The 57,186-nt window shown below is 35.8% G+C and carries 70 protein-coding genes (1 of these 70 only partly in view); 53 read left to right on the forward strand and 17 right to left on the reverse strand.

Going from position 1 to position 57,186, the window contains the following annotated elements:
* Positions 1-24 precede the first annotated feature (24 nt).
* A complete protein-coding gene (locus ACNDLV_RS00715) occupies positions 25-279 on the forward strand; it encodes an ABC transporter (protein ID WP_234977249.1) in 255 nt (84 codons plus the stop codon).
* 320 nt (positions 280-599) lie between these two features.
* On the opposite strand, the gene ACNDLV_RS00720 is transcribed toward ACNDLV_RS00715, so the two are convergent.
* The 3 genes from ACNDLV_RS00720 to ACNDLV_RS00730 form a co-directional block, all read right to left on the reverse strand.
* Positions 600-1,706 (reverse strand): site-specific integrase, encoded by a 1,107-nt coding sequence (locus ACNDLV_RS00720; protein WP_015995107.1) that lies wholly within the window; start codon positions 1,704-1,706, stop codon positions 600-602.
* Between the two features lie 90 nt (positions 1,707-1,796).
* A complete protein-coding gene (locus ACNDLV_RS00725) occupies positions 1,797-2,288 on the reverse strand; it encodes an SHOCT domain-containing protein (RefSeq protein WP_144772263.1) in 492 nt (163 codons plus the stop codon).
* A 152-nt stretch (positions 2,289-2,440) separates the two neighbouring features.
* Positions 2,441-3,100 (reverse strand): helix-turn-helix domain-containing protein, encoded by a 660-nt coding sequence (locus ACNDLV_RS00730; RefSeq protein WP_015995109.1) that lies wholly within the window; start codon positions 3,098-3,100, stop codon positions 2,441-2,443.
* Positions 3,101-3,267: 167 nt separating this feature from the next.
* Between ACNDLV_RS00730 and ACNDLV_RS00735 the strand changes: the two genes are divergently transcribed.
* Together ACNDLV_RS00735 and ACNDLV_RS00740 are read left to right on the forward strand one after the other, a co-directional pair.
* Positions 3,268-3,498 (forward strand): helix-turn-helix transcriptional regulator, encoded by a 231-nt coding sequence (locus ACNDLV_RS00735; RefSeq protein ID WP_015995110.1) that lies wholly within the window; start codon positions 3,268-3,270, stop codon positions 3,496-3,498.
* Between the two features lie 19 nt (positions 3,499-3,517).
* Positions 3,518-4,366 carry a phage antirepressor gene (locus ACNDLV_RS00740; protein WP_144772265.1) on the forward strand — a complete coding sequence of 283 codons (849 nt, stop codon included), beginning with the start codon at positions 3,518-3,520 and terminating at the stop codon, positions 4,364-4,366.
* On the opposite strand, the gene ACNDLV_RS00745 is transcribed toward ACNDLV_RS00740, so the two are convergent.
* Complete coding sequence (locus tag ACNDLV_RS00745) at positions 4,363-4,869, reverse strand: hypothetical protein (protein WP_144772266.1); 507 nt, start codon at positions 4,867-4,869, stop codon at positions 4,363-4,365. The two genes, ACNDLV_RS00740 and ACNDLV_RS00745, sit on opposite strands and share 4 nt — an antisense overlap.
* Positions 4,870-5,003: 134 nt before the next feature.
* Between ACNDLV_RS00745 and ACNDLV_RS00750 the strand changes: the two genes are divergently transcribed.
* The 48 genes from ACNDLV_RS00750 (at position 5,004) to ACNDLV_RS00985 (ending at position 41,305) form a co-directional block, all read left to right on the forward strand.
* Entirely contained in the window at positions 5,004-5,351 is a 348-nt protein-coding gene (locus tag ACNDLV_RS00750; RefSeq protein ID WP_144772267.1) for a hypothetical protein, read from the forward strand.
* A complete protein-coding gene (locus ACNDLV_RS00755) occupies positions 5,344-5,520 on the forward strand; it encodes a hypothetical protein (RefSeq protein WP_234977417.1) in 177 nt (58 codons plus the stop codon). Before ACNDLV_RS00750 ends, ACNDLV_RS00755 begins: the two co-directional genes overlap by 8 nt.
* Positions 5,513-5,689 carry a hypothetical protein gene (locus tag ACNDLV_RS00760; protein WP_234977416.1) on the forward strand — a complete coding sequence of 59 codons (177 nt, stop codon included), beginning with the start codon at positions 5,513-5,515 and terminating at the stop codon, positions 5,687-5,689. The genes ACNDLV_RS00755 and ACNDLV_RS00760 overlap by 8 nt, the downstream gene beginning before the upstream one ends.
* Positions 5,682-6,206, forward strand: coding sequence for a hypothetical protein (locus ACNDLV_RS00765; protein ID WP_144772268.1), 525 nt, complete (start codon positions 5,682-5,684; stop codon positions 6,204-6,206). Before ACNDLV_RS00760 ends, ACNDLV_RS00765 begins: the two co-directional genes overlap by 8 nt.
* A 2-nt stretch (positions 6,207-6,208) precedes the next feature.
* Positions 6,209-6,541, forward strand: a complete 333-nt coding sequence (locus ACNDLV_RS00770) for a DUF771 domain-containing protein (RefSeq protein WP_234977414.1) — start codon at positions 6,209-6,211, stop codon at positions 6,539-6,541.
* Positions 6,542-6,558: 17 nt separating this feature from the next.
* Positions 6,559-6,768: a hypothetical protein gene (locus tag ACNDLV_RS00775; protein WP_234977413.1), complete on the forward strand. Its 210-nt coding sequence runs from the start codon at positions 6,559-6,561 to the stop codon at positions 6,766-6,768.
* 112 nt (positions 6,769-6,880) lie between these two features.
* Positions 6,881-7,630, forward strand: a complete 750-nt coding sequence (locus ACNDLV_RS00780) for a conserved phage C-terminal domain-containing protein (RefSeq protein WP_015995117.1) — start codon at positions 6,881-6,883, stop codon at positions 7,628-7,630.
* Positions 7,627-8,067 (forward strand): hypothetical protein, encoded by a 441-nt coding sequence (locus tag ACNDLV_RS00785; protein ID WP_144772270.1) that lies wholly within the window; start codon positions 7,627-7,629, stop codon positions 8,065-8,067. Before ACNDLV_RS00780 ends, ACNDLV_RS00785 begins: the two co-directional genes overlap by 4 nt.
* Complete coding sequence (locus ACNDLV_RS00790; RefSeq protein WP_015995119.1) at positions 8,051-8,863, forward strand: ATP-binding protein; 813 nt, start codon at positions 8,051-8,053, stop codon at positions 8,861-8,863. The genes ACNDLV_RS00785 and ACNDLV_RS00790 overlap by 17 nt, the downstream gene beginning before the upstream one ends.
* Positions 8,864-8,877: 14 nt before the next feature.
* A complete protein-coding gene (ssb, locus tag ACNDLV_RS00795) occupies positions 8,878-9,333 on the forward strand; it encodes a single-stranded DNA-binding protein (RefSeq protein ID WP_048597958.1) in 456 nt (151 codons plus the stop codon).
* Between the two features lie 9 nt (positions 9,334-9,342).
* A complete protein-coding gene (locus ACNDLV_RS00800) occupies positions 9,343-9,948 on the forward strand; it encodes a hypothetical protein (RefSeq protein WP_144772271.1) in 606 nt (201 codons plus the stop codon).
* Positions 9,938-10,357, forward strand: coding sequence for a RusA family crossover junction endodeoxyribonuclease (locus ACNDLV_RS00805; protein ID WP_144772272.1), 420 nt, complete (start codon positions 9,938-9,940; stop codon positions 10,355-10,357). The genes ACNDLV_RS00800 and ACNDLV_RS00805 overlap by 11 nt, the downstream gene beginning before the upstream one ends.
* Positions 10,354-10,878 carry a hypothetical protein gene (locus ACNDLV_RS00810; RefSeq protein WP_498882872.1) on the forward strand — a complete coding sequence of 175 codons (525 nt, stop codon included), beginning with the start codon at positions 10,354-10,356 and terminating at the stop codon, positions 10,876-10,878. Before ACNDLV_RS00805 ends, ACNDLV_RS00810 begins: the two co-directional genes overlap by 4 nt.
* Positions 10,879-10,880: 2 nt before the next feature.
* Positions 10,881-11,201, forward strand: coding sequence for a hypothetical protein (locus tag ACNDLV_RS00815; protein ID WP_269257805.1), 321 nt, complete (start codon positions 10,881-10,883; stop codon positions 11,199-11,201).
* Between the two features lie 107 nt (positions 11,202-11,308).
* A complete protein-coding gene (locus tag ACNDLV_RS00820) occupies positions 11,309-11,518 on the forward strand; it encodes a hypothetical protein (protein ID WP_498882874.1) in 210 nt (69 codons plus the stop codon).
* A gap of 3 nt (positions 11,519-11,521) precedes the next feature.
* Positions 11,522-11,995 carry an ArpU family phage packaging/lysis transcriptional regulator gene (locus ACNDLV_RS00825; protein ID WP_498882876.1) on the forward strand — a complete coding sequence of 158 codons (474 nt, stop codon included), beginning with the start codon at positions 11,522-11,524 and terminating at the stop codon, positions 11,993-11,995.
* Positions 11,988-12,305 (forward strand): hypothetical protein, encoded by a 318-nt coding sequence (locus ACNDLV_RS00830; RefSeq protein ID WP_225306399.1) that lies wholly within the window; start codon positions 11,988-11,990, stop codon positions 12,303-12,305. The genes ACNDLV_RS00825 and ACNDLV_RS00830 overlap by 8 nt, the downstream gene beginning before the upstream one ends.
* Before the next feature lie 672 nt (positions 12,306-12,977).
* Positions 12,978-14,105, forward strand: a complete 1,128-nt coding sequence (locus ACNDLV_RS00835; protein WP_151121122.1) for a type I restriction-modification system subunit M/S — start codon at positions 12,978-12,980, stop codon at positions 14,103-14,105.
* 8 nt (positions 14,106-14,113) lie between these two features.
* A complete protein-coding gene (locus ACNDLV_RS00840) occupies positions 14,114-14,578 on the forward strand; it encodes an HNH endonuclease (protein WP_048597960.1) in 465 nt (154 codons plus the stop codon).
* A gap of 139 nt (positions 14,579-14,717) precedes the next feature.
* The gene (locus tag ACNDLV_RS00845; RefSeq protein ID WP_225305997.1) at positions 14,718-15,251 is read left to right on the forward strand and encodes a phage terminase small subunit P27 family; all 534 of its coding nucleotides are present in this window, start codon (positions 14,718-14,720) and stop codon (positions 15,249-15,251) included.
* Positions 15,251-17,155, forward strand: coding sequence for a terminase TerL endonuclease subunit (locus ACNDLV_RS00850; protein ID WP_006584720.1), 1,905 nt, complete (start codon positions 15,251-15,253; stop codon positions 17,153-17,155). Before ACNDLV_RS00845 ends, ACNDLV_RS00850 begins: the two co-directional genes overlap by 1 nt.
* 9 nt (positions 17,156-17,164) lie before the next feature.
* Complete coding sequence (locus tag ACNDLV_RS00855; RefSeq protein ID WP_151143403.1) at positions 17,165-18,334, forward strand: phage portal protein; 1,170 nt, start codon at positions 17,165-17,167, stop codon at positions 18,332-18,334.
* A gap of 96 nt (positions 18,335-18,430) precedes the next feature.
* Entirely contained in the window at positions 18,431-20,278 is a 1,848-nt protein-coding gene (locus ACNDLV_RS00860; protein WP_151143400.1) for a phage major capsid protein, read from the forward strand.
* A 20-nt stretch (positions 20,279-20,298) separates the two neighbouring features.
* Positions 20,299-20,598, forward strand: a complete 300-nt coding sequence (locus ACNDLV_RS00865; RefSeq protein WP_144770897.1) for a head-tail connector protein — start codon at positions 20,299-20,301, stop codon at positions 20,596-20,598.
* Positions 20,582-20,953, forward strand: a complete 372-nt coding sequence (locus ACNDLV_RS00870; RefSeq protein ID WP_144798819.1) for a phage head closure protein — start codon at positions 20,582-20,584, stop codon at positions 20,951-20,953. The genes ACNDLV_RS00865 and ACNDLV_RS00870 overlap by 17 nt, the downstream gene beginning before the upstream one ends.
* Positions 20,946-21,404 (forward strand): HK97-gp10 family putative phage morphogenesis protein, encoded by a 459-nt coding sequence (locus tag ACNDLV_RS00875; RefSeq protein WP_144798821.1) that lies wholly within the window; start codon positions 20,946-20,948, stop codon positions 21,402-21,404. Before ACNDLV_RS00870 ends, ACNDLV_RS00875 begins: the two co-directional genes overlap by 8 nt.
* Positions 21,391-21,780 (forward strand): DUF806 family protein, encoded by a 390-nt coding sequence (locus tag ACNDLV_RS00880; protein ID WP_144798823.1) that lies wholly within the window; start codon positions 21,391-21,393, stop codon positions 21,778-21,780. The genes ACNDLV_RS00875 and ACNDLV_RS00880 overlap by 14 nt, the downstream gene beginning before the upstream one ends.
* Positions 21,780-22,382, forward strand: a complete 603-nt coding sequence (locus ACNDLV_RS00885; protein WP_167802861.1) for a phage tail protein — start codon at positions 21,780-21,782, stop codon at positions 22,380-22,382. The genes ACNDLV_RS00880 and ACNDLV_RS00885 overlap by 1 nt, the downstream gene beginning before the upstream one ends.
* Before the next feature lie 110 nt (positions 22,383-22,492).
* Entirely contained in the window at positions 22,493-23,071 is a 579-nt protein-coding gene (locus tag ACNDLV_RS00890) for a phage tail protein (RefSeq protein WP_225305996.1), read from the forward strand.
* Between the two features lie 173 nt (positions 23,072-23,244).
* Positions 23,245-27,915, forward strand: coding sequence for a tape measure protein (locus tag ACNDLV_RS00895; protein ID WP_498882881.1), 4,671 nt, complete (start codon positions 23,245-23,247; stop codon positions 27,913-27,915).
* Positions 27,902-28,642, forward strand: coding sequence for a tail protein (locus tag ACNDLV_RS00900; RefSeq protein WP_048587921.1), 741 nt, complete (start codon positions 27,902-27,904; stop codon positions 28,640-28,642). Before ACNDLV_RS00895 ends, ACNDLV_RS00900 begins: the two co-directional genes overlap by 14 nt.
* A complete protein-coding gene (locus ACNDLV_RS00905) occupies positions 28,639-31,422 on the forward strand; it encodes a phage tail spike protein (RefSeq protein WP_015995099.1) in 2,784 nt (927 codons plus the stop codon). The genes ACNDLV_RS00900 and ACNDLV_RS00905 overlap by 4 nt, the downstream gene beginning before the upstream one ends.
* A complete protein-coding gene (locus ACNDLV_RS00910; RefSeq protein ID WP_225305995.1) occupies positions 31,422-31,640 on the forward strand; it encodes a hypothetical protein in 219 nt (72 codons plus the stop codon). The genes ACNDLV_RS00905 and ACNDLV_RS00910 overlap by 1 nt, the downstream gene beginning before the upstream one ends.
* Complete coding sequence (locus tag ACNDLV_RS00915; protein ID WP_048598118.1) at positions 31,594-33,507, forward strand: BppU family phage baseplate upper protein; 1,914 nt, start codon at positions 31,594-31,596, stop codon at positions 33,505-33,507. Before ACNDLV_RS00910 ends, ACNDLV_RS00915 begins: the two co-directional genes overlap by 47 nt.
* 23 nt (positions 33,508-33,530) lie before the next feature.
* A complete protein-coding gene (locus ACNDLV_RS00920) occupies positions 33,531-33,995 on the forward strand; it encodes a hypothetical protein (RefSeq protein WP_006588843.1) in 465 nt (154 codons plus the stop codon).
* On the forward strand, positions 33,995-34,180 hold the full coding sequence (locus ACNDLV_RS00925; RefSeq protein WP_006588842.1) for an XkdX family protein: 186 nt from the start codon (positions 33,995-33,997) through the stop codon (positions 34,178-34,180). The genes ACNDLV_RS00920 and ACNDLV_RS00925 overlap by 1 nt, the downstream gene beginning before the upstream one ends.
* Positions 34,146-34,538 carry a hypothetical protein gene (locus ACNDLV_RS00930; RefSeq protein ID WP_006588841.1) on the forward strand — a complete coding sequence of 131 codons (393 nt, stop codon included), beginning with the start codon at positions 34,146-34,148 and terminating at the stop codon, positions 34,536-34,538. Before ACNDLV_RS00925 ends, ACNDLV_RS00930 begins: the two co-directional genes overlap by 35 nt.
* A gap of 18 nt (positions 34,539-34,556) precedes the next feature.
* Positions 34,557-34,790 carry a hypothetical protein gene (locus tag ACNDLV_RS00935; RefSeq protein WP_006588840.1) on the forward strand — a complete coding sequence of 78 codons (234 nt, stop codon included), beginning with the start codon at positions 34,557-34,559 and terminating at the stop codon, positions 34,788-34,790.
* A gap of 4 nt (positions 34,791-34,794) precedes the next feature.
* The gene (locus ACNDLV_RS00940) at positions 34,795-34,980 is read left to right on the forward strand and encodes a CD1375 family protein (RefSeq protein WP_144772285.1); all 186 of its coding nucleotides are present in this window, start codon (positions 34,795-34,797) and stop codon (positions 34,978-34,980) included.
* Positions 34,970-35,362, forward strand: coding sequence for a phage holin, LLH family (locus ACNDLV_RS00945; protein ID WP_015995101.1), 393 nt, complete (start codon positions 34,970-34,972; stop codon positions 35,360-35,362). The genes ACNDLV_RS00940 and ACNDLV_RS00945 overlap by 11 nt, the downstream gene beginning before the upstream one ends.
* Positions 35,363-35,377: 15 nt before the next feature.
* The gene (locus ACNDLV_RS00950; RefSeq protein WP_015995102.1) at positions 35,378-36,499 is read left to right on the forward strand and encodes a GH25 family lysozyme; all 1,122 of its coding nucleotides are present in this window, start codon (positions 35,378-35,380) and stop codon (positions 36,497-36,499) included.
* 189 nt (positions 36,500-36,688) lie between these two features.
* Positions 36,689-36,838: a hypothetical protein gene (locus tag ACNDLV_RS00955; RefSeq protein WP_155772335.1), complete on the forward strand. Its 150-nt coding sequence runs from the start codon at positions 36,689-36,691 to the stop codon at positions 36,836-36,838.
* 152 nt (positions 36,839-36,990) lie between these two features.
* The gene (locus ACNDLV_RS00960; protein WP_015995103.1) at positions 36,991-37,215 is read left to right on the forward strand and encodes a hypothetical protein; all 225 of its coding nucleotides are present in this window, start codon (positions 36,991-36,993) and stop codon (positions 37,213-37,215) included.
* A 245-nt stretch (positions 37,216-37,460) separates the two neighbouring features.
* Positions 37,461-37,892 carry a hypothetical protein gene (locus ACNDLV_RS00965; RefSeq protein WP_015995104.1) on the forward strand — a complete coding sequence of 144 codons (432 nt, stop codon included), beginning with the start codon at positions 37,461-37,463 and terminating at the stop codon, positions 37,890-37,892.
* Positions 37,893-37,903: 11 nt separating this feature from the next.
* Positions 37,904-38,095 carry a hypothetical protein gene (locus ACNDLV_RS00970; protein ID WP_015995105.1) on the forward strand — a complete coding sequence of 64 codons (192 nt, stop codon included), beginning with the start codon at positions 37,904-37,906 and terminating at the stop codon, positions 38,093-38,095.
* Between the two features lie 81 nt (positions 38,096-38,176).
* Positions 38,177-38,641, forward strand: a complete 465-nt coding sequence (locus ACNDLV_RS00975; RefSeq protein ID WP_015995106.1) for a hypothetical protein — start codon at positions 38,177-38,179, stop codon at positions 38,639-38,641.
* A 1,025-nt stretch (positions 38,642-39,666) separates the two neighbouring features.
* Complete coding sequence (gene xerS, locus ACNDLV_RS00980; protein WP_006586717.1) at positions 39,667-40,722, forward strand: tyrosine recombinase XerS; 1,056 nt, start codon at positions 39,667-39,669, stop codon at positions 40,720-40,722.
* Between the two features lie 214 nt (positions 40,723-40,936).
* Positions 40,937-41,305 (forward strand): helix-turn-helix domain-containing protein, encoded by a 369-nt coding sequence (locus ACNDLV_RS00985; protein WP_006586718.1) that lies wholly within the window; start codon positions 40,937-40,939, stop codon positions 41,303-41,305.
* Positions 41,306-41,346: 41 nt separating this feature from the next.
* On the opposite strand, the gene ACNDLV_RS00990 is transcribed toward ACNDLV_RS00985, so the two are convergent.
* The 7 genes from ACNDLV_RS00990 to ACNDLV_RS01020 form a co-directional block, all read right to left on the reverse strand.
* Positions 41,347-42,849, reverse strand: coding sequence for a TcaA 3rd/4th domain-containing protein (locus tag ACNDLV_RS00990; RefSeq protein WP_022091162.1), 1,503 nt, complete (start codon positions 42,847-42,849; stop codon positions 41,347-41,349).
* 153 nt (positions 42,850-43,002) lie between these two features.
* Positions 43,003-43,668, reverse strand: coding sequence for a hypothetical protein (locus ACNDLV_RS00995; protein WP_006586720.1), 666 nt, complete (start codon positions 43,666-43,668; stop codon positions 43,003-43,005).
* 84 nt (positions 43,669-43,752) lie between these two features.
* Positions 43,753-44,733: a hypothetical protein gene (locus ACNDLV_RS01000; protein ID WP_498882889.1), complete on the reverse strand. Its 981-nt coding sequence runs from the start codon at positions 44,731-44,733 to the stop codon at positions 43,753-43,755.
* Between the two features lie 124 nt (positions 44,734-44,857).
* Positions 44,858-45,325 (reverse strand): Dps family protein, encoded by a 468-nt coding sequence (locus tag ACNDLV_RS01005; RefSeq protein ID WP_006586722.1) that lies wholly within the window; start codon positions 45,323-45,325, stop codon positions 44,858-44,860.
* Positions 45,326-45,404: 79 nt separating this feature from the next.
* Positions 45,405-45,650, reverse strand: coding sequence for a hypothetical protein (locus tag ACNDLV_RS01010; RefSeq protein ID WP_006586723.1), 246 nt, complete (start codon positions 45,648-45,650; stop codon positions 45,405-45,407).
* 106 nt (positions 45,651-45,756) lie between these two features.
* The gene (locus tag ACNDLV_RS01015; protein WP_498882891.1) at positions 45,757-46,641 is read right to left on the reverse strand and encodes a DegV family protein; all 885 of its coding nucleotides are present in this window, start codon (positions 46,639-46,641) and stop codon (positions 45,757-45,759) included.
* 72 nt (positions 46,642-46,713) lie between these two features.
* A complete protein-coding gene (locus ACNDLV_RS01020) occupies positions 46,714-47,127 on the reverse strand; it encodes a MarR family winged helix-turn-helix transcriptional regulator (protein ID WP_006587315.1) in 414 nt (137 codons plus the stop codon).
* 279 nt (positions 47,128-47,406) lie between these two features.
* Here ACNDLV_RS01020 and ACNDLV_RS01025 point away from each other — a divergent pair, with 279 nt between their 5' ends.
* Positions 47,407-49,095 (forward strand): Rqc2 family fibronectin-binding protein, encoded by a 1,689-nt coding sequence (locus tag ACNDLV_RS01025; RefSeq protein ID WP_006587316.1) that lies wholly within the window; start codon positions 47,407-47,409, stop codon positions 49,093-49,095.
* A 66-nt stretch (positions 49,096-49,161) separates the two neighbouring features.
* On the opposite strand, the gene ACNDLV_RS01030 is transcribed toward ACNDLV_RS01025, so the two are convergent.
* The 4 genes from ACNDLV_RS01030 to parE form a co-directional block, all read right to left on the reverse strand.
* Positions 49,162-49,746, reverse strand: coding sequence for a peptidylprolyl isomerase (locus tag ACNDLV_RS01030; protein WP_034530348.1), 585 nt, complete (start codon positions 49,744-49,746; stop codon positions 49,162-49,164).
* Between the two features lie 81 nt (positions 49,747-49,827).
* Positions 49,828-50,763: a manganese-dependent inorganic pyrophosphatase gene (locus ACNDLV_RS01035; protein ID WP_006586728.1), complete on the reverse strand. Its 936-nt coding sequence runs from the start codon at positions 50,761-50,763 to the stop codon at positions 49,828-49,830.
* Positions 50,764-50,829: 66 nt separating this feature from the next.
* Entirely contained in the window at positions 50,830-53,310 is a 2,481-nt protein-coding gene (parC, locus tag ACNDLV_RS01040; RefSeq protein WP_006586729.1) for a DNA topoisomerase IV subunit A, read from the reverse strand.
* Between the two features lie 12 nt (positions 53,311-53,322).
* On the reverse strand, positions 53,323-55,266 hold the full coding sequence (gene parE / locus ACNDLV_RS01045; protein ID WP_006587317.1) for a DNA topoisomerase IV subunit B: 1,944 nt from the start codon (positions 55,264-55,266) through the stop codon (positions 53,323-53,325).
* An 84-nt stretch (positions 55,267-55,350) separates the two neighbouring features.
* Here parE and plsY point away from each other — a divergent pair, with 84 nt between their 5' ends.
* Positions 55,351-55,971, forward strand: a complete 621-nt coding sequence (plsY, locus tag ACNDLV_RS01050) for a glycerol-3-phosphate 1-O-acyltransferase PlsY (protein ID WP_022091163.1) — start codon at positions 55,351-55,353, stop codon at positions 55,969-55,971.
* Positions 55,972-56,039: 68 nt separating this feature from the next.
* Here the strand turns inward: plsY and ACNDLV_RS01055 are convergent, their stop codons facing one another.
* Positions 56,040-56,924, reverse strand: coding sequence for an aldose 1-epimerase family protein (locus ACNDLV_RS01055; RefSeq protein WP_006586732.1), 885 nt, complete (start codon positions 56,922-56,924; stop codon positions 56,040-56,042).
* Positions 56,925-56,937: 13 nt separating this feature from the next.
* Positions 56,938-57,186, reverse strand: partial view of an ATP-dependent protease ATPase subunit HslU gene (hslU, locus tag ACNDLV_RS01060; protein ID WP_006586733.1) — the final stretch only. Its footprint extends 1,134 nt past the window's final position; the window shows 249 of its 1,383 coding nt (coding positions 1,135-1,383); its start codon lies beyond the right edge, outside the window; its stop codon occupies positions 56,938-56,940.

Raw genomic sequence — 57,186 nt, forward strand, 5'->3', positions numbered from 1 at the left:
AAAAAATTTGACAGTTTCATTAAATTGCTAGAAGATAATCAAGATGAGTGGGTATATAGTATTTATACTGATTATCAAGAAGGACAAATAGCTATTAATAAACATAATTTTGATGGGAAGCTTACATCTTTTAAAAAAGCTAGTGACTTACTTCGCATTGAAAAAGGAACTTTAGAATACGAGATTTATTATAGAGTTGTTAAATTAATGAAGACTAATCCGGGAATAAAAAAATACTACTGGTTGCATTCAACTAAGAAAATGGAACCGTTAGATTAAGTAACACTATAAAAAGCTCTGGCAACTGCGGTATTTCCAAAGTTGCCACAATTTTTGTGAAAACACAAGGGTAGAACATTGATATATAAGCATTCTTAGGTATAACTTCGTATAATCAATATTATAATTTGATTAAAATTTGAGGTGTTGTGAGGCTCGGAAAGCCTGATATAATAGCATTTTTAAAAATGGGAGATGATAGGAAATTTTAAAAACTGCACAATTTTTGCACAATTTTCGTGAAAAAGTTTTTTGGAAAAAACAAAAATAATTTTCCGACTTTGTGAAAAAATAAAGCCCCAAAATAGAGCTTCATTTTTTCAAAGATTTTGCAAAACATTTTTGATTTTATTTTCCTCTTGCTTCTTTTTCTCTTCAAGAAGATAAGCATATATTTCAGTTGTAGTTGAAACATTCTTATGACCAAGTCTTTGGCTGATTGTTAGAATATCGACTCCAGCATTTAAAAGCAATGCAACATGAGTGTGACGCAATGAATGGAAGTGGAAGCCGTGACGTTTAATACCACATTCTTTCATTAAACGTTTTAGAGCAAAGTTTAACGATGATGGGTCTGGAACTATACCATTTGGTTGCTGGAAGATGAGTTTTTTCTTGTTGACTTTCAAATCTTGAAGCAAGTTGTATAGATCTTTCGTAATTGAAACGGTCCTCACTGAGCTTTCGGTTTTAGGCTTGGATACAATACCATCACGATTTCGCTGCTTGGTAATAGTAATGGATGTCGGGGTCAAATCATCCCAAGTTAATGCAGCAAGTTCTGATAATCTAGCTCCAGTTTCGATTGCTGTTAATATGAAGTAGGGGGCTACTCTAGTGGTGTTAAGATTGTCTTTAATATGACTAACAAGTGTCTTTACATCAGCAAGGCTTAGATAGTCAATTTTGCGCTTATCCTGAGCTTTTTCTGGAATTTGAACAAAAGAGGTAACATCTCGAACAACCAATCCATCAGCTAAGGCTAACTTCATGATTTGGCTAAATACTACAGCAGTTTGATTAACAGTAGACTTAGAGTATTTGATTGACAGCTGATTAAGCAAGGATTGAAACATTGATCTAGTAATCTGCTTGATAGGGATGTTAGGGAAATTGGATTCAATACGTTTGAGTGCCACTTTATAAGCAGTTAAAGTAGCAGGTCGTACACGATTTTCGACATTATATTTAATAAAATCTTCTGCATAGTCGAAAAAGGGAGGATTAGCTAGTACACTTTCCCCTTGAGCCTGCCGACTTTCAAATTCTCCAAGGGCAATTTGTGCTTGACGCTTGGTATTAAATCCACTTTGAAATTTTGATTTCCTAGTTAAAACTGTTTTTCCAGTCACTGGATCAATTGAATGTTCAAACCAAAAAGCTCTAAATGCCCAATTACCATTTTCATTTTTTATAATTTGTGACATAATAATATTGTCCTTTCTTAAAGACTTTCTCCATATTAAGGTTTATGTTAGGACAGGAAAGACCGCCCAAAAGGCGGTCTTTTTTCTGTCTTATAAGCCAAGTAATTGCTTCTTTTTTGCGTCAAATTCATCTTGAGTAATGATGTTTTCATCAAGAAGCTTTTTCAACTTAACTAATTCATCAGCTGGATCAACTTGGTTTTGAACAGGTTGAGATTGTTGTGGCTTATGTGCTTCTTCAATTTTTTCTTGAATGAAGTCTTTTAATTTGGCCATTTCTTCATTTTTCCCGTTTCTAAAAGGAACAGCAGTTGATGAACCATATGCTGTAAATGCAAAAGTTGGATCAATCCCACCAAGACCGCCATTATGTTGAGGACCGCTGACTGTATGCAATTCAATCTTTCCACCAAACATTGTTGATTTTCGATATTCAACTGAGCTAATTGCCCAATAAGGAATTTTATTAGAACCTAGCTTACCTCTATTAACAAAGTTTCTAAGTCCTTTTCTAGTGATGGTTACTCCAGTATCATCTGCATCAATGATAGTGTGTTCTGGTACCTTTACTTCAACTTTCACAATTAAACCTCCTATACCTCAAGTTTTACGTCATTGGTTTGGACGTAAATTGCAAAAAACAATATTGCAATTTAAAAAAATATAAAATGTGATATGATTAAATTGAAACGAACACAACATCCCCCAAGCAGGGATGTGTAAAAAAGACTACATCACAATATATCTAAGACTCGAACCGCTTTCCCAACTATGCGGATTGGGTCTTTTTTTGTACCTAGAATTGGCTCAAAGTTCTCATTATCTGGAACTAAAAGGATTGCATTATTGACGTGCCTAACTCGTTTAAGAGTAGCTTCATTAGCATCTTCACCAACAAGAACTGCAGCAATCTCTCCATCTTCAACAGTAGGCTGTTGCCTAATAATTGCAATAGCACCATCATGTATGGTTGGTTCCATTGAATGCCCACGACATTTCAACCCAAAATAGGTAGCATCATCAGAAGGAACAAGCGAGACATAGTCCTCAATATTCTGTTCTGCCAGAATAGGCTCTCCACAAGCTATTGTTCCAATTACTGGGATTTGGTGCTCTGCTTTAGCAACGGGGCTAATTGATTGGAATTCATTAGTAGAAACTCCATTTTCTAAATCTGTAAATAATAAATCAGAAATATTGACAGAATAGTGTTGAGCTATTTTTTCAAGATAGCCACTTCTTGGAACTTTTTTCCCCGTGCGCCAATCAGATATTGAAGAATATGCAGCACCAGTTACGTCAGACAGCTGAGGTATAGTTTCGTGTTGTTTTCCCATCAGATAACTTAAATTTTTCCCTAAAAAATAAGGCTTATTCTCACTTTGCTGAATCATTTTTTCACCTCCTTTGTAGTTCTAATTCTACTACTATATATATTTGTATTCAACACAAAAAGCGAAAAAAGCTTCTTTTTTTACGATATTTTTTTCATTTTCAATGTTGACATTCGCTTTTTATGGTGTATAGTAATACATGTAAAGCGAAATAAGGAGGTGGATGTATGACAATTGCACCGCAAACTGTTCCAGAAAATCTTAAGCATACACTTGCTGATTTAAGAGTAAGGAAAGGTTGGAAACAGGTAGATGCAGCAAAAGAAATTGGGGTTACAACTAGAACCCTGCAATCTTGGGAAAAGAATCCTGACAAAATTGCTGCAAAATATTTAACGAAAATTTCTAAAGTCTACAATATACCTTTAGAGTATATTTCGTTTGCAAAGACCATCTAGGAAAAGCGAAAGGGTAAAAATGAAAGATTTACAAATTTTTAATTTTAGAGGTTTAGATGTACGAACAGTATTAATTGACGGAGAACCGTATTTCGTAGGGAAAGACGTTGCTGACGTGCTTGGGTATAAAAAGCCTGAAAATGCAGTTGCAAATCATGTTGATGAAGAAGATAAAACCACTACCCTGATTCAGGGGACTGGTTCTAATTACAAGTCCAAAACAGTAATTGTTAACGAATCTGGCCTTTACAGCTTAATTCTTTCCAGCAAGTTACCAACAGCCAAGAAGTTTAAGCACTGGGTAACTAGTGAAGTCTTACCTGCAATCCGCAAGCACGGTGCTTATATGACCGATGAAAAGGCATTTGATGTAGTTAACAATAAGTCAGGCCTTGCAGATCTATTACAACAAGCTGCAGACCAGCTTAAGCAAAAGGACATTCAAATTGCTGAACTTAAACCTAAAGCATTGTTTGCAGATAGTGTAGCAACTTCAAACTCAACGATTTTAGTCGGTGAATTAGCTAAGATTTTGCGAGGTAACGGCATTGAGATTGGTCAGAACAGATTATTTGATTGGTTGAGAAAGAATGGCTATTTGATTTCCAAAAAGGGTAGTAGTTACAACCTGCCAACTCAAAAGTCTATGAACTTGGGCTTGTTCAAGATTAAAGAAACAACCATTAATCACTCTAACGGCTCAGTATCAATCAGCAAGACCGCTAAGGTTACTGGAAAAGGTCAGCAGTACTTTATTAATAAGTTCTTGAATTGTACAAAGGTAACATTCTATGGCTCAGATAAGAAATTAGTGACATATGTTGATGGAATTATAAAACCTTCACAAACAAAAAAAGCCCTAGATTAGGACCAAAGATTGTGTTCAACCGCAACAGCCATTTCATTAACTGTTAGCTGTTTTGTAGTTCTAAAAGTTTTTTCTACCTTAGAACCATCAATTTCAAATACAAAAGTAAGTTTTTCAGGCATCTGGATTGGAAATTCTTTCAAATATGTAAATGAGATTATAGCTTGGCATGAGCTTCTTGAAGGGATATTAACTGGAACCATATCAGAAAAAGTACAAATATCTTTTCCATTTATTTTTGTAGAAGACATTCTTGCCTTATACCAAGAAGATTCAACAATATTATCATCATATTTCATCCAAATTTTAGTAATAGTTTTTGGCCTAGAAGACATGTTGCTGAAAATGAAATTTATGTTTAGCCTTCTGTCAAAATGGAAAAACCAAAGAGCATAAATTTTAGCTTTTAAATGTTTCTCATAGTACGTAGAGATAGCAGCATAAAGACTTAGTGCTAAGGCAATAGCGGAAATAGTAACAGTAATTTTTTCATAAATAGACAAGGTGGTGTCCTCCTATGGATAACGAAAAAAGAATTTATTTAATCTCAATTATATCAGCAGTCCTTGCGATTGTTTCTATCATTTTAGCGTTTTGCAGTTAATAGAGATTTAGAAAAAAAGGAGTAACAAAAGTCGTGACTAAAAAACACAGTATTTGCAAGGTTATTTTTAGCGGAAAAAGTAGTGAATGCTACAAAGGCTACATAATTAGTCGAAATTTTAAAGAAACTGCGAGTATTTTCGCTCAAAATCATAGTTTTGTACTAGAATTCATCCCTTTGTGGAAAGCAATTCTATTCAAGAAACCGAAAGGAAGATGGGTATATTTAAAAGATGTGTCACTTGAGTACCTACGAGAAACACCATTCAAGGTGGAAAAATACAGCTGTATAGCAGACTTTTATACCGAAGATAAATATAAGTGTTTGAGGGATGCACTGATTGATATTGGAGCTGATGAGGGAGTTGAAAACGATGACTGAAGAAAAATACTATTGTGATTTTTGCCGAAACGAAATTCACAAAGATGATCCAGTCTTTGCAACTGATGACAATGCACTTTGGTATTGCTCAGTAGATTGTTTCATAAGCGACAATGGCTATCAATACGAAACACTTAAAGAAGCAGAAGAGGCGTTAAAAAATGACTGAAGAAAAATACTATAACTACACATGCACTGGTTGCGGTATGGAATTGAAGAAAGATGATCCAGTTTATGTAGACAATGATGGAGATTGGTTCTGTAGTGAAGTGTGCTTGGCAATCTCTAATACGGCTGAAAGCTTTGATACGGTTGAGGAGGCATTAGAAAATGGCTAAAATTGCAATTTCAAAAAACGATATCTGCCAACTAATTAATGGCTCTGATTTAGGGGTTAAGGCATTACTTCTAAAAGAAGACAGTGAAATTGTCATAGCACGTGGCTGTTTTGGATTAGTATTTGATCTTAACAAAGATTTGACAGCATTATTTCCAGACCATCCAGAACTTGAAGCAGTTGTGTTTGAAGGCTTAATTAAACAGTATCGAAGCATGATTAATTTCAAGATGCCAGATACTGAATACTTTAAGAAGCATAATAAGCAAGAATTCAGCAAAGACGTATTAATGATTTCAGATTGCTTCTGTGATGGCTTCTGGTTAGGCTACGACATTAGAAGTGACGATTATTTATTAACTTGGGAAGATTACTCAGTAAGAGCACCTTTAGACTTCAAGTTCTATCTCGTTAAGCCTGTGACTTATCAAGGCAAAGAAGATGAAGAGCTTAGCAACTTTATTAAATCAACGTATTATCGAGGAATTATAGATTTAAATTTTGAGTTAGGAGATTAGATATGGAGGATTTAATTAATCGAAAATCTTTGCAAGATTTAATCAAATCAACGTTTTTAGAGATGAGACCAAAGCTTGAAGATGAGCTCACTGGCAGAACTATTAAACTCGATGAGTTTCGGAAAAAATATTGCGGTGGTAAGTCACCAGAATGGGTTAGGACTTTTATTTTCGATAAATTTCGCAAGGAAATTGACTACGAAACGGGAGGCTGGTGTATTAATCCACGTCAAAACGTTAATGGACGTTACGCAATTATATTTGAAGACACTGCAGCTAAATGGATGAAAGAGAACCGACACAGAATTAACTGGTACGCAAAATTAAAGAATTAGAGGAGTAAAAATGAACTATGAAATTATTACAAGCATGGAAAGAGAAGCAAGCAGTTACTTACCAAGACTTACTAAACATGATTTTAAGACGCTGGAACAAACAAATCACAGTAGACGGTGCTTTCAAAGTCTGGTGTATTACAGTAACGCTCTTGGCGGTCATCAGCATCTTGTGCGTGGTGTTTTTGGTGCAAAATCCTGATTTACCTTGGGACCATAATCTCTAGAGAAAGAAAAAAAGCAGTGCGCAACACACTACTTTTCTCTAGAAAAAGTTTTGTAATCTCAAAGGGATGCTTCAACATCCCTCAATGAAAGGATAACACAAAGGGCATAAAAATGGGAAAGTTAAGCAAGAAATTTGTCACACATTTCACAACAATTCCAAATTCAATTGCACAGAATGACAAACTGAGCTGGAAAGCGCGAGGAATATTCCTCTACTTAGCATCAAAGCCTTCGGACTGGCAGTTCTATGAGATAGAGGTTGCTAGACACGCTCCTGATGGCAGAGCTTCGTTAAGAGCAGGGCTTAAAGAATTGGAAGACAAAGGGTATCTCAAAAGATACCGCAAGCGAAATGACAAAGGCCAAGTTGTTGATAGTGACTGGATTATTACAGACGAGCCTATGTTCAATAATCCTATGTCAGAAAAGCCTATGTTCGAAAAACCTACACAGGTAAATCGAACACTACAAAATAAAGACCTTACAAAAAAAGATAATACAAAAGAAAGACATACAAAATATAGTCTGGCTGAGCCAGACAATAGCTCTAAAAAGGTTGACAACTCTAAGCAAGTAAAGGCTATAGTACAGTTTCTCAACGATAAAACAGGTAGTCACTATCGAGCATCGTCAGCTAAGACTAAAAAGCTTATACATGCAAGGCTCAAAGAAGGCTTTACAGTTGATGATTTTGAGAAAGTTATAGTTAAAAAGTGTAAGGACTGGAAAGCAGATACAAAGATGGCTAAGTATCTTAGACCTGAAACACTGTTTGGAACTAAATTTGAAGGATATTTAAACGAGATTGATAGGAGCAACTACTCTATCAACAATTGGAGCAGTTGGGAGGCTAAATTATGAAAATGACAGAAGACGAAAGAAACTTCATAGATTACTTTGTAAACAGATATACAGGACACTTGTGTGCCTTGTTTAGTGAATGGAAAGCACCTGAAGCATTAGACTTATCAAATTGGAGCGTAACTTCAAACAATTGTTTTGGAATATGGTTTAAATTTTCCCCAATAAATTGGGATTTGGTGTGCAGACCTGATGGAACAATTGAACTTATTAGTAGTTTAGGGACAACAAATGTTCACTTAACACCAAATTTAACTAGAAAATATAGATCTGTTTTTCCAAAACCTTTTAATGTTACAGAAAAAGAAAGTAAGACATTGAAATGGTTTAAAAATTTGTCTGCTGAAGAACAAAAGAACGTTAAGTCTATGTACGAGCAAATTGACAAGATTTACAGCAGTTTTATGAAAGGAAACCAAGATGGAGAGCGTAGCTAATCTCTTAGCAGTTGTTGAAGTTGATGAAATCTGCCCCAAACACAATTGCAAGTTAGCAACAATTGCTGGTAGGGATGTTAAACCAGTCTGTCCTAAATGTGAGCTTGAAAAACTGCTAGCAGAAAAGAAGACATTTGACCAGAAAATTACAGCTGAGCTTAGCAAACGCTGGTTAAGACGTGACTCACTAGTAGACGACGAGGATACATTCAAATGTAGCTTTGACAACTTCAAGCATGAACCTGGAACGCAAGAGGATAGAGTTTATCAGCTGTGTCATAAGATTGCAGGTCAGTACTATCAGTATCCTGAAGCAAAGTTCAACACGTTACTAGTTGGAACTGCAGGGACTGGAAAGTCACATCTTGCGATGTCGATGCTGAAAGCTGTTAATGACCATTCAAAAGGTCAGAAGTGCTTATTTATTAATACTGCATCATTATTTCAAAAAATCAGAAATTCTTTTAATGATCCAAGCGAGTATTGGACTGAAGAAAGAGCTGTTTCTAAAATTGTTGCAGCAGATTTAGTAGTGCTGGATGACTTTGGAACTGAAAGCAATATGCGAGAAAAAGATGAAATGAGTGAAGCCAGTCAATTTGTACAGCGTGTCCTTTACAGCATTTTTAATTCTCAAAAAAGAATTATTATAACCAGCAATTTATCGATTGATAAATTTAAAAGTGGTTACAATCAGAAGCTGTTTTCACGACTTACACGAGGTGCAAAAGGTCATGTGGTAGATTTTACGCAATTAAAGGATAAGCGCTCAGAATGGCAGAATTTGATGAAATAAAAGAAGGTTACCAAGTGATTAATAGAGTAGTTTTAGTTGGTCGATTGACCAAAGACATTAATTTGAGAAAAACACAGAGTGGAATTTCAGTCGGACTCTTTACTTTGGCAGTAAACAGACAGTACAGCAAAGACAAAGAACACAAAGAGACGGACTTTGTCAGCTGTATTGTTTGGCGAAAGGGTGCTGAAATCCTATCACAATACACTCACAAAGGCTCAAGAATTGGAATTGATGGACGTATCCAAACCAGAAATTACGAAGATAAGAATGGTCAACGAGTTTATGTGACTGAAGTTGTTGTAGATAACTTTGAGCTTTTGGACAGTAAGCCAGAACAAGCTACTACAAGCACACCTGTTGCTCAGACTCAGACCACAGCACAAGCACAACCTGCTCAACAAACTCCAGATCCATTTGCAGATGGAGGAGACACGATTGACATTAGTGACGATGATTTGCCGTTTTAGGAGGTAAGCATGGAAGCACAACAGCTTGAAGATATTCAAGCCCTTGAAAAGAAATATGGCTCTTTGTCCCAAGTTCCTGAAGATAATGAAAAATTGTTGAAACTTAGAAAGAGTTTCAGTGGTGATTACCATAACACACCACTAACTAAAGTTTTCGAAAGGTCGATTAGTGAAAACTCGCTCCATAGAGTTATGGTTGCAGCAAGAAATGTTGGTGAACAAGGTCGACAGGAAATTATTTCTTTACTAAAAGATGGCTACACTTCAACTGAGATTAGCACAGTATTTGGTTACAACACTTTAGCAATCTCAGGAGTTAGAAAAATCTATCATATAGAAGCAAGACCGCACTTTATGTATGAGTTAAGGAAAAATGGAAAGCCAGTTTTCTACGCTCAAACCATTGGACAGGTTCGTGACTTCACAAACTATCAGCCAATTAGGACTCACTACACTGCATATAGATACATTAAAGAAGAGCTATCTGAGCAAGGATATGTACTCACAAGAGGTTATTACAACTGGAGATGCATCCCTAGAAACTGCTTAGTTAATTTCAGCAAAGGTGAGGACATGTTCCTCATAAAGAAAGGCGATGTAAAGTTTGATAATTGAGTTTACAATTCCAGGAAAACCTGTAGGACAAGGCAGGCCACGCTTCTCCAGACATCGAGGTTACGTTCAAACATATGATCCAGCTAAGTCACGTCAATATAAAGCAATGGCAACAATGTGCGCTCAAAGAGTCTATTCAGGGGAGCCACTGGAAACACCGCTAAAAATTACAGTCAAGGCATACTTTGGTTTGTATAAGTCCTATACAAAGAAAAGACGTGAAGCTTGTTTATCTGGTCAGGAAGTTCCGACAAAAAAGCCAGACATCGACAACATAGTGAAAGGCATAATGGATAGCTTAAATGGAGTCATTTATCACGACGATAAGCAGGTTATCCAGCTTGTAGCGTTTAAAGCATACGCAGAAAAGCCAAGAGTTGAAGTTACAGTTGAGGAGTTGGAACAATGACTAAATTAAAATGTACAAGATTAATTTTCGAAAAATATGATCGTGTAGTTACTGTAGAGTATGAACACGCAATCGAGGCAATGTCAGAACACAAGCCAATTGTTGGCCGTTCAGCAGACTTTAGAAATGACAATGGAGAATACTATTTTGCTGAAAAATTAAAAAAAGTAGCATTTAATCCAAAATTTGTGTTTTATGCTGAGCCAATTGAAGTTCTTGAGAAATTTGAAGAAACCAAATTTTATCAGAAAAAAACAGCTCAGTTAGACGAACTTCAACGTACAATTGAAAATTCCAAATTTTATAAAAGTCAAAATTTAAAATTTGTTGTTAGAAAGTCTATTTCCAAGTTTGATAGCCAAATTTCATCATTACAATTTTTTGAAAAAGATAGCCACGAAGCAATGTTCTCGGTAAATGATTTTTTAAAAAACGGTGGGATTATTATTTACAACCCGCAAAAGGTTGTTACTACTGGTTTGGAAAAATCTGGCGGAGGACTCTACGTTTTGGAGGATTAACAATGACCAAAAAAATTACCATAACAGACAAATATGTTGCTGCAAAAGTCGCTTACAACATGTGGTGTACCAGGGATGCATGGTTTGCCTTTCGCAACGATAATTTCTATAAAAAGCTTGAATCTTTATCTAAAGAACCCGCTTTAAAGATTGGCACTAAATGGTTCGAAACTGGTTTAACAAAAATTAAAGACGGAGAACTAGTTGACAATGATTGCAGACTTAGTATTTTCTATGATGACAAAAAAATAGAAGTTATGTATAAAAGTGAAATTCTTGGTGTGACTGGTACTGCAACTATTACTGCATGGTTAAAGAAATGAATAAAAAGATTTATAAAAAAGTAGCTGACCTTCTTGAAGACAAATATGGACACAAGCTGAAAGAGCCAACAGACGTGAAATTAGGGATAAATTACGAGAGGTAAATTATGACAAGAGAAGATAAAGAATGGCATGAAATTGCTAAGATGAATTTAGAAGAACTTGTTGATTTCATTCATTTAACTTTTTTCGACTACGAAGAAACAGGAAACGACAAGTATTTAATGCAACTCAAAGTTGCAGGTCATTATTTGAACCGTAAAGCTTTAGATATCCAACTTGCTGAAGTTTTCAGTTCAAAAAATAAAGGGGAATAAAAGATGAGGAGTGTGGCAGTTGTGACGCTATTTCCTGAAGTTGATGTAGAAAAAACCGCTAAAAAAGTTAAACAATTCCTACGAGGAGACTTTGTAAGAGCGATTAGACTTAGTGGGTATGATTTAAATTCTTTAAGCAGTCCGAAGCTGTCACTAGCTCCAGCACACGGAGCAACGGGGAACGTTATTGAACGTCAAATTATTAGGAGTCTGGAAGCCAAGACGGTTGTACAAGCTGTTCACGAAAGCATTTTTAGATGCACAGCAACTAGCCGACAGATATTAATTGGAATTTACATTGAGGAGAAGCCAATCTTTCAAGTATCACGACTAGTTCAATATCAGCATACTCAATTTGATGTAATGCACAAACGTGCATTGAACGAATTTGCAGACAGATTTGAATATTGGCAAGGCGTACTTTGTGTTAAAAATCCAGAGGACTTACACGTTTATCGAGGCAATGACAATGAATGAAACAATTAGCGACATGATGGTTGATACTTGGAACAATTACTCCATAGCAGGGATGAAAGTAGAAGACTTTATCGTTTACACAAACACATTGAAAGATTGCTTACGTGATGGAAAAGCTTTATTTGACAAGGACTTTACAATTGCCGACATAGACACGGTTGACAGTGTTCTTAGATTGTTAATGAAGTACAATGACACAGTTGACAGTGTAGCCAATGCACATCCTAAAGGTTTTGAAGCTGAAAAACAGCCAATCCACGAAACAACAGAATTGGACCTGTTTGACCTTTTTCCAGAACACCAAAAATGAAAAACGGAAAAAGACCGGAAAAAGACCGGAAGTCATGCGGAAGGATATCAGCTAATATTAGTAGTGTAGCGAAATGAAGCTACGACGGTGCAGAAATTCAGTATAAATGTGGGACCAACTCGTTCGTGAGTATCTCCTAGAACATTAAGACCAAGACTGGTGTGTAATAGCGGTTCGAGTCCGCTACTTGGTTATAGGGATGTGCTAGTAGTTGCAGGCATCCCTACTGTTAAACTGTTGATTTAACCTTAGCTTTTATAAATCATTGTAGATTTTTTAGTTTTTTCATTTTATTCCTCATTTTATAATGCAAAAATCAAACATGGCTGGTGCTTTTATGGCAGTTCGATTCTGCAGCGTGTTTTAGTCTGCGACGACCCTCAACGGTTTCGAGGAGAGCGGACATGGAGCTAACTGCAATAAACAGTTAGACACGATGTAAACATTGCGAGACAGCCAATGCTCTTAGCTGTCTGAGTAGTAGTTGGTGGAACTCAACGAGTTTTCGAGAGCTCGGCTACTCATAGCCCTTAAATGGGCCAAAATAATATCTAGCTAAGTAACGCTTAGAGTTTTCATGTATTTTTTTCTCAAAACCAGTGGCTCATTTAGGAGCAGAGAGGTTGCGATACCTCCACTGGTTTTATTTTTTTATGGAGGTGCAACACAAACATGATTTCAAAAGACCAATTCTGGAAGATTGCTGGTGTTACACAACATATTCAATTTGAAAATTTTTTGAGAAAGATTGTTTTTGATCCAGAAAAACGCAATAACTTTTTTAAACAATTATTGAAGTTAGACGCACAATGTGTGGTTCAAGATACTTTCAAGCAGTACTTTGAAGAATACGCAGCAGAAAGGAAAGCAAATCAGCAAGACTACACGCCAGACGAAGTATCAAAACTCTTATCCATCATTGTTAACACAAAATACGATGCTGATTTCAAGAATGATATGGAAAAGCGATACTTTCACAAGAAAGGCTATACTGCTGCAGATATTACTGCAGGTACTGGCTCATTATTAATTCAGAAGTGGTGGGCTGATATGACTGCAGAATTACCTTGGACGTATGTGCCACATCGATACTTTTACTTTGCATCAGAACTGGCAGATAACGTTATTCCGTACTTGCTATGTAATTTGGCTTTGCGTGGGATGAATGCAATTGTAGTTCACGGGGATGCATTAACTGGCGAAACTAAACAGGTATATTTCATACAAAATAGCAAAGATGACTATTTAAGTTTCAGCGACATTAATGTAATGCCTCACAGCAAACAAGTTGCAGAAGAGTTCAATGTTACTAAGTGGCTTGAAGAAGCAATCGACCATATCGAGTCAAAGAAGATTATTAGACGCAAAGACTATGGACCAATGCTAAAGCGTGCATTGCATATGCAAACTGGGGGGGTAAGCAAGCCTTTTATTCCACCATCTGAGAATCAAATGTTACTCGGAAGATTTGCAACTATTGAAAGAGCAAAAGCAAAAAAAGTATATCCAAAAGGAACGGTGGTGATTCAGATATCAGCGACCAGAGGACAGTGCGGTATGCTGACATCAAGTGGTGAAGTTGGCAGTCAGTACGCTTGTATTCAATTCAAGCCTTACATTGATAGCTTTACTGGTTGGATGAAAGTTAAGCAAGAGATACCTCGGTGGCGTCACAAGTATCAAGAAGGATTAAACATTAAGTTAGAAGATATATGCAAGATACCATTTAACATTCCTATCAATTGGCTGTTACCATTTGAAGAACAGCAGCGATTAAAAGAGGAGCGAGGTTACGTATGAGAGTCCATATGTGCGGACAACGTGGTTGTCATACAGTTGTACCAATTAAGCAACGCTATTGTGATGTGCATGCACCGTTTCATAAGTACATCCCTAAACCAGTTAGTCATGAGCAGCGCTTGCTTTATTACAAACACTACAACAGGTTTGAACGCAGTGAAGAAGCAACAGAGTTCTATTCAAGCGCTAAGTGGAAAAGAGTTCGTGAGTATGTTGCAAGCCGTGACCTGTACACAAGCGCAGTCAGTGGCCGAGTGATTGACGACCATGATTTGATTGTTGACCATATCGTTCCACGACGTTTGTGCCAAAACCCACTGGATACGAATAATCTTTGGTGTTTATCCAAAGGAGAACATACACGCAAGACAATTCTTGAACAGAAAATTGCTGAAAAGAAAAATGGTGACGCAATTTTGAAACACGCAACAAAAAAATGGTGGCTGAAAGTTTTGAGAGAAAAAATAAATTGATACCCCCCGCCTGGGGAAGGGGCCTACAGCACACAACAGGGGAGTCATCTTTTTAGCCAAATGCAAAAATCAATATTTTCATGGAGGGGGCAAAACGTGAGTTTGCCTTTTTTGTTTTGAAAGGAGGAAAAGCGGAAAAATGGCCAAAGGACGCAACTTGAAATTGACAACTGATCCAAATTCACGACCTGAGCAACGTGAACAAACGGAAAAATTGAAAAAAGTTACCGAGAATTGGACACCGCTTCAGAAAACTCCACCTTCTTACATGAAAGGAACACTTGCTGCGACAATTTGGCAACGGCTCATTCCAATCCTTCAAGAAACTGGTGTAGTTAAACAGGCTGACAAGGCTACTGTTGAATGCTTATGTTCGGCAATCCAGTTGTATCGTGAAGCTTTCGAAAATGTGCAGAAAAATGGCATTCAGCGTGAAGTTTGGACGACTCCAATCTTACCAACAGGCAAAACTTTGGATAAAGAGTTCACTCGCTATCAAAAGAACCCTGCAGTAACAACAATGGACAGCGCAATGAAGCAAATTAAGACTTTTAGTTCTGATTTAGGACTAACTCCAGCAAGTCGTGCAAGCTTGATGGCAAGCATTGACAGTCAAGATGATGACACACCAAGCTTAGCCGAGATTTTAAATGCAAAAAGTGGTGATTTCTAGTGAAAAAGTACGATTTTACTAAGAAGGGGTTCGACCTTCAAACGGCTTATACAGAAGAAAAAGATGCAGGTAAGTACACTGAAATCTTTAAGAACTATAGAGACCCGTTAACCAAGTACGCTTTTTCAGTCTTAGAAGGCAGAGTACAAGCAGGATACATGATTAAACTAGCCTGTTTCAGACACCTCCAAGATTTAAGACGACAGAAAGAAGACCCTGAATTCAAATATCACTATGATTTGAACAAGGCTCGAGCAATTTTAAACTTTGCTAAGCTGGTTCCTGATGTTAATGCTGGTGTTCCTTTACCACTTGTAGACTTTCAGAAAGCAATTCTTTGCTCAATTGTGGCTTGGCGTGACGAAAAAGACCGTGTTCGCTATGTACGGGCGACTCTTTCAATGGCTAGAACTAATGGTAAGACATACATTGCAGCTATCTTAGCTGCTTTTTATTTTCTAATCGAAGCCAATGATACTTACAACAGAAAATACTTGTTTGTAGCTCCAACAACCGACCAATCTCGTGTAGGGTTCGACTATCTTAGAACCATGTTTCGAAAGATGAGCGAAAGTCCAGCATTTAGGCAGACATTCAAAGACCAACAAATTGATGTCTTAACCGACCAAATTATTTCACGGGTATACAACAACATCTTGATGCGAAAGTCTTATGAGTCAGGACAATTAGACTCATTTCACTATCAATTTGCTGTTGGGGATGAAGTCGGAGATGACAAATACATTGGAAAGATTAGGACTGGTAACGGGAAAATCACTTCAGGACAGGCACAAGAACCTAATCACGTATTCTTGCAGATATCCACAGCTTATCCAGACAGCAACTCGCAATTTTACAAAGACCAAAGATTGCTACAGTTCGTTATGGAACGGGATTGTGACAGAGCCTTAGATGACAATCTTTGTTTAATTTGGGAACAAGACGCACTGATTGAAGTTGATAAACCTGAGACTTGGTGTAAATCCAACCCAATTATGAATTTGTCTCCTGAAAAAAAGGACCAAATGCTAAAGTCTTTGCTTTCAGAACGTGAGAACAAGATGTTAGATGGTTCAATTGAGGAATTTCAGAACAAGTCTCTTAATCTTTGGCTTCAAGTTAAGAAAAATACTTACTTGCAATTGGATGATGTTAATGCTGCTATCGTTCCTGAAGAGCCAGTTAATATATTTGGCCGTGCTGTTTATATTGGCTTTGACAAGTCTAATTTCAGCGATGATACGGCTTTGGTATTTGTATTTCCATATTTAGATGGTGCTAATAATCAGCGCTTCTACATCAAACAGCATTCTTGGGTACCTCTTGCAAGGGCTCAGAACAACATTGAAATCAAAGAAAAGCAAGATGGGATTAATTATAGGGACGCCGAAAGAAAAGGCTACTGTGACATTGCCAAGAACGAATACGGCTATATCGATGATGGGGTTATCTTCAACTGGTTAGTCGATTTTGTGGAAAAGAACCACTTAGATGTGCAGTATTTCTGTTACGACCAATGGGGGATGTCACGTATGATTGGCTGGATTGAACAGAAGCTCGACTGGAAGACTATGGCAGTTAAAAACGTTATCCAAACCTTAACTAATCCAACCATTGACTTAAGACAGAAGTTTGATACTCGTGAGATACGTTACTTAGATGATCCAATTATCAAATACTCACTTAAGAACGCTGTGTTATTCAGCAATAACAACGGAATTAAGGTCGACAAGGAAAAGGCAACAACCAAGATTGACTTTGTCGATGCCTTAATTGACGCTTGGTACACTGCAATGTTCCACTTTGACGACATCTCACTTGAGAAAAAGAACAAGAATGACCCGTTTGCAGGGATGTCTGAGCAACAAATTAACGATTATTTCACTAATAATTTTTCATTCTAGGAGGTATATATGGCTTTTTTATCGAATTTATTTAAACGGCAAAAAATGCTGTCTGGCAGTTCACCTGTCTGGATACTTAATCAGGGTCAGCCTGTTTCAATTAAGCCGAAAGCAATTACAAGCGCAATTGCCTTAAAGAATTCAGACGTTTACGCAGTTATTTCACGAGTTTCAAGTGATATAGCAGGCTGTCGATTTGTGACAAATGCTCAACCAATTACTGATGTATTGAATGCTCCTCTTGGCAATTTAATGAGTGGTTTTAGTGTTTGGCAGGCTATGATTGTTCAAATGATGCTTACTGGCAATGCTTTTGCAATTATTGACCGTGATGCAAATGGATATCCAATACGAATTGAACCCGTGCCAAACGAAAAAGTAACAGTTGCATTAGACGATTATGGCAAAGACCTAACTTACACCATTCACTTTGACGACTCAAAACGTTCTGGTGATTTCTTATACGACTCAAGTGAAGTGATTCATTTCAGATGCACTGTTTCAGGCGAAAGCGATACTCAGTATATGGGTATTCCTCCAATCGATAGCTTGCTCAATGAGATTGAAGTTCAAGACCTATCTAGTAAGTTAGCTATTTCAACACTAAGACATGCAATCAAGCCAAGTATCTTTATTAAAGTTCCAAATGCAACTTTGGGTAAAGAAGCAAAGGAAAATACCAGACAATCTTTTGAAGAGCAAACGACTGGTGAAAATGCTGGTCGTGCAGTTGTACTTGACCAAAGTGCAGACGTTGAAACGACTAATATTTCTCCAAATGTTACAGAATTTCTGCAAAATGTGTCATTTTCACAAGACCAAATTGCCAAAGCATTTGGAATTCCTGCAGATTATCTTTCAGGAAAACAAGACGCTCAGTCTAATATCACAATGATTAGAGCATTCTATCAAAGTTCTCTATCAATTTACATTAAGCCTATTGAAAGCGAGCTAAGTCAGAAGCTTGGAACAGATGTGAAGCTTGATATTGCTAGTGCAATTGACAGTGACAACAGTGAATTAATAAACAATGTCCAAAAATTAGCTTCTGCAGGTGTTTTAGCACCTATTCAAGCCCAAAAATTACTAAAAAATAGAGGTGTTTTCCCTGAATTAGACCTTGATGAAGGTACTAATCTTTTAGACAACACCAAAAATATAAACGACAAAAACGACTAAAATTTTAATTTATATCAAAAAAATGAGCTCAAAAACGAAAAAAAAGCGCTTTTTTGAGCTTTTTTTGTACCCAAATTTGAAAGGAGGTGACAAAAAATGCCAAAAAGCAATGATTTCAAATGCGACGTTCGCTCAATCAATTTGCAACTGGCTAGTTTGACAACTCGAGATGCTGAGAATGGCTCACACAAGATTACAGGTTACGGAATGCTGTTCAATCAACCAAGCGTTCCTATGCCTTTCATCGAATACATCAAGCCTGAAGCATTAGATGGCTTGGATTTATCAAGTGTGATGCTGCTTAGATCACATGACTTTGACCAAATCTTAGCCAGAGTCGATAGCGGAACTTTGAGTGTAAGAGTCGATGACAAAGGACTGTACTTTGAAGCAACAATGCCAAACACAACTTTAGGAAATGACACACTCGCTGACATTAAAGCAGGGAATATCAAAGGCTGTTCTATTGGCTTCAACATCGGTGACGATGATTGGTCTCGTGATGACTCAGGTCAAACCATTCACCAAATTAACGAGATTTCACAACTAAATGAAATCTCACTCACTCCAATTCCAGCGTATCAGCAAACTAGTGCAAATGTTGAACGTTCACTCAAGCAATTTTTAGAAAAAGGAGGCACAGAGATGCCACAAGAAGTAAAAGACTTAAAAGACAAAGAATCTGGAATTCAAGAACCTAATTCAACTGATGAAAATTCTAAGGAAGAAACACGTGATGATTCTTCAAAGAAAGATGAGAAGAAGCCTGACATTGACATTGATGATTTAGCTAAGCGAGTTGCTGGAATTCTTAGCAAACAAGCTAAACGTGACGATGAAGACGACTCATCGGACGACAGCGATGACTCATCAACAGACTCAGACGAAGAAGACAAAGACAAGAATGCTGTTAAACAAACAACCAGAAAAAGCCAAAAGAGGGATGCAAATCCTGAACAAGAAACTAGAGACAATAAAGGAGGCATGAAGATGCCAAAAATCTTAAATCAAAAAACTGATAGTCCCGTTGCTGAAAACAAACGGGACTTTTTGCATTACTTAAAAACTGGGGAAGTTAAGCGTGATGCTACTGAAGGTGGTATTGGTCTTTCAACTGGGCAAGTATTAATTCCACAAGATATCCTTGCTGCAGAACATGATCAACACCAATTTGCACGTTTGGGAAACATGATTAGAACCATTTCTGTAAAACACACAACTGGAAAGTTACCATACTTTTCAGAAGAAACTGGTAAGTTGACTAAGCGAACTGGCGAATTTGTACCATCTGAAACTGGTACAGCCCCTCAAATTAAACAAATTTTGTGGGACTTAAAATCATTTTCAAAGAAGTATCCATACTCAATCGAATTATTGAACGATTCAGACTACAACTGGGAAGCAGAACTTGCTCAAAGATGTGTGGATCTTAAAGACAACACCGACGATGACGAAATCATGAAAGTGTTAACTAACAACATTACAGCTTCAACAACTGGTGACCTATTAGCCTCGATTACTGAAGCAATTGATAAGAAGCTTAAGCCAAATGATTCTAAGCAATCAAACATTGTGCTTTCACAAGCAGCCTTCTATTACTTAGATAGCATGAAGGACACCATGGGCCGTCCATTAATTCAACCCGATGTAACTAAGGCCACTGACGGTTTCATCAAAGGTAAATCAGTTGTGATTATTGACGATACTTTGTTCCCTAATGCCAAAGACGGTGACGTTAACATGATTATCACTCCTCTTCAAAAGGCAGCAATTAAGTTTATGCAAAACGAAGTTACTGGTAAATTCATTGATACATACGATGAATTCTTCAGAATTCTTGGTATTTACATGCGAGCAGATTACCAACAATACCGTGGCGATTTAATCAACTGGTACACTGGCAACAAGACAGTAACTCAAGCTGCAAGTACTCCAGGTAAATAGCTAGAAAGGTGTGATAGGTTATGACACTAGATGAGTTAAAGACTCAACTATTGCAAGAACTCAATTTAGATGATACCGAAGAAAATCAATCCACCTTGAACACTTTGGTTGAGGATAGTCTATCGTTTGTCAAAGATTCAGTTGATTCTAAAGCCGATACTAATGAAATGCTTCAAGATGGGATGTTTGTTCGAGCCGTTAAGACTTTAGCAACTCAAATGTTCTACGACCGAACCCTTGCAAATGGTACATCGATTGGCTTGCGGATGATGCTATCACATCTCAAAGGAAAGGTTGGTTCAAATGGTTGGTTACGTTAATGCTGTACAGCCTTACTTAATGCAAAAGACTTGCACATTTGGAAGCTATGGAACTTCACAAGCGTTGTCAGGAATGACCAATCGAGTGTTCAAACCTGCTTTCAAAGTCCATTTTTCAAATGTAAAACAGACTAGATCACAGAAATACGAGCTGATTGGTACTTCGTTTGAAAATTCAAGAGTTATCAAGATCCAACACGGAAAGGAGAACTCTCATAAGTTACAATCATGCACTTGTGTTCAAATCAGCGGAGTTACGTATGATATTCTCGATGTTTCATTAGATGAAGACTCATATGTGACCTACGATTTGATCACAATTAAAGAAAGCAAACGAGGTGCAGGTCATGAATGATTTAGACGATGTTTTGAACGACTTTTACAAGCAAGTTGCTTCGAAAGTTAATCTTACGGCAGAGCAGAAAGCCAAAGTTACTGGTGCAGGTGCTAAAGCTTATGCAGAAGTCTTAAAAGATGAAACACCAGTTTCAGATTTAGACTATGGCAAGGCTAGAAAAATTGGTGCAGGTAAGAATGGCTTACACGACCATCACTTACGTGAAGGGATTACTTATAAAGAGGGCTATACCATCGACAATGCCAAAACAGGAGACACTGATGTTGGCTGGAATAAGGACGATGATATAGCTCTTTTAGGTTGGGTAAACGATGGGGTCATGAAGATGTCTACCAAACAAATGGCTAACCTACACTTTGTTCAACGAGCTCAACAGAAAGCAGCAGGGAAGATTGCTGATGCTATGAGTTCTAAGTTGTCGGAGGTTTTAAACAATGAGCACGACTAGACTACCAGTAGTTGAAGCAGGCGAAGTGCTGAGAGAAGCAAGCATTAACGGAATTGACAACATTTGCTTATACCGTGTACCTCCAGAAACACAGGACGCTAGTGACAGCACTACTGTTTTACTAACCGAAGTTACAGAGGACTTAACTAATTATGGTTCTGATAAGTTTCAAGACCGTAATCAGTCAGTTGAGCTTCAAATTTTTTTCTCAACTAAAGAAGACGTAGATATAGACACAATAGAACGACAGATTGAGTCTATTTTTTTAGCAAAAAAGTGGCGAATTAGGCTCTCAAGAGCTCACACAGTTGACCCTACTACAGAGCAACTTGTGAAGATTTACTACTTAGACAGAACAGAAAGGAATGATTTCTAATGCAAATCACAGGTTTTGACAGCTTCATCATTGCTTTAACAGATGATACAGGCAAGATTAAGACTGACAACAAGGCCTTCAACAAGAATGGCCTCTTTTACGCAAACGCAGGTACTTCAAAAGGTGCTACGCAATTTCATATTCAAAATATTTCTCCAGCAGCACAAGCAATCTACGGTTCTGACTTAAGAACTGAAAGTTCCGTTGGTGTTGCTGCACCTACTGCTACTTTTGGTGCTAATGACTTACCAATTAAAATTACTGCAGCTCTTTTAGGTGCTGATCATGATGATACTAATAAGGGTTATGCCGTTAAGCGTAATAAGCTTGTTAATGCTGCAATCATTGGTGTTACTCATTCAGGAGAAAACAAGTTCTACTGGGCATTTCCATTTGGCACAGTTACTCAATCTGGTGGTATGAACTGGCAAACTAACAACCAAAACGAAGTGTTAGTACACGACGTGTTCCAATTTGCTGCACAAGCAAGACCAGCAGATGACTTACTTTACCAATTCTTCTCATCAGGCGAAGAAGGCTTCACAGAAGAAGCTATGCTTACTCACATTTTCCAAGGCTATACTGCTACTGCGAGTAACTAATGGGCAACAAACTAATTCAGTAACTGCTAGTCCTGCAGAACAAACAGAACAGCAGTCATAAGTAACATCGATAGATGTGCAGGGTGGGTTGGAGGAATAGAAAGGATATTATGGCTAAATTTGATTTTGATGCTTCAAAGATTGGCTTGAAGAAAGAGTATCAACTATCTCAATCATTTTCTAATGTTGAAAGTGCTACTGAATTTCAAAAGAAGAATTTGGAAGCTTTTAATGATGGGAAAAATAAAGAGATTGAACTTGTGAGGGATGCTGGTATCTTAACTTCACTTTCAGGTGAAAAGGCAGAAGATTTAAAAACCTTTGAACGAATTGAAAAGAAGTACAACACTCATTTAGATGTTTCAAAGGAAATGCTAGAAGATTTGGATATTAGCTTAGAACAACGTGCACAAATTTTAGGGCTTACTATTCAAATGATTCAAGCAGAAAACGAACGTAAGGCAAAAATTGCACCAGTTCAATATGCTGCTGAATTTATTACTCAAGTTCTAGGATTAAAAGCAAGCGAAAAGAAAAAGCTTGAAGAAGCTGATGTTGATGACTTGCAAGACACAGCTACTTTGCTCTGTCACAAAATCCTTGGAACGGAGGATATTGAGCCTAATGAGGCTGATTTAAAAAGTACCAATCGATCAAAAGATAAGTTATCTGCAAAGCTCTCTCGATGATTTACATTACAGCGAAAAGTCAGCTATTATTAATGGTCACTTATCACTTGAGCAAATCCAGAATACAGATATTTTCGAATGGAATAAGGTAATGAATGCTGTACCTCCTGAAAATAGAATTTCAGCAGCAGAATTTATTGCCAAGCAACTAGCATTAGGAAAGGCGGCAAAACATGGGTAGTACACCAGAAGGAAAATTCAGCTATCGTGTCGGTATGGAAAATACTAGTGCCGTCACTAGCTTGAAAGATTTAAAAAATGAAATCACTCAAGTTTCAAGTGCTTGGAAAACTCAAGCTATTGAGTTAAAACAAGCAGGAGACAAGCTAGGTGCTGCAGAAGCTAAATTTAAAGGCGTTTCTGATGCACTTGAAAAGCAAAAGCAAGTAATTGAGCGCTTGAAAGCCCAACAATCAGAATTGAAAAAGGCACAAGGCGAAGTAGATAGAAGTACTGAAGCTGGAAAGAATGCTTTTTCTAGTTACCAAGACCAAATCACTAAAACCGAGCGTCAAATTGCTTCTGCAACAAGTAAGCTTAACTCTTTAAGTAATCAGCAAGAAAAAGCTAAGAACTCGGTAGAGTATTACAAATCTGGCTTAGCTGATGCTCAATCAGAACTTCGTAAGATATCCAGTTCCTCAAAAGCTTACATTGACAGACTGGAAGCAGAAGGAAAGGCCACAGAAGCTAATAAGGCGAAGCTTTCAAGTTTAAAGTCTACTTACGAACAGTTGAACAAGATCTACGATGTTCAAGTTAAGGAACTTGAAAAGATAGAGAATTCTGCTGGTAAGGCTAGCGATAAATATCGAATTCAGAAGCAACGTGTTGACGAAACTGCAACCAGTTTAGCTAAAACTAAGACTAAGATGTCTGAGCTTGACTCTGAAATTAGAAAAGCTAACCCTTCAGTCTTTGATAAGATGAAGTCCAAGCTTGCAGGAGTTAACAAAGAGGGCGAAAAGTCGCAAGGCATCTTCAAGAGGGTATTTTCTGGTGCTTTTCTTGGGAACCTAGCATCTAATGCTTTCAGCTCTGTTGAAAGTGGATTGAAAGGCATCATCTCAACAGGGATTGAGGTTTCAAAAGCTGGAGCAAAGATCAAGGCTCAATGGTCAGGATTTGGTAAATCTTCTAAGGAAACAGAAGAATTAGTTAACCAGATGAAAGAGTTGAAGGCTAACACCAATTTAACTGGTGAATCAGCCACTCAACTTCAAATGACAATGAACCGTGCCACAAATGGTAATACGGAAGAAGCAATGAAGCTATCACGTGCTGTTGGTGTAATTGGTGACAATACCAAGATGACCAATGAGCAAATGCTTGGCTTCTCACAAGCTATGGCGCGTGTAATGACTGGTTCCAAAGTAACCTCGAGTCAATGGAACCGTATGTCTAAGCAAGCTCCAGGTTTAGGTGCTGCAATGGCCAAAGCGGCAGGGGTGTCTGAATCAGCCTTTGCTCAAATGATTGATAGTGGAAAATTATCCACGAAACAATTCAAGCAACTTCTTGAAAAAGTTGGTGAAGATGGTGGTAAAGCCTACAGCAATTTTGGCAAAACCCAAGCTGGTGCAATGAAGCAAATGCAGGCACGCTGGCAAGATTTACAAAAGCAAATTGCTGCACCACTTTTTGATACTCAAAATAAGGCAGTTCAACAACTTTCCAAATTAATGGCTAGTCCAGCATTGCAACAAGGTGCTAAGGATTTAGGAAAAGCTATTGCTCAAGTCGCTGTTTGGGGTACTAAAATACTTGAATACATTGGTAAGCATGAAAAAGACATTTCTGCAATGGCTAGTGATGTTGTTGAGATTGCTGTTACGCTTGGTAAGGATTTGTGGAAAACCTTTGCTAGCGTAGTCTCAACAATTGCAGATGCTTTCGGTCTTACGTCAAAGAATGCTGCTAAATCTAAGGACCCTTTGAAACAAATCAGAGGTGCTTTAGATGGCTTGGCTAAGAATAAAGGCGCAATTAAGATGATTGCCAAAGCAATTGTTGCAATTGCAGCAATTAAGGGCTTAACTGCTGTTGCTCGTGGTATTTATGGTGTAGGTTCTGCTATCCATGATACTTACAAATGGGTTAAAGGTTTACCTGGAGCTGTTGATAAACCTATTTCCAGTTTGAAGCAGTTAGGCACGGCTACTAAAGACCTTATTAATGGAAAGACTGCTGGTGGTGCTTTCCAATCAATGCGAAGTGCTGGCGGTAAAGGTGCTACTGGGTTTGGCAAAATAAGTGCTGGATTTGGTGGTCTATCTACTGCAGGGAAGATCACTACTGGTATAGCAGGTGCAGGTGTTGCACTAGACGCTGGTTCCTCTATTTTCGAAGGTCTTACTAAAGATATTCACAATGCTGATAAACGTTCTGCTGACATCGGTAAAGGTATTGGTGCTGGTATCGGTGGCGGTATTGGACTTTGGTTTGATGGTCCTGCAGGTGCAGCATTAGGTAGTGCAATAGGTGGTCAAATTGGTAAATGGGGTGGTCAAGGTGTTAACGAATTTACCAAAGGCTGGCAAGCTGAAGGCAAGAAAAACAAGCCTAAGAACTTCGTTCAATGGTTAGGATTTGGCGCTCACCAATCTTTTGATTTCTTTGCCAATATGGCTAAGAAAGTTGGTCATCATATTAACACTAATATGAAAGGTGTTGCTGATGATATCAAGAAGAAAAAATGGGGTAACATTATCTCTGATGTCTTCTTCGGAAAAGACGCAACCAATTACTTAAACAAGAATATGCCTAAATTTAAGAAGGCAATCTCTAAAGGCTCTAAAGATATCCAAAAGAGCTGGTCAAGTTTCTGGAAGAAAGTCGGAAAGAATACTGACAAATCATGGAAATCTTTACAAAAGTCATGGTCTAGAGGCACTCAAAAGCTTAATAAAGGCTGGAGTAATTTTACAAAAAAAGCCAAGAAAGGTTGGGACTCTTACTGGAAGACTGTAGGCAACAAAGCTAAATCTGGTTGGGCTAAGACCAAATCTTTGTGGAATAAAGGTACTACAGCACTTCATAAAGGTGTAACCAATTTCTCAAAAAAAGCTTCAAATGCTTGGAAAAGCTACTGGAATAAAGTAAAAGCACAACATAAATCTGGAGCGAATGCTCTAAAGAAGACAGGTTCTGCACTGACTAGTAGCTTGAAAGACTACGTTAAGAAGTTTGTGACAGTTTCATCGGAAAATTTCAAGAATTTCTTTAACGATGTCCAAAAAGGCTCTAGTGACTTTAGCAAACACATGAAAGACAATCACAACAACCTCTTTAAGTCTATGCTTCAAACTGCTGGAGATGGGTTGAAGTCAATGGCTAGTGATTGGCAAAGCAAGTGGAACGAGATTTCTTCAAATGCTGGGAAGCAATGGGATAATTTAAAGAATAGTCACAACACTACTGTTTCTGGAATTGCTAAAACTACCGAATCGGTACTCAATAGTATTAAGAATACTTGGACTAGTGTTTGGAATTCAATTTCTAACTTTTTCAAAGACGTTTGGGGAACTATTAAGAACTCTGCACGTTCTGGCGTTAATGGTGTAATTGATATTGTTAACGGTATGGTTGGCGGTATTAATTCAGCTTGGAAATTCTTTACAGGTAAAAATGCATTTGGATCATTACACCATGTTGCAACTGGTGGTCAAATTGAAAAGAAGCATGGACGACTAGCAGTCATTAACGATGAAAAGTCTGAAAACTATCGAGAACTTGTTCAACGTCGTGATGGTTCTCTCGAAATGTACGACGAGCGTGACAAGATTATTCCTGTTGAACCAGGCGATTATATTTATAATGCTGGAGAAACTAAGCGCTTGATGGAACAAGCAGGCTTAGAACACTACGCAAGTGGTGGTTGGGTTTCAGGCATTATAAATGTTGCTTCTAATGCAGTTTCTGGCTTCTTTACTGGGATTAAAGACAAGTTTGAACTTGCAGAAAAATGGTTAAAGAATCCAGCACAAGCTCTAACTAACCTAGTAAATTCAGCAATCAGCGGCTTGCTTCACGGCAATGCTAACTTTGTTAAATTTGGCGAAGATGTAGTTCATAAGATGGTCGCAGGTTTCCAAGCTAAATGGAAAGAAATGCTTAAGAAGGTCGATGACCAAATTCAAAATCCACCTGGCTCTGGTGTTGAGCGTTGGCGCTCAGCGCTTGAAAAAGCCCTTGAAATGAATGGCTTACCAACTACAGGTGCATATGTGAACGCTTGGCTCCGTCAAATTCAAACTGAGTCTAGTGGTAATCCTAATGCAGTTGGTGGTACTGATGGATTGGCTGATGGTCACGCAACTGGACTGCTTCAAACTAAGCCAGGTACTTTTAGAGCAAATGCTTTTCCAGGTCACGGAAATATCTTCAATGGTTTTGATAATATGCTTGCAGCTATTAGATACGCTTTACGTAGATATGGCAGTTCAATGTTAGCGGTTATTGGTCATGGTCACGGGTATGCTGATGGTGGGATTGCTACTACACCTTCAATATTTGGAGAAGCAGGACCTGAAATGGCAATCCCTCTTTCAGCAATGAAGAGCGCTAAAAGTTACCAACTTCTCGGTCAAACTGCTGCAATTCTTGCTGCAAGAGACCACCCAGACACTTCAGTAGTTGCTGACAGCACAAGTCTAAGCCACATTTCAGAAACTTTGGATACCATTGCCAATTTATTAACAATTTGGGCTACATCAGAAGCAACAATTGAAAACACAATTAATCTTGATGGTAAGAAAGTAGCTGATGGACTTTCAAAATATATGAGAAAAGATTTAGCTACTGCAGTATTGAATAGGAGGTTGAATATTAGTGAATTACGTTAAGCTTGTTTATCGTGGCCGAAGTTCTGAAGACTTTGGTGCAAGAATTACTTATCCATTGAATATTGTTCAACCTAAAAGAAATATCACCGCAACATCAGTTTCTGGTGTTAACGGTGATTTTTTAATGGATGCAACAAATTATGGAAACATACAACAACCTATCAATATGTTAGTGGAGTTTCCTAAAGGCTATAAAGATTGGACAGAGTGGTTTATGGAGTTCTGCGACTGGCTTCAACCTCAAGATAAAGAACCAACTTCGTACGAAGAATGGCAGTTATCTATGCTAGAACCTTATAGATTTATTGGTTATGTTGCACAACCACCAACCATCTCAATTAGTAATAGCATACTGGCTAAAGTGAATTTCACATTAACAGTGAAACCATTTGTAATGCAGTATGATGGCTTACTTTGGAGGGATGTACCACAAACGGTCATTAACCATGAACGGTACTCCTCACAGCCAACCTTTCACATTGTTGGTAGTGGAGATTTTACGCTAACTGTTAATGGATTGCAGTACAAGCTTACAAATATTGACGATGAAGTCTATATCGACAGTGAGAACTGCTTAGTATACAAGAGTAAGACACAAAACCGTGCTAATTGTGCTATTTTTCCAAATAATGACTTTCCAGAGTTAGCATCTGGAGTAAATAAGATTAGCCTTTCAGGAAAATATAGTAAGTTCGAGTATCAAGCAAAATGGAGGCGAAAGTTATGAAAGTTAAAGCAACTTTACATACAGTCGCAAGTGATAGCACTGATACTTTGGGACTTGGGGTTCTTACGGGTGCAACATCAATGCAAGTTGTGCGAAATGCTAACCAAATTCCACACCTTACAATGAGTTACAAGGCTGATGCTCCTCTTGCAGACGAGTTAGTCAGTGGTCGTGTGATTGTTTGTGCTATGGGTAAGAGTTCTGAAGAACAGAACCAGAAGTTTCGTATCATAAACGTTTCAAAAGACGTTGGTTCAATGAGTATCTCAGTTACTGCTAATCACATTGCTGGTGACCTCTCAATGATGCCAATTTATAAGAATATTTCAATTGCCAATGCTACGCCTAAAGATACTTTTAAAGCAGTTATGGGTTCACTTGCGTATGGTTCAAATCTTGCAGATTATCAGTTTTCTACTGATATACAGAAAGTTGCTAATGTTGCTTGGCAGTTCAATGAAGTGGAGAATGCTAATAGCATTTTTCTTGGGGATGACCAGGCAGGTGATACAGTTGTTCAAACCATACAAGCAATCTACAACGGTCAGTGGAAATTTAATAATTACCACTGGTCGTTATTAAAGCATGCAGGGGAAGACTCAGGAATAATTATCAAGTATGGTCGGAATATGCTTTCAGCGGTTGAAGATCATACGACCGACTCCACTTACAATGCAATTATGCCGTACGCTAGCTACACACCAAATACGACTTTGGTTGATGGTAGTGCTATGGAAGGAAAAGGTACAGTTCAATATCTTGGAACTGGTGGTGCAGAAGTATACGATAGCCCGAATAAAGGTAATAAGGTAGTTGGTCACGTTCAGAATGGTGCTTATTATCAAGTTACTGCTAAAGCTGAAGACAATACATGTAATGGCAATACTTGGTATAAGATTGGTGATGGTCAATGGATTGATGAACACTTTTTCACGTTCGATAAAAGTGGCAACTATGTTATTAACTCTACAACAGGCCAAGGAACAATAAAGATTACTTCTGATACAGATAATAATCGAGGCATTGTTTCAGATTATCGGGGTGTTGGTACTGTTGTTTATGCTGGGCTTGGTAGAGTTCGGCTATGGTCTTCACCACTAACTGGACACAGACCAATGGAGCAGTACGTTGAAAACGGTATTCAATATAAGATTTGGAAAATTGGTTATGATGAGTATGGTCGTAAATGGTACTGCATTGGTAATGACAATCAATGGATACCTGAGGAGTACTTTTCTGTAACTAAATCTAGTGATTACGTTACAACTCCAGTAACTGGAATTCTCCACGTCAAGACTGCAAATGCTGTTTCAGCCTATGGACCATCTGGAGAAGCATTAAGAAGCGATAAATTAGCAGCAGGAAGTTTCCATAAAATAACCAGTGTATCTAAAGCAAATAATGGTTCGAGTTGGTATGAAATAGCCCCTAATTTTTGGGTTAAGGGTGATGACAATATTGACTTCACTCAAAGTGGTTCAGTTGCAGTTGATGAAGATACGGCAAGAAAAGCAATTATCCAATCATCAGGAAAAATAGCAATTTACAATTCTCCTGATGGTACTGATGCTTCTGGCAAATACTTAACTACAGGAGATCAAGTAAAGATAACGGGTCAATCTGATTCTAATGGTCATACTTTTTATAGACTTGATTCTGGTGGTTGGGTAGATGCAGCTTATTTTGATTTTAGTTCTGCAAGTGATGTTGGAATCGGTGGAGCTAATGACGCTGATGCCCAAGTTGAAACTCAAACCTTAATGTTAGATCCTCCAGTTTTAATTTCTCAATACGCAACTGGTCAAGAAGCTTTAAGAGTACAAGCAGTTGATCTATCTAGCTATAATGTTGGAAATGATAAAGATAAGCTTAAGACAGTAGCAGAGCAGTATATGCGAGAATATCGAATTGGTAGACCAAATTACTCATTGACGGTTGAATATCCAAACATTGAAGATGAATTTTCACAGCTTAGACAAGTAGATCTTTATGATTATGTTGGAATACAAGTAGATGACCTTAATATCTTAGACAAAGCAATGGTTAACTCCATAACTTACGATGTTTTGCTTGGTCAGAATATAAGTGTAACTATAGGACAGTTACCTCTAACTTATGAACATTTACTTGGACAAATGCAACATGAGACCACTAAACAACTTGCAACAGTTGAGAAAAAATCTAACCATTTGTTTGGACAAATGAATCAGGCATTGAAATTACAAAGTGATGCTCAAAAAGCATCGATTTTAAAAATTGGTGAGGATTTAAAGATTGAAAGTCAAGTTCTTAATGATAACTATGACCAACTTAAAGATCGAATTGAAGCTATTAACAATCAAGTAACTGATGTACAAAGTTGGATAACTAGTGGAGGTTCAGGTGTTATTACAGCCTATCCAAATTGGCAGAATCCGACTGAATTGCGTGCAAGTAGTGCTTCTGGTGGGTACATGACTTTTAACGGAAATGGGTTAGGCTATACTGGTGCTGATGGTACTCTAAGAACTGCTATAGATAGTCAAGGTCGACTTGTTGCGGAAAGTATAAGCGGTGGAACTATTACAGGGGTTATATTGAAAGGTACTCAAATAACTGCTGATAGTATCATAAATATCCATCAGCGTTACTATACTGTTTTATCGGGAGAATATGGCTTTTCTGTTTCTGATGATGAAGGCAATGCGTCGGCAATGACTGTAGATAGTATAAAAGTTGGTGGAACTACTATAAATGGTTCCCAACTTTATCGAGTTATGGAAAAATGCGGGGTGCTTTAATGGACTTAAATATTACAAGCGATGATGTACTTAATGCTGCAATGGCTGAAATAACTCGGCTTGAAAATATTTCTTTAAGACAGCAGGTTGTTCTTGCTAAATACGAAGAAAAAATAAAAGATTTGCAGCATGAGTTAGACATGAGAGATAAATTGAAAGGAGGCGATAATAATGAGTCTACAAAATCTAACACTGGTCACAAACAAAAAGTTAACTAACTTGCAAGATGCAGTAATCAGGCAGTCTGAAAAAGGCTTAACGATTACTGCTATTTTTATAAATGAAGATAATAGTCCTTATGACTTAACTAACAAAAAAGTTACTTTTAACGAACATAAAGACTCAGATAAGTACGTAGTTGATACCAACGTTCAAATAATAGATGCCAGAAATGGATCTATTAGTTACACACTTCATAGTCAGTGCTATGCAGCGACAGGAGAAGCATGGTTTGAAATTGCGGACGCTTCAGGAACAGTAGTTGACTCAACACAAAACTTCAATTTGAAAGTAAAAGATGCAGCTAATGCTTCAATCTATAATACTAACTACATCACTCAATTGGATCAGTTGCGTAGTCAAATGCAAACTCTTGTAGATAATGCAGACGGTCAACTTAAACAACAGTTAAAAACCACACAAGACCAAATGAACCAGAAGCTTACTGAATTAGGCAATGCCTATCAACTAGCTGAACAAGGTCGTGCTAATGCTTATAAACAAGCTGAAGCAAATCGTGATAATGGTTGGAGCCAAGATAAGCAAAGAATTGATACAGAGTGGAATCAAGATAAAGACCGTATTAACGGAGAATGGAATACTCAAAAGAAATCAATTCAAAGCACTGCTAATAATCAGCAAAGTTCGATTCAATCTACTGCTGATAGTAATTTTAAAGCTATCGGAAATGAATGGAGTCAGATTAGAAATACTGCTAAATCAGAATTAGCAACTATTCAAACAAATATTAATAGCTTACAAGCTGTAATTGATAATTTGAATAAGAACAAGATTCCAAATCTAAACCAATTGGTATCAGCTATTCAAGATAAAGTAACTCAACTTCAAAATAATTTGCATGATATTAATTGGGCTTCTTTTGTTAAATCAGTAAATGGCGTAACTCCAGATGCTAATGGCAATGTACAAGTTGATACTTATACTAAGGCAGTTATTGATAATAAAGTGGCAAATGCAGCTAAGGTGAAGACCGTTCAAGGTCAACAGCCTGATGCTTCAGGTAACGTTACTTTGCCTAAGCAAACAGTTATTAAAACTTATGACTATAACAATAATACTGAACCTTCTGATAAAAAGACCTATAGTTATGGGGATGCTTGGCTAGCAGATAGTGCTATTATTAAGGGTTTAATTAGTTGGTTGCCAACTAAATATGCTACCAAAAATATTGTTAATTTAAGTACTCCAATGTTTTATTCAACGAAAAATATTGATGATTTTACAGCGATGGGAAGTCCTAATAAAGCACAAACATTAACAGTTTATCGTTCTGATTTTAGTGGTAATGATGATGGAAAACCTGGGTTAGCCAATTATTCACAAGGCTTAATTTTTGGTGCTTGGAATGGTCGAGGCGTGCTATCGATTTCAAATAACACAAAAGAGCGAAAAGCAAGAATTTCAGGCGGAACATATGATGATAGCAATTATCCTATCTGGTCCGAAGATATTGCGTGGAAAAGTGATTTAACTAATTACTACAACAAGTCTCAAATTGACAATAAAACCAATAATTTAAAAGAAGAAAGTGACTCTAACAAGGCTGAAGTACTCAGCTTAAGGATGAGGTGTGACAATCTTGAAACACGTTGTAAGACTTTAGAAAGCAGATGTTCAAGCCTTGAAACACAGCTTGCAGTTTTACAAGGCCAAATGGCTAACTTACTATCTAAAATTTCTGTGGGTAGTAAAGAAGTTGTCATTAAAGCTAACTTACTTGTTAAAGAAGGTAACATTCAAAATTATTGGGGCGGTACTGACCAATATGTATCGTACTCTCCATTTGGAAAACGTCGTGGTCAGTTTGGTATATACGATGATGGTAGTTTCCATACTGGTAGATAAGTTTAAAGAAAGGAGCCAATAAAATGGCTGAAGAACAAACAACAGAAATTAAAGATACAAATGTTAAGCAAGCAGATGGGATGTATCACTATTACATAAGCACTGCTACTCGTGGTGGTGATATTACTTTTCAAACATTCATTACTGAACAAAAAATTGAAAATAATTTATATCCAATAATTGTTACTCCACCTGATGCTTCAATTAAGAATCCAGTTTTCGATTGGACAAATATTAAGTGGGTAGAAGTTGACTCAGCAACTCTTAATGCTAAGATTGCTGCAGTTGCTGATGATGTACAAGCACTAACTAAGTCAGTTACAACAATTCAAACTCAAAACCAAGAAAATACTAAAGAAAACGCACAAATCACTAAGACACTTGATGGATTAAATGCCAACATGGGTAATCTAACTTCAATGATGTCAATAATTTCATCTAAACTCATACCAGGTGCAAGTACTACTAGTGAAGGAGGTCAAAACTAATGAATTTTTATCAAACATTTAATTTATTAATGTTTAAAACAGTTAGCTACTGCTACAATGTTGGGGTTTACGACAAGGCAAAGGTTGCAACCTTTGTAGAGTTGCATCAAATCACTAAAGAACAATATAAAGCACTGACTGGAGATGACTATGTTGAAGTTTCTCAAACAGCGACTCAAAACTAACACACTCCATATCATTATTGGTGGTGCTATAGCTCTTATCGGTCTTGAATTGTGGCTTAATAAGGGCTATTTTTTCTGGCCTCCAAATATGAGTTCTATACTTAATGATGATGCAGTTGGCTTTTTTGGCACAGCATTAGGTTGCGGAATTGTCTTATGGAGTATTAGTAAAGAGCAGAATCCAAAAACAAACCAAATATTTTTGACACTTGCGACAGCATTTATGACTCTTTTGGCTTTTGTAGAACTTGGTCATGCATTTTTTATGCATTATCCAAGAATTTTTACAAATGTTATCACAGACGTTGCACTGATTGCTGTCATTATGTATGTAGCAAGGCATTCTGATACTAAATAGAAAGTAGGAAGTGAGGTGATGCGATACACTCAACTCATGCAGATAATAGGTATGATAGCCCCAAGTATTTTTACTTATATTCTCGCAAGTAAAAAAAGTACTCATGACATACTAAAAGATAACTTAAACATCTTACAGCGTGAAAACGAACGTACACGACAAGAAAATGATAGCTTGAGAAAACAAATTCTTGAACTTATGAGTGAAAATGTTCGACTAAAAAATCAAATTAAATTATTAAGAAAGAAGTAATATTATGAAACCATCAATTATGACAATGAACTATGTAACGTTAATTCAAGACGAAAAAATGACAATTGCTGAAGTTCCTGAAACTTTAAGACCAGAAGTTGAGCGCTGGCTTAACTATTTCTCAACAGGTCAATTGCCAACCATTGCAACAAATGGTAATGCTGTAGGAGGTGCTACTAATGAAAATTAATGACTATTTAGGATTGCTAATTATTGTAGCCTGGATCATCAAGAGCTTTTTCGACTACTTAAAAGTCAAAGACCCTAAGATGGCCGAAAAGTTTCAAATTGTTGATGACATTGCAGAATGGGCTGTTAGCTTGCAAGCAACTAAAGATATTAGCAATGCTCAGAAGCAAGTTAATGCAACTCAAGCAGTTGTTGAACAAGCTAAGAAAGTTGGAGTTCCTATTACAGAAGCGAGCGCAAAAGGTGCTGTTGAAAAAGCTGTTGCAGAAAAAAAGAGCATCCCTCAACCAGAACCTGTTAAGGCTTCTGAAATTAAGAGCGCTCCTGTTCCTGCTGTAACCATAACCAAGCAAGACGATAGATTAGACGATTTACATCTTTAAGGAAAGAGGTAGCTTATGGTTTTAAATGCAATTGATATTGCTAGTCCTTATCAAGATGACATCAACATTGCAGCAACTGGTGCTGATATCGTAATAATTAAAGTTACGGAAGGTACATCAGTTGTTAATCCTTACTGGAAGACGTGGGCTGACCAGACATTAGCTCAAGGTAAGTGTTTAGGCTTGTATCACTGGGCTACTGAAGCTGATACGACAGCTCAGGTTAATGCCTTTTTCAATGCAATTGGGAGCTATAAGGATAAGGCAGTGCTGTTTGTTGATTATGAAGACTATACTTCGGAAAATGGGCCAAAGCCTATCAGACATAGTGGAACAAGAATAGCTCGTGAAATTCTTGAAAAAGGCAGTGCTAAGGCTGGCAAGCCTTTAGGGCTGTACATTGCACTGTCTACAGAAAACTCTCTAGATTGGAGCTTTGCAGCAAAGAAGTATCCGCTTTGGGTTGCTCAATATAATGTGACAGCACCTACATACGGGTTTCAAAATCCTGTTATGATTGGCAGTCCTAAATACTGGAATACTATCACACTTCATCAATGGACTGGCACTGGGCACATTTCAGGGCATTCAGGGAATATTGACGTAAGTGTGTTTTATGGAGATAAAACAACGTGGAATAAGTTAGTAGCAAGTAATGAAACAAGTGAAATGGAGGTAGACGAGGAAATGGCATGGCATCCAGAGGTTAAATGGAACCAATTAGGTATGTTTAGAATTAATCGTGAAGGTGGAATTAATTTATACACAAATTCAGAATTAGCATTTGTGACTCAAGAAAATGGAGCTGATGCGGTTCGTAAGTATGGAGACTTTGTTGTATGGGAAGCCAAGAAAGGTGCTGTTCGGCTCGGAACTGATACGCAATGGGCAAGCCAAGCAGACGGTTTAACCAAGATTAACCCACTTGCAGTAAACGACAACGCACACGCTAAATGTAAGATAGTTGCTGATGATGCTTACACACAAGACGAACCTAAAGCAGGTGCAGCAGGAATTAAGCATTTACCAAAAGGCAGCACTTGGATAGTATTTGGACGTCAAGACAAGTATTTGATTGTCGGTGGTGGTTCTGATGGCAAATACGTTGATGGTGATAAGGCTGTTATTGTGCTATAATTTAAGTACGTTGAGCTAACTTGTTAAATCAAGTTAGACTCACTATTTTGAGCAGAGAAAAAGACCGTAGGACTAAGGTTCCTACGGCCTTTTTTTGTTGCAAAAACTCAACTTTTTTCTCCTAAAACTATTGACATATACTACGATATATAGTAATATATAATTATCAAGTAAGAAAGGAGAAAAACAATGAGAGTACTTGATTTTATCAAAGATGTCTTGCAAATCATTCTTTTTGGATTTGGAATTCGGCTATCAATCCTTCAACAAAAGTTAGTCGAAAAGCAATTCAAAAAGCTTGAAGAAATGGAAAAACAAGACAAGCAAGATAAGGGCTAAGCCCTTACTTTGCTGTACTCTCATTGTGTATTATATCATGTTAAATTTAATTAATTCAATTTTAGATATTATTATTATTTTGTTAGCGATTTATTTCATATATAGTCTTGCAAAAACAGAAGTTTTACTAAAAAAACTGGAGGCAAAAATTGATGAACATTTTAAAAATATTCCTCGAAAAAAATAAAGTAAGTGCATATTCAGTTTCTAAAACTTCAGGAATTCCGTATACAACCATTAACAGTGCTTTGAAAGATGGAAAAAAATTGGATGGCCAAACTGTTAAAGTTTTAAAAGCTGTAGCTTTAGCAACTAATAGAACGCCAGGTCAATTATTAGATGAGTTAATTTTTTTAGATAAAAAGAGTTTGAAATAAAACTCTTTTTTATTTTGCATAAAAAAAGACTCACACTAAGTGAGCCTTTGACCGAACATTGAAAAGAGAAAGAGTTCGGTATTGAATTGATTTAACAACCACGTAAAATCAAGCGGTCACTAGTACCGCACAAAAAATTATGACATTTTTGAAGAAAAAAAGCAAAAAATACTTGCATTATTGTAGTACATGTACTACAATAATAATTGAAAAGAGAAAGAAAAGAAGAAAGGAATTTAACAACCATGACTTGGAACGATTTCGAAAAAAACTACAAATTCAAAGGATTTACACAAGACCAATTTAAAGCATACTCAAACAACTACAGTAAATTTACTGGTAAGCACGTATCAGATGACAACAACCACGTTGTTGTAAGAGTTGCCTGGAACAACATTATCAAAACTAGATACGGCTTCGCAATGATTATTGATCGTAACCACGTTGTTTTTGGCAAGAATTGGCAATTGTGGGGCAACGGTCAATGGAACGAAGACATCGTTGTAAGCTTCAACCGTCAATTCTTCAATATTAAAGAATTTGGCGATTTTGAAGAATTTGCTGAAGAAGGCGACATCAAGAGTTTTGATGATTTGGTTGAAATGGCTAAGGCACAAGAAAAGAATGATATGTTTGTTGGAGAAAGCAACACTTTTATTAACAAATTTTTCGGTTAAAAGGAGTAGAAATGAGTTCAACATACAACAACAGGTTTAAAAGATATTATGATACAAATATTCAAGATGAAGATTTTAAACAAAAAAAGCGTCACAGTAGTTACAAGAGTTCTGCGAAAACATTTGTTAACAGATATGCTACCGTTGATGAGTTGGAAGAATTAGCAGAATTAATTCAAGAAAATTTGAAAAAAAGGTACTAAAAGTATTGTATTATTGTAGTACATGTACTACAATAATAATTGAAAAGAGAAAGATAAAGAAAACCGATAGGAGATTTAACAATGAAAGCAAATCAAATTTTAGAATTATCAAAAAACGAAAAAATCGACATCTACAATTATTATGACGAAGGTAAAGGCATTAATGTGTCTACCTTCAACACAATTGATGCAATTAATGATTTGGCATCTCTAAAAGTTAAATATTCAGAAAGAGACCAAGACGCTTATCTTGATGAAGAAGTTGAAGCAATCTATGAAGACTTTGATTACTTGAACAAAGCAATTGATATCGACGAAGATAGCAAGTACAGCGACGTGGTTAAGCAAACTGTAGACGCAATTGACTACTTCAAGAACTTCGAAGATCCAGTAGTCGTTGACTACAACAAAGCATCATTTGAATTAGACATCAACAGCTACTTCGAGCTAACTGATTTCACCAGTTTTGAACAACTTGCAGATGGAGACTCAAAGTTAGTTTCAGCAATTCATAGATTACAAAGTGACATTGAAGACGCTGAATAATTAATAAATATTTTTGTAAAATATAAAATTTCACAAACTGAAAAAGGCACTAAAATTAGTGCCTTTTTATTTTTTCACAAACTTTTTTTGAAATTCTGCACAATTTTTGCACAATTTTAGGAGGGCACAAGGGCGTAAACCATTGATATATAAGCATTCTTAGATGTAACTTCGTATAATCAATATTATGTAAAGTTATATAAAATCATCATTCAGAAAACAACTAGATTGAATTAAGTCCATATGCATATATATGCTATCAAAAATATTAATCATTAATTTCAAGCTTTTTCTATTTTTTATTCTAAGAAAAAGCTTTTATTTATAATCTATAAAATGAGTTCTACAAAATAGTTTCTTCGTAATTATATTTAGCATTATCTACTGATAATTAAAAGTATTATTAATTATGCTTCCAGGTGCAGTTGATGTTAACGTTGATGTTAACAATGTTAGATTTACTATAGTTATTTTCTAATTATTCACCTTAATAACCAACGGTTAGTTAATTGATCGTCTAATTATGCTAATCACTAGAATTGCTAACTTATAGCATATATTGTCATTCATCTACAATCTTTTATGCATATATAAACGTCCAAATAATCATTGCTGAGAGCGCAATTCTACAGCAAAAACAATTGCTTTAGTTAATAACTAATAAGCTTCAACAAATGAGTAGCAACTGCTTATTTGTACAAACCAGCTAAGTTGCAGAAAAATCTAATTACATAATTCAAAATCTAAATAAGGCATTTTCAGTTTTAATTGCTGATTCTGATAATCAATAATCAAATTTGGGTAGATATCATTCAAAATTTGATATGCAATTAAACAAACATCTAATACTTTAATTATTTGCGGACCAGAAGATTTGCTGCTACATATAATACCTAATCTTGTATTACCAGCTTTAAATTGCTATTATTAATATATTAGACTTAGCATTAAAACTATAATTTTAATGCTAGCTAGTAAAATACCTCTCTCGAAAGTACAATTTTTATGAATTTGGAGTTTTAGCCTTGGAAACAAAAAAATATTTAACATTAATTGATCAAGAATTAAATAATTTGCCTGTATTTATTCGTGAATACAACCTCAGTACTAACCATTCTCTCACTACTAGCTATCAATATTTAACCGAAATTCGTCGTTTCTTTGATTGGCTACGCCATCAATCACTTTCCCCTGCTAATTCTAATGTTGAAATATCAATAAACGACTTAAAGCAACTTACTCGTAGTGATATGATGATTTACATTGATGCTCTACGTCATAGCAAAAATCAGCAAGGTCGCTTAAATTCTCCAACAACGGTTAATCGCTCAATTAACGCTTTACGCTCATTGTTTACATTCTTAACAATTACCGCTGATAAGCCATATTTTGATCATAATATAATGCTGAAAATTCAATCTCTTAATAATTTAGAAACCTTAAATTATCGGGCGCATGTATTGGAATCTCACATGTATACGGGAAATTTAAAATATGAATTTCTTGACTTCTTATCTAATAAATATGCCAGCCTTTGTAATAAGCAAGCTTTAGCGAGTTTTAAACTAAATAAAGAACGTGATATTGCAATAATTGCCTTAATTCTTGGTACTGGAGTTCGTGTATCTGAATGCTCCTCAATTAACATATCTGACCTTAATTTAAAAGAAGCTACTTTAGATTTAACTCGTAAAGGTGGACAAAAAGATTCTATTCCTGTTGCTAGTTGGACTCTGCCATATATTTCAGCTTATGCTGAAGTTCGTACTAAACGCTATCATGCTGAAAAAAATGATAAAGCCTTCTTTTTAACTTATTATCATAAAAAAACTTCTCGAATTACTCCGAATGGTATCGAAAGATTAGTCAGCAAGTATTCTAAAGCTTTTGGTCATCCCCTTACTCCCCACAAATTACGGCACACTTTGGCTAGTGAACTGTATGGAGTTACTAAAGACCAAGTTCTTGTGGCTCAACAGCTAGGACAAAAAGGCACTACTGCTACAGATCTTTATACTCATGTCGATCAAAAAGAACAAAGAAAAGCCCTTGATCAATTAGCTGATAATCATGATAACTAGTCCCCTCTCCTACTCTGCTAGGGGAGCCCTCTTTCAAAACTTTTATTATTTTACAAGTGATATTATTTAAAGATACTAGAAAATTATGTTATATTAAGGTTGAGTTAAATAGTTGTGGGAGAACTTTTAATTCGTTTATATCCCTATTTACTTCGAATAAGATTTTAATTAGTTTTTAGGGCAGTGTTTTTATTATAGAGGGTTGTGACTTTGAATGGATATGTGTTTAGGTGCTGTAATACGTGACAGACGTAAGGCAATGAAATTAACCCAAGAAGATCTTGCTGAATTTAGTGGACTATCTGTTAACTTCATATCGAGAATTGAACGAACTGGTGACCAAAATATTTCGATTAAAAAGATTGATGCAATTGCTCAATCTTTGAATATGGACACGCCATCTTTAATTGCTGCAGCATATGGCAAAGTAGACATATCCAGTTACAAACTTAAAGGTGATGATATTTTTATTCAAAAGATTGTAACTGAATTACGAAAACTATCTACTTTTAGAGCCGAAAAAGTTTGCAAGGCAATTCTTTCGTTGGTTAAAGAAATTAATGAACCAACACGAACAAAATAAAGAAGGAAGTTGTAAAAACTCCCTTCTTTTTTGTTTGTTAATTAATTTTTCTTTGTTTTGTCACTGATGATACTTCCACCACCAACACTTTGTATTTTTATATTATTTCCTTTCTTGTATAAAATAGCGTTGCTGTATTTCATAACTTGTATGCGAGTATCAGACTTATGTTTAAATTTGTAAGTTACTTCATAACTTATTTGGCTTTCATTATTTCCAAGTGGTAAAACTTTAATAATTTTTACAGATGTAGAATATGATTTGATTTTGCTATCTTTATTAAATCCTTTAAACATTTTCTTTAAAGTCTTATAGTCGGTATTGTTCGTTGAATTTACAAAGTCATCACTAGTTATTTTCTTACTGAAGGCTTTAGCTAACAATGTTTTAGCTTCTTGAGAACTTGCTAACCCTTGCCAAGTTGGCGTATAAACGTATTTACCGTTCTTTTTCTGTAAATTACCCACTGCTTCTCCTTTTTGTGCAAAGTGGGCTAATGAAGAGCTGATTTCAGAATCAATTGTTGAATCATTATTCTCATAACTAACAAATATCTTAGTTTTACTTGTAATTGGATAATTATTTATAGTCGTTTTTCCCTGCTCGTTTAGGGTAGCTACTTTTTTGTTGTTAATATATACACTTGCATTTGGTAACGATTGAACTGTAAAAGTTAATGTTTTAATATCCATTTTTACAGTTTGATTATTGAATAATTTAATGCTCTTCGTAGAGCTCAAATCACGCCCTGATAGCTTTACATGGGTAGATAAGTTATATTGACCTACAATTAATTTATTCAAGCTTACAGCGTAGGTATTCCCCTGCTTACTCATGCTTTTGTAATTATTATTGATTTTTAATTTTGAATTAGCATGATTAGTAGTAACTGTTAATGAATATGTTGGCAAACTCAACTTGTACCTTGGAAAGACAAGCCAATACGCACCATTTTTTATTAATTTAATTGAGCTTTTATATGATTTGTTATGACTAATAGCCTTAATTAAATTATTAGTTTCAGTTGGATTATTAACTAAGAAATTTTGAAATGGTTTTAAATCGCTTTCACTAATAGCCCCAGTTTTATCACTAACAATGTATGCAGCAAAGCCTTTCTTGTTTGGATTTTCTAAATAATTAGTAATCTGAGAAAGTTGATTATCACGGCTATAATAATTCATCCCCCAGAAAGCAAAAAATAAAACAGAACAAGTTCCTAATAACAATCCAATTACAAGACGTTGCTTTCTTTTAGAAAAATTATTTTTAGGTAAATAATGGAAAATTTGCTTAAACGAATGGTTTTGATTGAACTTAATCCATTTTTGACGAAAAACCGAAAGATCAACTTTGTTTAGTAACCCATTATTATTGCGATATTTTTTAACTTTTTTAAAATCACTTCTAGTTAACAGAATGCGTTTTCTTTCAGCTTCAGAATTAGGAACAATTCTTGTTTTTTGATTTGCCCCACAATATGTGCAATAAACATCAGCCTTATTAATTTTATGTCCGCAGTTAAAACAGTAACGGATACTCAAAAAATCCAACTCCTAGTCTAGGTTATAGGTTTATTTAGAGAATATTATACTTTATTAATTGTGCAAATAAGATAATTTTTTCTTAAAAAACTGTTACAAATCTATTTGGAACAATAAAAAAACTAGCCTAGTGAAAACTAAGCTAGTTTTTTATTAATAGATTGAAATACCAACTGTATTGATATATGCACTAATAATAAGACTGGCAAATGCAAAAGTTAAAGCAATCAAAATAGCAAACAACAGTAAGAATAAAAAGCTAGCAAAAATTGGATCATGCTTAGCTTCTTCTTTACTTGAGTAAAGCATTTGGAAAGTAGCCACGGCATTAATAAATATTGAAACAAAGCCTAATATCATAGTTGCGATACTTGTCCATTCAGCTGTTGAATATGACAAAGCTACTATGATAATAACAGCTACCCAGCTAATCGCAATATGGTGGGCATAATCATTGATGAAATCTAACAACTTAACTTGCTGCTTAGGCTTGTAAATAAAGTTATGTGTAAACCAAATGATAGAAATGTATACTAAACGTGCAATAACCCCAAATATAGTAACTCCTAACATCCAAACCTTAGAAGTTAAAATACCATATAAGGCATTGAAATATGCTGATGTAGCAGCAAGATACTGTAATGCAGTATAATCTGTCTGCTTAGCAAGTAAACTAGTTAATTCAATTACTAAGATAGTTACAATTCCGAACCATACTTGACCTTTTACAGCTTGAGCAGGACTAGTAAAAGATGTTTTCAGCCAAGTTGCAAATGAGCTTGATATTTCCTTTGTATTTTCCTTAGGTTGGTTCTCCATAAAATACCTCCATCTTCAAACTATGTATAGTCTAATATAGATAGAAATAATAGACAAATAAAAAAGAAGATGTTAATTTTTCTTTTAATCATCAATTTCTTTCAAAAGAGGAAAAACTGGCTCAACCTTCAAAAACTCATCTTTAGTGATAGTAGCCTTTTCAAAGGCTAAGTTATGTCGGTTAAAGAGTAAAAAGTCTAAATAATTATTACAGCTTTCAATTAAATCATCTTTTGCTTCTAGCCCTATTAACTGCAAAATAATCAGTCCTTCAAAGAATTTAAGAACTTGAATTGATTTCTGAACCATTACTTTATTTGCTAAAAAAGACTCTGTTTTAGTTATATTGTTTGAATTCCAGCCTGCATTTTTAAGGATTAAGTTTAACACGTTAACAAGCCAATCTTTATTTGAAGGAAAAGATTGAATCGTTAATTTTAAATGTGTATCCTCAATTCCTTTCCAGTTAATCAAATATAACTGTTGTTGTTTGAGAGCTTTTTCTAACTTATCCAAAAGAAAGTTAGGTATTAATTGCAGAATTTGATCAGCCTTTTGCTCAATGGTTTGATAACTAACCTTTTCGTTATATAAATTAGATATGGCCGCAATAAACCCATTGAAGCTTTCTGATAAGTCATCGTTCAAATAGTCATCTATTAGACGTTCACACAAAAAGAATTTGGCGTCAATTTGCTCAAATAATTGCTTTGCTTGGCTTTTAAACACTTTAAAGTCTAATCTACTTGCTTCAATCTTTAACTCCCGATTGTAGTGAATTAATGGATTTCGAGAATCAATAAAAATGTATTTCCCATCACTTGTAATTATAAAGCGCTGTCCACAGGCTACTTTAGTACCCGTAAATAATGAAAAAATCAAATCAAAAAAGTTCCTTACCTGTTCAGCTTCTGATAAGGTTATAGCCGAGTTTAAGCTAACTTCTATAACTTCACTATTCCCAATAAAATGGACTTCTTTAAGGTATTGATGATTTAAGGAAATAATTTCTTCACTTTTTGGAAACCAATTCTTTAATGCTGGATAGTGAAATTGTAAAATCATATTTTCCCTCCTGATCAGATAACCTACTCCTAATCTACTATATATTTATTATTGCAAAAATTGGTAAGAAAAAACACAATGAGTTTTTCTCATTGTGTTCAGGAACTTAACTTTTACTAGGAAATTATGCATCAATTTCAGGTGCTTTACCTAATTCAGCTTGCAACATCCAAATTCTTTTTTCAGTATCAGTCTTAAAACTAGTAAAGATATCATTGCTTGAGGCATCGCCTTCCTTATCAGATATATCTATACCCTTTTGATATAAATCTGCTAAATAACGATAATCTTTTACTAAAATTTCTAATCTTTCATCCATCGTACGGTCCCAGCGACCCTTTTCGTCAGAAATCTTAGTATTATCTGCGAACTCCCGTAAAGTTGAAAAAGGGGCTCCGTCAATGGCAATTAAACGCTCAGAAACGACATCCATTTGTTCATTTAAATCATCCATAAACTTGTCCATCAAAGGGTGCAACTTCATAAAGCCACGACCACGCATGTACCAATGTGTTTGGTGAACAACGGTAATCATTTGATTCAAATCGGCAACTAATTGATTTAGCACTTTTTTAGTTTCTTGATATTTCATAATCGTACCTCCTATGAACTAAGTCCATCTTCATCATAGTCAAAAAAGTAAAAAATGTACACTGATTAGCTTAGAATAATTATAATTTATATTTTTTAGCTATTTTTCGATAATTATTTTTACTTATTAAAAAAATCTCACCATTCTCACGTGCAATGACAATGTAAACCAATTTAACTATTGTAGACTTTTTAGGAGCAATATAATCAAAGGTCAAATAATCATCATTATAATCAATTAAATCAATTTGTCCTTTAAGACCTTGAAAGAACTCGCAATTATGACAATAATCGTCAACTCTCTGTATCAATTCAGTAATTTTCATAAAAAAATCCTCCTCATAGTTAAATTACCCGCAAAAAGGAGAATATTTTTTTCAAAAATTATTTTTTAACAAAAAATGCTACCATACGGTAGCATTTACTAGCTAGCTATTTATCTAACTTAACTTTATTGATATCTTTCATCCACGTAATACCAATGGACTTTTCCCCAAGGTGAGTACCAATTACTGGACCGAATTCATCAACTTCAACTGGATTTTCTGGGAAGTTTTCATTAACCCAATTCTTGATTTCTTCTGCTTGTGTTGCATCATTTGAATGAACTACTAAGAAACGTAAATCTTTCTTGAAAGGAAGTTTATTAACTCGTTCCAAAGTTAAACTTTCAACCTTTTTAACTGCGCACTTCATTGAACGAACTTTATCAAATGCTACGATTTTATCTGTTTCATCGTCAAAAGTTAACAAAGGTTTGATATGAAGCATAGTACCAATGAAGGCACCTGCATTGCTCAAACGGCCTCCACGGCTCAAATTATTTAGATCATCCACAATAAATAATTCATCAATCGAATCACGAATTTTATCAAGACGAGTGATAATTTCATCGGCTGATAAACCATTTTTAATCATCTTAGCAGCTGCTAAAACAAGGTAACCCATTAAACGAATAGTAATCTTGGAATCATATGGATAAAGATTATATTCAGGGTTGGTACGTGCGATATTCATTAATGTTTGGTTGAAACCAGAAATAGTTCCTGCCAAGGTAATAGTTATGATAGCGTCATACCCTTCATCATGAAGTCTATTAAAAAGACTAATCATTTCTCCCATACTTGGTTGGGATGTTTTAGGGAAAGCAGCTCCGGCATCTTGCATTCTAAATAATTGATCTGCAGTGATGTCAATGCCTTCCTTAAATTCCTTGTCACCAACAATGACAGGAATAGGTACAACTATAATATTATTATCCTTAACTTCTTCTTTAGTTAAGTAGCTAGTACTGTCGGTGATTAATGCTATTTTCACTTCAATAAGCCTCCATCTCTAGGATTTAATTAAAGATAATTATAGCATAAATAATAATTCTAGTCGAAGCAATTATTGTATAGTTTCTTTATTTAATTCATCTAAGACCGAATCCATATGAGTTAAAAATGATTTAGTTTCTTCTTCATTCCATAGCGCATAGATTTTATCATGAATTGATGAAAGTAACTGCTTTAACTCAGAAGCTTTTAAAACACCAGCTTCATTCAAATGGACTAACTTACTTGAATCAGTTTCAGATCTGACAACATCAAGCAACTCTTTAGTTTTCTTTTGTTGTAACTGTCGACTAAGAGTAGATAAAGAAATATTTAATCCTTTTGCAAGCTCCCCCATTGTTAAAGAATCATTTTCTGTTTCATCGAAGAAAAGTAGAATTCGAGTTTGCGAAAGGTTAAGCCCCGCTTGTTCAAGAATCATTTTTTTAATCGTTTCTGCTATTTCATTGAAATGTAAAACGTCCATATTTACTCCCCATAACAAAATAGTTATCAGCATTTATAGCAAAATATCAATGGCATGCCAGTGATAATAAAATTATTATTGATATATTTACTTAATTGACTTAAATTAGTTTAATTCAATAATGCTGTTATAACAACTCTTGATTTTTTTAAGTTTCGTGGTATTTAAAATTCATGGTCCTCTTTTTTAAGATGAAATTGGTCTAGTTTTATGCGTGGGATTTCTTAATCTGGTTATATATTGTTATAATAGAAACTAGTTCTTATTTGAGGTGAGATTATGGCTTTTGATGGTCTATTTATACATAGTTTACTTAAAAATTTATCCCCTACCCTATTGACGGGACGGTTAACTAAAATTTATCAACCATTTGAACATGATTTAGTTTTAGTTTTTAGAAAAAATCGAAAAAATTACCAACTATTGTTATCAATTAATCCCCAATACCCTCGTTTTTACTTAACTAAAAACTCTTTGGCTAATCCAAAAGTTGCTCCAACCTTTGTTATGGTTTTACGTAAATATTTGGAAGGGTCTATTTTGCAAGATATCAAGCAAGTTGGGCAGGATCGGATTATCAACTTCTATTTTTCAAATCGAAATGAATTGGGAGATGAGGTTGAATTAGTTCTTTCTCTTGAACTTATGGGACGTCACAGTAACGTGATTTTATATAATAAGCAAGATAGTAAAATCATTGATCTGCTCAAAAGAGTCAATCCTGATGAAAATCGGGCACGACTACTTTTACCTAAAGCAAAGTATGAATTACCTCCCCTTAACCCTGGAATAGACGGATTTTTATTAACCAAAGAAGAGTTTAGCAAATTAGCTAGTGAAAATTCCGCATTCGATTTAGCGAAAAAAATTAATGGCTTGGATCGTGATGACCGTCTAGAATTAACTGGATACTTAGAAGATGATTATAGCTTTGAAAGTTTTAAAACTTTTTTCAATCATTTTGAGAATCCCAAGGGTTATATCTTCAGAAATAACAAACGTAAGGAAAGAATTTTTGTTTACCAGCCTTATCACTTAGACTTAACTCCTTATTCAAAAAATGAGGATATAAATCAAGCCTTAGATGAATTTTATCATGAGCAAGAAACTCGTGATTGGGTCCATCAACGGGCAAAAGTTGTCCTCAATATTGTATCTAATGAACAAAAAAAGCTTTCTAAGAAGTTAATTAAACTAAGAAAACAACTTGATCAGGCTGAAAACTCAGAGGACTACCGTATAAAGGGCGAATTGCTCAATGCTTATTTGCATTTAGTTAAAGCTGGAATGACTGAAGTTGAGGTTCCAAACTACTATGATGAAAATCGTCCGCTAAAAATCAATTTGGACCCTGCCCTTTCCCCAGCTAGAAATGCTCAAAAATATTTCACTAAATATCAAAAATTACGCAATTCGATTAAACACGTTAAAAAGCAAATCAGTCTGGCACAAGAAAATCTTGCTTATTTTGATTCAATTGAAACAGCAGTTAATAACGCTGAACCTGAAGATATTGATAGCATTACAGATGAACTTGTAGCTCAAGGCTATATTCGTCGCAATCGCAAACAAAGAAATAAAAAAATCGATGAGAAGGCGCTCAATAAGTTCCAATTATCATCAGGAAAAATTGTCCTCGTAGGTAAAAATAACTATCAAAATGACTGGTTAACCTTTAAAAAGGCCAATAAACACGATATCTGGTTTCATGTTAAGAATATGCCAGGTTCCCACGTTATTTTGACAGATAGCCAGCCTAGTGAAGAAGATATTCGTGAAGCTGCAGAAATTGCTGCGTATTTTTCAAAGGGTCGTTTTTCAGGACATGTCCAAGTAGATTATGTTGCTGATAAGCGAGTTAAAAAGCCCAATGGTGCCAAACCAGGTTTTGTAATCTACACTGGTCAAAATTCAATTGAAGTTACTCCTGAAGAAAAGAGTGTACTTTCTAAGAGAATTGACAAATAATACAGTATAAAAATTATGTTAAAAAAGGTGCTAACAACTGTTAGCACCTTTTGCTTTATTTAATAATTACTTTTTAATTGTAATACCTTCAATTACTACGTCATCATTTGGTTTATCCATATTGTTAGTTGCAACCTTAGCAATTGCATCAACAACGTCCATACCTTTAATTACTTGCCCAAAAACAGTGTGGTGGAAATCAAGCCAAGGAGTTCCACCTTGTTTGTAACGCTTAATAACTTCTTGTGGGTAACCTGCTTCGCGCATATCACGAGTATAGCGTTTTGGCATGTTTTGATTTTGAACAATGAAGAATTGACTACCATTGGTACTTGGACCTGAATTAGCCATAGAAATTGCTCCACGGAAGTTAAACAATTGTGAACTAAATTCATCTTCAAATGGGTGTCCCCAGATACTTTGACCACCAGTACCATCACCCTTAGGGTCTCCACCTTGAATCATGAAATCTTTGATTACACGGTGAAAAATCACCCCATCATAATAACCTTTTTCAGCAAGACGGACAAAGTTTTCAACTGTCATTGGAGCTTGTTTTTCAAAAAGTTGAAATTCAATCTCACCCATATTAGTTTTCATAACTACTTTTGGTCCTACAGCTTTATCAAGCTGTAATTGAGGAAATAACATTTTTTTATCTGTCATTATTTATTTTTTCCTTTCCATAAAAAATAAGACCCTCTCGAGCCTTATCTTATTCAAATTAAAGTATCAACCTTCAAAAGCTTCAGTTAATGGTGGAACAACTTGCTTCTTACGTGATACAACACCAGGTAATTCAACAGCATCATCAACTAACTTCTTATCAAATGCTTTTTCAAATAATGCCTTAGTTTCGTCACCACCGACAACAATACCTTCAGAATTACTTTCTAAGATGTCAGTTAAAACAAGAACAAACATGTCGTAACCATTTGCTTTAGAAGAAGCTTCCATTGCATTAATAAATGCAGCCTTTCTTTCCATAGCTTCTGGTAAGTCAACAGTGTTAACTTGAGCAATTCTTACAGTATGACCGTTTAATTCAAAGCTCTTAGCATCAAGATCAATTAAGTCTTCTTCACTCTTGTCAGCAATGTTAGTACCGGCTTTAAGCATTTCAAGACCGTAGCTCTTGTAATCAACACCAGCAATCTTTGCTAATGCTTCAACTGCTTGGTGATCTTTATCAGTAGTAGTTGGGCTCTTCAAAAGTAAAGTATCAGAAATAATTGCACTAAGCATGATACCAGCAATATTTTGAGGGATTTCTAACCCCTTTTCGTTGAACATTTGCCATAAAACTGTTGAAGTACAGCCTACTGGTTCATCACGGAAGTAAAGTGGTGCAGCTGTGTTGAAGTTCATAATTCTGTGGTGATCAACAACGTGAGTTACAGTAACCTTATCAATATCTGAAACAGATTGTTGTGGTTCGTTGTGGTCAACAAGCATAACAGCATCTACTTCATTAGCAGCAGTCTTGATAACACGTGGTGCTTCAAAACCAAACTTCTTGAGTGCAAATGCAGTTTCATCATTTGGTTCACCTAAAGCAACTGCTTCAGTATCAAAACCAAAGTGATTTTGGAAGTATGAGTAAGCAATTGCAGTACCAATTGCGTCAGTATCCGGATTTTGGTGTCCAAAAATTAATTCTTTTGCCATTGTATCTACCTCTTTAAAAATATCTATCTTTAGTTTACTAGAATTTTTATGTTTGTAAAACCCTAACTAAAATAATTCCGAAACATCATCTCTGCCATAATGAGTAGGCTTGCCTAAAGTTAAACTAGTGGGCTCTCCATCCCCAATCGGATCAATGACAAATGACCCGTTTGAATAACGATCTCCTAATGGAAAATCATTGGTCTTAATTGTCATAGTTCTAGCACTTGATGTTTCAACAAGTAATTCATGATTTTGCGCAAAGAGAACCACTCCAGCAATTCTATGTGGATTCTTCTTTAATTCACGTAAAACTAAGACGCCACGCTTTGCTCGGCTAACTTTATTAATTAGTTCATATTTAAACTCTTTGAAAGCTCCTCTTTGAGTGACAATTCCTAATTTCATCATGTCTAAATATTCTGGCAAAACAGTGACATAATCAACTACAAAATCATCATCTTTCAAGTTAACGCTCTTAACACCAGCTGCTCTTGCCCCACTAGTCGGAATTTCGTTAACATCATAGCGAACTGCATAAGCATGATTAGTAAATAAAGTGATTTCCTTCTTGGTATCCGGAGAAATCATTTCAACACGTACAACACGTGAAGCGGTTTCCTTTAGCTTCATTGCAATCATTGCGCGTGATTTATAAGTTCTAGTTGGCTGAATATCAGCTAGAGCTAATTGCTTAATGTAGCCATCGTTTGTAGCTAGTAAGAAGTTTAATCTAGAATCCAATTTAGCCAATTCAAAGACTGCAATAATTTGTTCATCAGTATCAAGTCCCAATTCTTGTGACAAGTGTTGTCCTGGTTCTTTCCATTTAGCTTCTACAAGCTCATGAACAGGTCTAAAAATCACATTTCCTTTATTAGTGAAGATATATAGATTAGTCAAAGTTGACATAGTCTTTTCAAAAACTACCTTGTCAAAGTCAGGTAAGCCATTTTCACTGTCATTAGTAGATTGGAAGGAACGTAAACTTGACCGCTTGAGATAACCATCACGTGATACTAATACCCGTACATCTTCTTCTGCCACTAATGCTTTTTCATCAATTTCGATTTTGGCAGTTTTACTTGAAATCTTAGTTCTACGTTCGCTGCCGAATTCTTTCTTCACTGCATTTAATTCTTTTATGATTTGTTTTTCTAATACCTTACGATCAGTTAAAAGTAAATCATAACTAGCAATTTTTTCCTCTAAATCACTCTTTTCAGCCTGTAAAGCATTAACGTCAGTATTAGTTAAGCGATAAAGTTGCAAAGAAACAATCGCTTCAGCTTGTCTTGGAGTAAAACTAAATTTATCAATAATGTTGTTTTTGGCATCAGCCTTATTTTTACTTGCTCGAATGGTCTTAATTACATCATCTAAAATATCAAGAGCATGAATCAGCCCTTCAATAATTTCAAGTCGAGCCTTGGCTTTACTCAAATCATATTTTGTCCGTTTGGTAATAACATCAGCATCATGTTCCAAATATGAACTTAAAATTCGTTTTAACCCTACTTGGACTGGTGTCATATGGTCAATTGCGACCATATTGAAACTGTATGATACTTGTAAATCGGTTGATTTAAACAGATAATTCAAAATATTTTGACTATCTGCACCCTTTTTTAATTCGATAACAATTGATAAACCATGGCGATCTGTTTCATCACGTACTTCACTGATACCATCAATTTCTTTATTTAAACGAATTTCATCAATCTTCTTAACCAAAAAGGCTTTATTGACGCCAAAAGGAATTTCGGTAACCACAATTTGTTGACGACCAGCCTTAATATCTTGAATGCTAGTCTTAGCACGCACTTGAATTCGGCCACGACCAGATTCATAAGCTTCCTTAATTCCTTTATCCCCTAGGACAATTGCTCCCGTTGGGAAGTCTGGCCCTTTAACAAATTGCATTAAATCAGCTAAAGAAGCATTAGGATGCTTTAATAAATAAATTGTCGCATCAATAACTTCAGCTAAGTTATGTGGTGGTATTTCAGTAGCATACCCTGCTGAAATACCGGTTGCTCCATTAACTAATAAATTAGGAAATTGAGCAGGTAAAACAGTTGGTTCATACTCGGTATCATCGAAGTTTAAAACCATATTAACTGTATCTTTATCAATATCAGCCAATAAATGATTAGAAATTTTGCTTAATCTTGATTCTGTATAACGCATGGCAGCTGGGCTATCGCCATCCATTGACCCATTATTACCATGCATTTCAATCAAAGGTTCACGCATCTTCCAATCTTGAGATAAGTGAACTAAGGCCCCATAAATAGAACTATCACCATGTGGGTGGAAATTACCCATGATATTACCAACTGCCTTAGCAGCTTTTTTAAATGGCTTATCAAAGGTATTATTATCCAAATACATTGCATACAAAATGCGGCGTTGAACAGGCTTTAAGCCATCTCGAATATCAGGTAAAGCACGTTCTTGAATAATGTATTTAGAGTAGCGTCCAAACCGCTCACCCATGACTTGTTCTAGCGGCATTTCCCGAATTCTCTCGGTCTTTTGCGCCATTAATTATTCCTCCTAATTTTCAGCTTCAAGGATTGAGCCTTCTTCACCCATACGGAATTTTACATTTTGTTCAATCCATTTTCTTCTTGCTTCAACTTTGTCACCCATTAAAGTTGTAACTCGTCTTTCAGCAAGTGCAGCATCATCAATCTTAACTCTAATTAACATTCTTGATTCAGGGTTCATAGTTGTTTGCCAAAGTTGATCAGCATTCATTTCCCCTAAACCTTTGAAACGTTGCAAACTATAGCCTTTACCCATAGCTTTTTCATCACGTTCTAATTCTTCATCTGTCCAAGCATATTCAATTTTAGCCTTTGCTCCATTACCTTTTTGTAAGCGATAAAGTGGAGGTAAAGCAATGTAAACTCGCCCTGCCTCAACCATTGGTCGCATATAACGATAAAAGAAAGTCAAAAGCAGAATTTGAATATGGGCTCCATCGTCGTCGGCGTCAGTCATGATGATAATTTTGTCATAATTTGCATCATCAATCTTAAATTCAGTTCCAACACCAGCTCCAATTGTATGAATCATTGTATTGATTTCTTCATTTTTGAAGATATCTTGAAGTTTTGCTTTTTGAGTATTCAGAACCTTACCACGTAAAGGTAAAATTGCTTGGAACTTTCGATCACGGCCTTGCTTAGCAGAGCCTCCGGCAGAATCACCTTCGACTAAGAACAATTCATTCTTCTTGGGATTACGTGATTGAGCTGGAGTTAATTTTCCTGATAATAGCTCTTTTTTACGACGCTTTTTACCATTACGGCTTTCATCCCGAGCTTTTTTGGCAGCTTCACGAGCATCCCGTGCCTTTTGAGCCTTCTTAACTAAAGTCTGCGCAAATTCACCATTTTCAAGTAAATAGTAGCTCATCTTTTCATAAACTAAAGCATCTACAGCACTTCTAGCCTGTGGAGTACCTAATTTACCCTTAGTTTGACCTTCAAATTCAAGCAATTCTTCCGGAACTTTTATTGAAAGAACAGCACTCAATCCTTCACGATAGTCACTACCTTCAATATTTTTTTCCTTTTCTTTGAGTAAGCCTTGCTTTTTGGCATAGTCGTTAAAAGCACGAGTAAAGCCTGAACGGGCTCCCATTTCATGAGAACCCCCATCAATGGTACGAACGTTATTTACAAAAGAAACAAAGTTTTCTGAATAACCATCATTATATTGTCCAGAAAATTCAATCTCTATTGAGTCTTGCTTTCCTTCAAAATAAAAAACATCCCCAAATGTATCTTTTCCTTCATTAAGATAAGAAACAAAAGATTTTATCCCATCAGTATAGAGAAATTCTTCATAATGATTAGGTGTCCGTTCATCTTTTAAAGTAAACTTGACCCCTTTAAGTAGGAAAGCTGATTCACGAATTCGTTCTTCAATAGTTTCGTATTTATATTTTGTTGTTGAAAAGACCCGTTCATCAGGCTTGAAAGTAATTGTTGTTCCAGTTTTATCGTTAGTTTTACCTAAATGTTTTAAACTACCGATTGGCTTTCCACCATCATGAAATTCTTCTTCATAGGCTTGTCCACCACGTACAACACGGACCTTTAAGTACGAAGACAAAGCATTAACAACACTAGAACCAACCCCATGAAGACCCCCTGAAGTTTTATAGTTCTTTTCAGTAAACTTCCCACCAGCATGCAAAACTGTAAAGATAACCTCAATTGTTGGAATTCCCGATTCATGCATCCCAGTTGGCATTCCTCGCCCAAAATCTTGAACAGTGATGCTGTTATCTTCATGAATGGTTACGTTAATTTCTTTACCATAACCAGCCATCGCTTCATCGACACTGTTATCGACAATTTCATAAACTAGCTGGTTAATACCTTTGATATCGGTAGAACCGATATACATTCCAGGTCTTTTACGAACTGCTTCTAGCCCGTGCAAAATCTGGATTGAGGAATCATCATAACTATTTGCTTTTACCAAGCTATTTCCCTCCAATAAATTTTTTCTGCCACACTATTATAATCTTTGTTACAATAACACATAGATTTTAAGTGAGGTTTGAAAATGTTAACAATTAAAATTGCACTATTACTTATTTTAGCATATCTCTTAGGTTCATTCCCTACTGGCGTGATAGTTGGAAAAGTTTTTTTTCATAAAGATATTCGCACACTAGGCTCAGGAAACCCTGGGTCAACTAATACTTTTAGAACTTTCGGACCAGTTGCTGGAATGAGTGTTTTATTAGTTGATGTTTTGAAAGGAACTTTAGCAACACTCTTGCCAGCAATCTTTCACCTCGGGCCACACCCATTAGGAATAGTTTTTGGAATGGTAGCTATTTTGGGGCATACTTTTTCAATCTTTCTGGGCTTCAAAGGTGGAAAAGCAGTTGCTACAACAGCAGGTTTTATTTTAGGCTATAATTTAGCATTCTTTTGCGTCTGTGCTGGTATTTTCTTTCCTATGCTATTTATTACAAGTATTATGTCACTTACGGCAATGCTATGCATTACATTATTCTTTATTTTTAGTTTTTTATTCCATGATCCATATCTAAGCAGCATGATGTTTGTCTTGTTAATTTTGATTTTTAATCGCCACAAAGCAAATATTATTCGCTTAAAAAATGGGACGGAAAACATTATACCTTTTGGAATTTATTATTGGTTAAAAAATAAATAAATTTATAATTAAAAATCTAAAAAAAGACACTAGACGTTTTTTTGTCTAGTGTCTTTTAAAATAGCCATTTAATCATGCAAGGCTATCGTAATCTTACCTGTCCATTCTTCATTTGGACCAAGTTTGATAATTCCACGCTTTTTACTAATATCACCATCAGCATTCACATCGTCGCAAAGACCCCACCATGGTTCAATGCAAACATAATCTGCTGTTTTAGGATATTGTGACCAAACACCAATAAATGGACTATCTTCAGTTGTTACATTAACATGATAGCTTGTTTTTTCACTACGTAATGATACTTTAGTTTCTCCTTTAAGTTGGAAAATTAAAGCATCATGTTTAAATAAGTCATCAGTTAATTCAATCGGGGTATCTGTTGCTGCAATTGTCCGTTTTGCCCAATCATGTAAGCCTGTTTCTTTATTAAGAGGGATGCGAATATGATCTTTAGATGGTAACATCTGTAAATAATAATTGCTTTTCTTAATTTGATTATTAACCGGCACATTAAACCCTGGGTGACAGCCAATTGAGAAGAACATTTCTTCATTAGCAGGGTTTTTAACACTTAAATTCTCAATCAATAAATTATTAAGTAATCGGTATGTAATTACCAGCTCAAAATGAAATGGATATTCCTTTAAACTAGCTTCATCATCACGCAAAACTAAACTAATTGCATCGCTTTCTTGACTTAGCAACTTAAATTCTTTATCTCTAGCAAAGCCATGTTGACTAAGTTGATAGCTTTTACCTTGATATTGATAAGTATCATTTTTTAAGCGACCAACAATTGGAAACAAAATTGGTGCATGACGATTCCAAACTTCTGGATCAGCTTGCCAAAGAAACTCGGTATCTGAATTTACACTTTTTACTGAAGTTAGTTCAGCACCCCGACTATTAATTTTTACGTTTAAAAATTGATTCTTAATTTCATATTCCATTTTATGAAGTCCTTTATAGAATAAATTTAGTTAAATCCTTATTCATAATTATATCACTAAGTTTTTCTTCTACGTAAGCTTGAGTGATAGTTATTTCACCCATCTCCATATCTGGACCTTCATAAAGAACATCTTCAAGCAATTTTTCTAAAATTGTCGCTAAACGACGCGCCCCAATATTATCTGTTCCTTGGTTAACGTCATAAGCGATTTCAGCAATTTTATCAATTGCTTCCTGAGTAAAGATTAACTTAACGCCATC

It is taken from the genome of Lactobacillus fornicalis, assembly GCF_055362665.1.

Coding starts and splice junctions, on each gene's coding strand:
- ACNDLV_RS00720 (WP_015995107.1), bottom strand. CDS start 1,706: ATGTCACAAATTATAAAAAATGAAAATGGTAATTGGGCATTTAGAGCT.
- ACNDLV_RS00730 (WP_015995109.1), bottom strand. CDS start 3,100: ATGATTCAGCAAAGTGAGAATAAGCCTTATTTTTTAGGGAAAAATTTA.
- ACNDLV_RS00735 (WP_015995110.1), top strand. CDS start 3,268: ATGACAATTGCACCGCAAACTGTTCCAGAAAATCTTAAGCATACACTT.
- ACNDLV_RS00740 (WP_144772265.1), top strand. CDS start 3,518: ATGAAAGATTTACAAATTTTTAATTTTAGAGGTTTAGATGTACGAACA.
- ACNDLV_RS00755 (WP_234977417.1), top strand. CDS start 5,344: ATGACTGAAGAAAAATACTATTGTGATTTTTGCCGAAACGAAATTCAC.
- ACNDLV_RS00760 (WP_234977416.1), top strand. CDS start 5,513: ATGACTGAAGAAAAATACTATAACTACACATGCACTGGTTGCGGTATG.
- ACNDLV_RS00765 (WP_144772268.1), top strand. CDS start 5,682: ATGGCTAAAATTGCAATTTCAAAAAACGATATCTGCCAACTAATTAAT.
- ACNDLV_RS00770 (WP_234977414.1), top strand. CDS start 6,209: ATGGAGGATTTAATTAATCGAAAATCTTTGCAAGATTTAATCAAATCA.
- ACNDLV_RS00775 (WP_234977413.1), top strand. CDS start 6,559: ATGAAATTATTACAAGCATGGAAAGAGAAGCAAGCAGTTACTTACCAA.
- ACNDLV_RS00780 (WP_015995117.1), top strand. CDS start 6,881: ATGGGAAAGTTAAGCAAGAAATTTGTCACACATTTCACAACAATTCCA.
- ACNDLV_RS00785 (WP_144772270.1), top strand. CDS start 7,627: ATGAAAATGACAGAAGACGAAAGAAACTTCATAGATTACTTTGTAAAC.
- ACNDLV_RS00790 (WP_015995119.1), top strand. CDS start 8,051: ATGGAGAGCGTAGCTAATCTCTTAGCAGTTGTTGAAGTTGATGAAATC.
- ACNDLV_RS00800 (WP_144772271.1), top strand. CDS start 9,343: ATGGAAGCACAACAGCTTGAAGATATTCAAGCCCTTGAAAAGAAATAT.
- ACNDLV_RS00810 (WP_498882872.1), top strand. CDS start 10,354: ATGACTAAATTAAAATGTACAAGATTAATTTTCGAAAAATATGATCGT.
- ACNDLV_RS00815 (WP_269257805.1), top strand. CDS start 10,881: ATGACCAAAAAAATTACCATAACAGACAAATATGTTGCTGCAAAAGTC.
- ACNDLV_RS00820 (WP_498882874.1), top strand. CDS start 11,309: ATGACAAGAGAAGATAAAGAATGGCATGAAATTGCTAAGATGAATTTA.
- ACNDLV_RS00825 (WP_498882876.1), top strand. CDS start 11,522: ATGAGGAGTGTGGCAGTTGTGACGCTATTTCCTGAAGTTGATGTAGAA.
- ACNDLV_RS00830 (WP_225306399.1), top strand. CDS start 11,988: ATGAATGAAACAATTAGCGACATGATGGTTGATACTTGGAACAATTAC.
- ACNDLV_RS00835 (WP_151121122.1), top strand. CDS start 12,978: ATGATTTCAAAAGACCAATTCTGGAAGATTGCTGGTGTTACACAACAT.
- ACNDLV_RS00840 (WP_048597960.1), top strand. CDS start 14,114: ATGTGCGGACAACGTGGTTGTCATACAGTTGTACCAATTAAGCAACGC.
- ACNDLV_RS00845 (WP_225305997.1), top strand. CDS start 14,718: ATGGCCAAAGGACGCAACTTGAAATTGACAACTGATCCAAATTCACGA.
- ACNDLV_RS00855 (WP_151143403.1), top strand. CDS start 17,165: ATGGCTTTTTTATCGAATTTATTTAAACGGCAAAAAATGCTGTCTGGC.
- ACNDLV_RS00860 (WP_151143400.1), top strand. CDS start 18,431: ATGCCAAAAAGCAATGATTTCAAATGCGACGTTCGCTCAATCAATTTG.
- ACNDLV_RS00865 (WP_144770897.1), top strand. CDS start 20,299: ATGACACTAGATGAGTTAAAGACTCAACTATTGCAAGAACTCAATTTA.
- ACNDLV_RS00870 (WP_144798819.1), top strand. CDS start 20,582: ATGGTTGGTTACGTTAATGCTGTACAGCCTTACTTAATGCAAAAGACT.
- ACNDLV_RS00875 (WP_144798821.1), top strand. CDS start 20,946: ATGAATGATTTAGACGATGTTTTGAACGACTTTTACAAGCAAGTTGCT.
- ACNDLV_RS00880 (WP_144798823.1), top strand. CDS start 21,391: ATGAGCACGACTAGACTACCAGTAGTTGAAGCAGGCGAAGTGCTGAGA.
- ACNDLV_RS00885 (WP_167802861.1), top strand. CDS start 21,780: ATGCAAATCACAGGTTTTGACAGCTTCATCATTGCTTTAACAGATGAT.
- ACNDLV_RS00890 (WP_225305996.1), top strand. CDS start 22,493: ATGGCTAAATTTGATTTTGATGCTTCAAAGATTGGCTTGAAGAAAGAG.
- ACNDLV_RS00895 (WP_498882881.1), top strand. CDS start 23,245: ATGGGTAGTACACCAGAAGGAAAATTCAGCTATCGTGTCGGTATGGAA.
- ACNDLV_RS00905 (WP_015995099.1), top strand. CDS start 28,639: ATGAAAGTTAAAGCAACTTTACATACAGTCGCAAGTGATAGCACTGAT.
- ACNDLV_RS00910 (WP_225305995.1), top strand. CDS start 31,422: ATGGACTTAAATATTACAAGCGATGATGTACTTAATGCTGCAATGGCT.
- ACNDLV_RS00915 (WP_048598118.1), top strand. CDS start 31,594: ATGAGTCTACAAAATCTAACACTGGTCACAAACAAAAAGTTAACTAAC.
- ACNDLV_RS00920 (WP_006588843.1), top strand. CDS start 33,531: ATGGCTGAAGAACAAACAACAGAAATTAAAGATACAAATGTTAAGCAA.
- ACNDLV_RS00925 (WP_006588842.1), top strand. CDS start 33,995: ATGAATTTTTATCAAACATTTAATTTATTAATGTTTAAAACAGTTAGC.
- ACNDLV_RS00930 (WP_006588841.1), top strand. CDS start 34,146: ATGTTGAAGTTTCTCAAACAGCGACTCAAAACTAACACACTCCATATC.
- ACNDLV_RS00935 (WP_006588840.1), top strand. CDS start 34,557: ATGCGATACACTCAACTCATGCAGATAATAGGTATGATAGCCCCAAGT.
- ACNDLV_RS00940 (WP_144772285.1), top strand. CDS start 34,795: ATGAAACCATCAATTATGACAATGAACTATGTAACGTTAATTCAAGAC.
- ACNDLV_RS00945 (WP_015995101.1), top strand. CDS start 34,970: ATGAAAATTAATGACTATTTAGGATTGCTAATTATTGTAGCCTGGATC.
- ACNDLV_RS00950 (WP_015995102.1), top strand. CDS start 35,378: ATGGTTTTAAATGCAATTGATATTGCTAGTCCTTATCAAGATGACATC.
- ACNDLV_RS00955 (WP_155772335.1), top strand. CDS start 36,689: ATGAGAGTACTTGATTTTATCAAAGATGTCTTGCAAATCATTCTTTTT.
- ACNDLV_RS00960 (WP_015995103.1), top strand. CDS start 36,991: ATGAACATTTTAAAAATATTCCTCGAAAAAAATAAAGTAAGTGCATAT.
- ACNDLV_RS00965 (WP_015995104.1), top strand. CDS start 37,461: ATGACTTGGAACGATTTCGAAAAAAACTACAAATTCAAAGGATTTACA.
- ACNDLV_RS00970 (WP_015995105.1), top strand. CDS start 37,904: ATGAGTTCAACATACAACAACAGGTTTAAAAGATATTATGATACAAAT.
- ACNDLV_RS00975 (WP_015995106.1), top strand. CDS start 38,177: ATGAAAGCAAATCAAATTTTAGAATTATCAAAAAACGAAAAAATCGAC.
- ACNDLV_RS00985 (WP_006586718.1), top strand. CDS start 40,937: ATGGATATGTGTTTAGGTGCTGTAATACGTGACAGACGTAAGGCAATG.
- ACNDLV_RS00995 (WP_006586720.1), bottom strand. CDS start 43,668: ATGGAGAACCAACCTAAGGAAAATACAAAGGAAATATCAAGCTCATTT.
- ACNDLV_RS01000 (WP_498882889.1), bottom strand. CDS start 44,733: ATGATTTTACAATTTCACTATCCAGCATTAAAGAATTGGTTTCCAAAA.
- ACNDLV_RS01005 (WP_006586722.1), bottom strand. CDS start 45,325: ATGAAATATCAAGAAACTAAAAAAGTGCTAAATCAATTAGTTGCCGAT.
- ACNDLV_RS01010 (WP_006586723.1), bottom strand. CDS start 45,650: ATGAAAATTACTGAATTGATACAGAGAGTTGACGATTATTGTCATAAT.
- ACNDLV_RS01020 (WP_006587315.1), bottom strand. CDS start 47,127: ATGGACGTTTTACATTTCAATGAAATAGCAGAAACGATTAAAAAAATG.
- ACNDLV_RS01025 (WP_006587316.1), top strand. CDS start 47,407: ATGGCTTTTGATGGTCTATTTATACATAGTTTACTTAAAAATTTATCC.
- ACNDLV_RS01030 (WP_034530348.1), bottom strand. CDS start 49,746: ATGTTATTTCCTCAATTACAGCTTGATAAAGCTGTAGGACCAAAAGTA.
- ACNDLV_RS01035 (WP_006586728.1), bottom strand. CDS start 50,763: ATGGCAAAAGAATTAATTTTTGGACACCAAAATCCGGATACTGACGCA.
- parC (WP_006586729.1), bottom strand. CDS start 53,310: ATGGCGCAAAAGACCGAGAGAATTCGGGAAATGCCGCTAGAACAAGTC.
- plsY (WP_022091163.1), top strand. CDS start 55,351: ATGTTAACAATTAAAATTGCACTATTACTTATTTTAGCATATCTCTTA.
- ACNDLV_RS01055 (WP_006586732.1), bottom strand. CDS start 56,924: ATGGAATATGAAATTAAGAATCAATTTTTAAACGTAAAAATTAATAGT.